Origin of the sequence: Pseudomonas sp. RA_5y_Pfl1_P24 (assembly GCF_963970945.1) — a bacterium.
Taxonomy (GTDB): domain Bacteria; phylum Pseudomonadota; class Gammaproteobacteria; order Pseudomonadales; family Pseudomonadaceae; genus Aquipseudomonas; species Aquipseudomonas tritici.
Genome location: NZ_CAXAOJ010000009.1, coordinates 110,929 through 168,599, shown reverse-complemented (window position 1 = coordinate 168,599; position 57,671 = coordinate 110,929). Strand labels below are relative to the sequence as shown.

Annotated in this window: 47 protein-coding genes and 4 pseudogenes (2 of these 51 only partly in view); 23 read left to right on the top strand and 28 right to left on the bottom strand. The window is 59.4% G+C overall.

The genetic code is table 11. From position 1 onward, the window contains the following. From xylG to xylA, 3 genes are all read right to left on the bottom strand, one after another. On the bottom strand, positions 1-1,293 hold the 5' portion of the coding sequence (xylG, locus tag AACY30_RS17265; protein WP_339468784.1) for a D-xylose ABC transporter ATP-binding protein. It extends 252 nt beyond the left edge of the window; only the first 1,293 of its 1,545 coding nucleotides appear in the window; it begins with the start codon at positions 1,291-1,293; the stop codon falls past the left edge of the window. A 5-nt stretch (positions 1,294-1,298) separates the two neighbouring features. After that, on the bottom strand, positions 1,299-2,300 hold the full coding sequence (xylF, locus tag AACY30_RS17260) for a D-xylose ABC transporter substrate-binding protein (protein ID WP_339468782.1): 1,002 nt from the start codon (positions 2,298-2,300) through the stop codon (positions 1,299-1,301). A 101-nt stretch (positions 2,301-2,401) separates the two neighbouring features. Further along, positions 2,402-3,718: a xylose isomerase gene (gene xylA, locus AACY30_RS17255; protein ID WP_339419371.1), complete on the bottom strand. Its 1,317-nt coding sequence runs from the start codon at positions 3,716-3,718 to the stop codon at positions 2,402-2,404. 333 nt (positions 3,719-4,051) lie between these two features. Here xylA and AACY30_RS17250 point away from each other — a divergent pair, with 333 nt between their 5' ends. Further along, positions 4,052-4,249, top strand: a complete 198-nt coding sequence (locus tag AACY30_RS17250; protein WP_339540806.1) for a hypothetical protein — start codon at positions 4,052-4,054, stop codon at positions 4,247-4,249. A gap of 734 nt (positions 4,250-4,983) precedes the next feature. Here the strand turns inward: AACY30_RS17250 and AACY30_RS17245 are convergent. Beyond that, positions 4,984-5,424: a GFA family protein gene (locus AACY30_RS17245; protein ID WP_339471454.1), complete on the bottom strand. Its 441-nt coding sequence runs from the start codon at positions 5,422-5,424 to the stop codon at positions 4,984-4,986. A gap of 120 nt (positions 5,425-5,544) precedes the next feature. Between AACY30_RS17245 and AACY30_RS17240 the strand changes: the two genes are divergently transcribed. Next, positions 5,545-6,441 carry a LysR family transcriptional regulator gene (locus AACY30_RS17240; RefSeq protein WP_339540805.1) on the top strand — a complete coding sequence of 299 codons (897 nt, stop codon included), beginning with the start codon at positions 5,545-5,547 and terminating at the stop codon, positions 6,439-6,441. A gap of 229 nt (positions 6,442-6,670) precedes the next feature. On the opposite strand, the gene AACY30_RS17235 is transcribed toward AACY30_RS17240, so the two are convergent. From AACY30_RS17235 to AACY30_RS17220, 4 genes are all read right to left on the bottom strand, one after another. Next, a complete protein-coding gene (locus AACY30_RS17235) occupies positions 6,671-6,979 on the bottom strand; it encodes a hypothetical protein (RefSeq protein WP_339540804.1) in 309 nt (102 codons plus the stop codon). Positions 6,980-7,396: 417 nt separating this feature from the next. After that, positions 7,397-7,834 carry a hypothetical protein gene (locus tag AACY30_RS17230; protein WP_339471457.1) on the bottom strand — a complete coding sequence of 146 codons (438 nt, stop codon included), beginning with the start codon at positions 7,832-7,834 and terminating at the stop codon, positions 7,397-7,399. Between the two features lie 61 nt (positions 7,835-7,895). Continuing rightward, a complete protein-coding gene (locus AACY30_RS17225; RefSeq protein ID WP_339540803.1) occupies positions 7,896-9,233 on the bottom strand; it encodes a sensor histidine kinase in 1,338 nt (445 codons plus the stop codon). A 50-nt stretch (positions 9,234-9,283) separates the two neighbouring features. Then, positions 9,284-9,961 carry a response regulator gene (locus AACY30_RS17220; protein ID WP_339471459.1) on the bottom strand — a complete coding sequence of 226 codons (678 nt, stop codon included), beginning with the start codon at positions 9,959-9,961 and terminating at the stop codon, positions 9,284-9,286. A 129-nt stretch (positions 9,962-10,090) separates the two neighbouring features. Between AACY30_RS17220 and AACY30_RS17215 the strand changes: the two are divergent. Further along, positions 10,091-11,250, top strand: a pseudogene (locus tag AACY30_RS17215) (IS3 family transposase). 252 nt (positions 11,251-11,502) lie between these two features. Here AACY30_RS17215 and AACY30_RS17210 read toward each other — a convergent pair. Then, complete coding sequence (locus AACY30_RS17210) at positions 11,503-11,691, bottom strand: AbrB/MazE/SpoVT family DNA-binding domain-containing protein (RefSeq protein ID WP_339540802.1); 189 nt, start codon at positions 11,689-11,691, stop codon at positions 11,503-11,505. A gap of 442 nt (positions 11,692-12,133) precedes the next feature. On the opposite strand from AACY30_RS17210, the gene gcvA reads away from it, so the two are divergent. The 3 genes from gcvA (at position 12,134) to AACY30_RS17195 (ending at position 14,732) form a co-directional block, all read left to right on the top strand. Continuing rightward, positions 12,134-13,033 carry a transcriptional regulator GcvA gene (gene gcvA, locus AACY30_RS17205; RefSeq protein WP_339540801.1) on the top strand — a complete coding sequence of 300 codons (900 nt, stop codon included), beginning with the start codon at positions 12,134-12,136 and terminating at the stop codon, positions 13,031-13,033. 80 nt (positions 13,034-13,113) lie between these two features. After that, on the top strand, positions 13,114-13,941 hold the full coding sequence (locus tag AACY30_RS17200) for a DMT family transporter (RefSeq protein ID WP_339540800.1): 828 nt from the start codon (positions 13,114-13,116) through the stop codon (positions 13,939-13,941). A gap of 29 nt (positions 13,942-13,970) precedes the next feature. After that, positions 13,971-14,732, top strand: coding sequence for an SDR family oxidoreductase (locus AACY30_RS17195; protein ID WP_339540799.1), 762 nt, complete (start codon positions 13,971-13,973; stop codon positions 14,730-14,732). A gap of 37 nt (positions 14,733-14,769) precedes the next feature. Here the strand turns inward: AACY30_RS17195 and AACY30_RS17190 are convergent, their stop codons facing one another. Next, on the bottom strand, positions 14,770-15,738 hold the full coding sequence (locus AACY30_RS17190; protein WP_339540798.1) for an AraC family transcriptional regulator: 969 nt from the start codon (positions 15,736-15,738) through the stop codon (positions 14,770-14,772). A 102-nt stretch (positions 15,739-15,840) separates the two neighbouring features. Here AACY30_RS17190 and AACY30_RS17185 point away from each other — a divergent pair, with 102 nt between their 5' ends. The 5 genes from AACY30_RS17185 to AACY30_RS17165 all read left to right on the top strand — a co-directional run bounded on the left by AACY30_RS17185 (position 15,841) and on the right by AACY30_RS17165 (position 24,303). After that, complete coding sequence (locus AACY30_RS17185; RefSeq protein ID WP_339540797.1) at positions 15,841-17,091, top strand: MFS transporter; 1,251 nt, start codon at positions 15,841-15,843, stop codon at positions 17,089-17,091. Positions 17,092-17,140: 49 nt separating this feature from the next. Next, entirely contained in the window at positions 17,141-18,490 is a 1,350-nt protein-coding gene (locus tag AACY30_RS17180; RefSeq protein WP_339540796.1) for an MFS transporter, read from the top strand. After that, positions 18,487-20,142 carry a N,N-dimethylformamidase beta subunit family domain-containing protein gene (locus AACY30_RS17175; RefSeq protein ID WP_339540795.1) on the top strand — a complete coding sequence of 552 codons (1,656 nt, stop codon included), beginning with the start codon at positions 18,487-18,489 and terminating at the stop codon, positions 20,140-20,142. The genes AACY30_RS17180 and AACY30_RS17175 overlap by 4 nt, the downstream gene beginning before the upstream one ends. A 443-nt stretch (positions 20,143-20,585) precedes the next feature. Continuing rightward, positions 20,586-20,852: a hypothetical protein gene (locus AACY30_RS17170; RefSeq protein WP_339540794.1), complete on the top strand. Its 267-nt coding sequence runs from the start codon at positions 20,586-20,588 to the stop codon at positions 20,850-20,852. 187 nt (positions 20,853-21,039) lie between these two features. Next, entirely contained in the window at positions 21,040-24,303 is a 3,264-nt protein-coding gene (locus tag AACY30_RS17165; RefSeq protein ID WP_339540793.1) for a DEAD/DEAH box helicase, read from the top strand. A 9-nt stretch (positions 24,304-24,312) separates the two neighbouring features. On the opposite strand, the gene AACY30_RS17160 is transcribed toward AACY30_RS17165, so the two are convergent. From AACY30_RS17160 to AACY30_RS17140, 5 genes and pseudogenes are all read right to left on the bottom strand, one after another. Next, positions 24,313-24,645 carry a hypothetical protein gene (locus AACY30_RS17160; RefSeq protein ID WP_339540792.1) on the bottom strand — a complete coding sequence of 111 codons (333 nt, stop codon included), beginning with the start codon at positions 24,643-24,645 and terminating at the stop codon, positions 24,313-24,315. Then, positions 24,642-25,622, bottom strand: a complete 981-nt coding sequence (locus AACY30_RS17155; protein ID WP_339540791.1) for an integrase domain-containing protein — start codon at positions 25,620-25,622, stop codon at positions 24,642-24,644. The genes AACY30_RS17160 and AACY30_RS17155 overlap by 4 nt, the downstream gene beginning before the upstream one ends. Beyond that, positions 25,600-25,959, bottom strand: coding sequence for a hypothetical protein (locus AACY30_RS17150; protein ID WP_339540790.1), 360 nt, complete (start codon positions 25,957-25,959; stop codon positions 25,600-25,602). The genes AACY30_RS17155 and AACY30_RS17150 overlap by 23 nt, the downstream gene beginning before the upstream one ends. Further along, positions 25,943-27,343: pseudogene (locus tag AACY30_RS17145) on the bottom strand (YfjI family protein). Before AACY30_RS17145 ends, AACY30_RS17150 begins: the two are co-directional and overlap by 17 nt. Before the next feature lie 1,019 nt (positions 27,344-28,362). Next, complete coding sequence (locus AACY30_RS17140; protein WP_339540860.1) at positions 28,363-29,619, bottom strand: integrase domain-containing protein; 1,257 nt, start codon at positions 29,617-29,619, stop codon at positions 28,363-28,365. 248 nt (positions 29,620-29,867) lie between these two features. On the opposite strand from AACY30_RS17140, the gene AACY30_RS17135 reads away from it, so the two are divergent. The 5 genes from AACY30_RS17135 (at position 29,868) to AACY30_RS17115 (ending at position 34,320) form a co-directional block, all read left to right on the top strand. After that, positions 29,868-30,116: a hypothetical protein gene (locus AACY30_RS17135; protein WP_339540789.1), complete on the top strand. Its 249-nt coding sequence runs from the start codon at positions 29,868-29,870 to the stop codon at positions 30,114-30,116. Between the two features lie 75 nt (positions 30,117-30,191). After that, a complete protein-coding gene (locus AACY30_RS17130) occupies positions 30,192-31,607 on the top strand; it encodes a PAAR domain-containing protein (RefSeq protein WP_339540788.1) in 1,416 nt (471 codons plus the stop codon). After that, entirely contained in the window at positions 31,604-31,993 is a 390-nt protein-coding gene (locus AACY30_RS17125) for a hypothetical protein (protein WP_339436254.1), read from the top strand. The genes AACY30_RS17130 and AACY30_RS17125 overlap by 4 nt, the downstream gene beginning before the upstream one ends. Positions 31,994-32,081: 88 nt before the next feature. Beyond that, the gene (locus AACY30_RS17120; protein WP_339428055.1) at positions 32,082-33,254 is read left to right on the top strand and encodes a XylR family transcriptional regulator; all 1,173 of its coding nucleotides are present in this window, start codon (positions 32,082-32,084) and stop codon (positions 33,252-33,254) included. 88 nt (positions 33,255-33,342) lie between these two features. Further along, complete coding sequence (locus AACY30_RS17115) at positions 33,343-34,320, top strand: sugar-binding transcriptional regulator (protein ID WP_049708871.1); 978 nt, start codon at positions 33,343-33,345, stop codon at positions 34,318-34,320. A gap of 187 nt (positions 34,321-34,507) precedes the next feature. Here the strand turns inward: AACY30_RS17115 and dhaL are convergent, their stop codons facing one another. Genes dhaL through AACY30_RS17090 form a run of 5 tightly spaced genes read right to left on the bottom strand, consistent with a single transcriptional unit; the run spans position 34,508 to position 39,431 of the window. After that, positions 34,508-35,155: a dihydroxyacetone kinase subunit DhaL gene (gene dhaL, locus AACY30_RS17110; RefSeq protein WP_339540787.1), complete on the bottom strand. Its 648-nt coding sequence runs from the start codon at positions 35,153-35,155 to the stop codon at positions 34,508-34,510. Between the two features lie 3 nt (positions 35,156-35,158). Beyond that, complete coding sequence (locus AACY30_RS17105; protein ID WP_339468779.1) at positions 35,159-36,160, bottom strand: dihydroxyacetone kinase subunit DhaK; 1,002 nt, start codon at positions 36,158-36,160, stop codon at positions 35,159-35,161. A gap of 36 nt (positions 36,161-36,196) precedes the next feature. Further along, positions 36,197-36,955: an SDR family oxidoreductase gene (locus AACY30_RS17100; protein ID WP_339540786.1), complete on the bottom strand. Its 759-nt coding sequence runs from the start codon at positions 36,953-36,955 to the stop codon at positions 36,197-36,199. Between the two features lie 14 nt (positions 36,956-36,969). Next, positions 36,970-37,947: an ABC transporter permease gene (locus AACY30_RS17095; RefSeq protein WP_339468777.1), complete on the bottom strand. Its 978-nt coding sequence runs from the start codon at positions 37,945-37,947 to the stop codon at positions 36,970-36,972. Continuing rightward, the gene (locus AACY30_RS17090) at positions 37,944-39,431 is read right to left on the bottom strand and encodes a sugar ABC transporter ATP-binding protein (protein ID WP_339540785.1); all 1,488 of its coding nucleotides are present in this window, start codon (positions 39,429-39,431) and stop codon (positions 37,944-37,946) included. Before AACY30_RS17090 ends, AACY30_RS17095 begins: the two co-directional genes overlap by 4 nt. 255 nt (positions 39,432-39,686) lie before the next feature. On the opposite strand from AACY30_RS17090, the gene rpiB reads away from it, so the two are divergent. After that, a complete protein-coding gene (gene rpiB, locus AACY30_RS17085) occupies positions 39,687-40,169 on the top strand; it encodes a ribose 5-phosphate isomerase B (protein WP_339419352.1) in 483 nt (160 codons plus the stop codon). A 6-nt stretch (positions 40,170-40,175) separates the two neighbouring features. On the opposite strand, the gene AACY30_RS17080 is transcribed toward rpiB, so the two are convergent. From AACY30_RS17080 to AACY30_RS17065, 5 genes and pseudogenes are all read right to left on the bottom strand, one after another. Next, positions 40,176-41,441 carry a carbohydrate porin gene (locus AACY30_RS17080; RefSeq protein WP_339468774.1) on the bottom strand — a complete coding sequence of 422 codons (1,266 nt, stop codon included), beginning with the start codon at positions 41,439-41,441 and terminating at the stop codon, positions 40,176-40,178. Positions 41,442-41,496: 55 nt separating this feature from the next. Continuing rightward, on the bottom strand, positions 41,497-43,905 hold the full coding sequence (locus AACY30_RS17075; RefSeq protein WP_339540784.1) for a glucose/quinate/shikimate family membrane-bound PQQ-dependent dehydrogenase: 2,409 nt from the start codon (positions 43,903-43,905) through the stop codon (positions 41,497-41,499). A 204-nt stretch (positions 43,906-44,109) separates the two neighbouring features. Further along, positions 44,110-44,646: pseudogene (locus tag AACY30_RS27535) on the bottom strand (methyl-accepting chemotaxis protein); the annotation flags it as partial. A gap of 324 nt (positions 44,647-44,970) precedes the next feature. Continuing rightward, positions 44,971-45,972, bottom strand: a pseudogene (locus tag AACY30_RS27530) (cache domain-containing protein); the annotation flags it as partial. 227 nt (positions 45,973-46,199) lie between these two features. Then, positions 46,200-47,090, bottom strand: a complete 891-nt coding sequence (locus AACY30_RS17065) for a bestrophin family protein (RefSeq protein ID WP_339468771.1) — start codon at positions 47,088-47,090, stop codon at positions 46,200-46,202. Between the two features lie 123 nt (positions 47,091-47,213). Between AACY30_RS17065 and AACY30_RS17060 the strand changes: the two genes are divergently transcribed. Beyond that, entirely contained in the window at positions 47,214-47,672 is a 459-nt protein-coding gene (locus AACY30_RS17060) for a metallophosphoesterase family protein (protein ID WP_339468770.1), read from the top strand. 8 nt (positions 47,673-47,680) lie between these two features. On the opposite strand, the gene AACY30_RS17055 is transcribed toward AACY30_RS17060, so the two are convergent. After that, positions 47,681-47,992, bottom strand: coding sequence for an ArsR/SmtB family transcription factor (locus AACY30_RS17055; RefSeq protein ID WP_339419343.1), 312 nt, complete (start codon positions 47,990-47,992; stop codon positions 47,681-47,683). Positions 47,993-48,070: 78 nt separating this feature from the next. Here AACY30_RS17055 and AACY30_RS17050 point away from each other — a divergent pair, with 78 nt between their 5' ends. Together AACY30_RS17050 and AACY30_RS17045 are read left to right on the top strand one after the other, a co-directional pair. Further along, a complete protein-coding gene (locus tag AACY30_RS17050; protein ID WP_339468768.1) occupies positions 48,071-49,162 on the top strand; it encodes an NADH:flavin oxidoreductase/NADH oxidase in 1,092 nt (363 codons plus the stop codon). A gap of 188 nt (positions 49,163-49,350) precedes the next feature. Continuing rightward, positions 49,351-51,477 carry a TonB-dependent siderophore receptor gene (locus AACY30_RS17045; RefSeq protein WP_339497279.1) on the top strand — a complete coding sequence of 709 codons (2,127 nt, stop codon included), beginning with the start codon at positions 49,351-49,353 and terminating at the stop codon, positions 51,475-51,477. A 45-nt stretch (positions 51,478-51,522) separates the two neighbouring features. Here the strand turns inward: AACY30_RS17045 and AACY30_RS17040 are convergent, their stop codons facing one another. Together AACY30_RS17040 and AACY30_RS17035 are read right to left on the bottom strand one after the other, a co-directional pair. Next, entirely contained in the window at positions 51,523-52,245 is a 723-nt protein-coding gene (locus AACY30_RS17040) for a FadR/GntR family transcriptional regulator (RefSeq protein ID WP_339419340.1), read from the bottom strand. Positions 52,246-52,293: 48 nt separating this feature from the next. Then, positions 52,294-54,030 (bottom strand): IlvD/Edd family dehydratase, encoded by a 1,737-nt coding sequence (locus AACY30_RS17035; protein ID WP_339419338.1) that lies wholly within the window; start codon positions 54,028-54,030, stop codon positions 52,294-52,296. A 192-nt stretch (positions 54,031-54,222) separates the two neighbouring features. Here AACY30_RS17035 and AACY30_RS17030 point away from each other — a divergent pair, with 192 nt between their 5' ends. The 3 genes in view from AACY30_RS17030 to AACY30_RS17020 are tightly spaced (at most 15 nt apart) and all read left to right on the top strand, a layout consistent with a single transcriptional unit that may run on beyond the window. Continuing rightward, entirely contained in the window at positions 54,223-55,545 is a 1,323-nt protein-coding gene (locus AACY30_RS17030; RefSeq protein WP_339540782.1) for an MFS transporter, read from the top strand. A 15-nt stretch (positions 55,546-55,560) separates the two neighbouring features. After that, positions 55,561-56,550: an AraD1 family protein gene (gene araD1 / locus AACY30_RS17025; protein ID WP_339468765.1), complete on the top strand. Its 990-nt coding sequence runs from the start codon at positions 55,561-55,563 to the stop codon at positions 56,548-56,550. An 11-nt stretch (positions 56,551-56,561) separates the two neighbouring features. Then, positions 56,562-57,671, top strand: the 5' portion of a protein-coding gene (locus AACY30_RS17020) for an aldehyde dehydrogenase (NADP(+)) (RefSeq protein WP_339540781.1). Its footprint extends 471 nt past the window's final position; 1,110 of the gene's 1,581 nt are visible here — the first part of the coding sequence; the start codon lies at positions 56,562-56,564; its stop codon lies beyond the right edge, outside the window.

The window sequence follows — 57,671 nt, the reverse complement described above, 5'->3', positions numbered from 1 at the left end:
GAGGATCAACACTTTGGGCTTGGCCATCAGCATTTTCGCCAGCACAGCCTTTTGCTGATTGCCCCCGGACAAACTGGTGATCGGCAAAAACGGGCTGGAGGTCTTCAGGTGCATGCGTGCGATCTGCTGGTCGATGCTGCCCAGTTCGGCTTCGGCATCGATACGCGTCATGTGCGCATAGGTATCGAGCACCGCCAGGGTGATGTTCTGGCCCACGCCCAGGTCGGGAATGATGCCTTGGCGCTTGCGGTCCTCGGGCACCATGCACAGCCCGGCGCGGATGGATTTGAGCGGCGTGCGCGTGTCGATGACCTGGCCGTCCAGCCAGACTTCGGCGCTGTAGCGCCCTGGGTAGGCGCCGAACAGCGCCGACACCAGTTCCGTACGCCCGGCCCCCACCAACCCGGCAATGCCGAGGATTTCCCCGCGTTTGAGCACAAAGGAAATGTCGTCCACACGCTTGCGTTTGGGGTTGTCGACGTCATAGCAGGTGACGTTGCGGGCCTCGAAAATCACCTCGCCCACGTCATGCGGCTCGGTGGGATAGAGGTGGCTCATCTCGCGGCCGACCATCTGGGTGATGATCTGCGCGATGTCCATGTCGGCCATGGCCGTGGTCGCGATGTGCTTGCCATCGCGGATCACCGCAATGGTGTCGCACACCGCCGCCACTTCATCGAGCTTGTGGGAGATGTACACGCAGGCCACGCCCTTGGCCTTGAGGCCGCGGATGATGTCCAGCAGTACTTCGATTTCAGAGCGCGTCAGGGCCGAGGAAGGCTCATCGAGAATCAACAGGCGCGCCTGTTTATTCAGGGCCTTGGCGATTTCCACCAATTGCTGGTAGCCGCCGCCGTACTGCGACACCGGCAGCGCGACGTTCATGTCCGGTACCTTGAGCTCGCGCATCAAGGCTTCGGCGCGGTGGATCATCGCCGGGTAATTCATGCGCCCCCCCGGCAAGGTCAGTTCGTGGCCCATGAAGATGTTTTCGGCCACCGACAAGTCAGGCACCAGGGTCAGTTCCTGGTGAATGATCACGATCCCCGCCGCCTCGGTCTCGCTGATCGAATGAGCCTCGAGCGGCTGCCCGTCCCAGAGAATGTCACCGTCCCAGGTGCCGTACGGATAAACCGCCGACAGCACCTTCATCAGGGTTGATTTACCGGCGCCGTTCTCGCCGCACAGGCCGACGCATTCCCCCGGCCGTACCTTGATGTCGATGCCGTTGAGGGCGTTGACACCGCCAAAGGTTTTGACGATGCCGTTCATTTGCAGCAGATAGTCGGACATGGCGGTCACTGCCCGGCAATCTGCTCTTTGGTATAGAACCCGTCTTTCTCCAACAGATCGATATTGGCTTTGGTCAGCGGGGTAGGCGTGAGCAGGATGGTGTCGACCTTCTTGCTGCCGTTGTCGTACTGCGAGCTGTAGGTCGGCTTCTCGTTACGCGCCAGCTGCACGGAGAGCTTGGCGGCTTCGGTGGCGATCAGCTTGAGCGGCTTGTACACGGTCATGGTTTGGGTGCCGTCGATCACACGCTTGATCGCGGCCAGGTCGGCGTCTTGCCCGGAGATCGGTACCTTGCCTGCCAGTTTCTGCGCGGCCAGGGCCTGGATCGCACCGCCGGCGGTGGCATCGTTGGAAGCCACGATGGCGTCGATCTTGTTGTTGTTCCGGGTCAGGGCGTTTTCGACGATGCTCAGGGCTTCAGTGGGGTTCCATTCTTTCACCCACTGCTGCCCGACAATCTTGATGTCGCCCTTGTCGATGGCCGGTTGCAGCACCTTCATCTGGCCTTCACGCAGCACTTTGGCGTTGTTGTCGGTGGGCGCGCCGCCGAGCAGGAAGTAGTTGCCCTTGGGCGCCGCTTGCAACACGCCGTTGGCCTGCATTTCGCCGACCTTTTCGTTATCGAAGGAGATGTAGGCGTCGATGTCAGCGTTAAGGATCAGGCGGTCATACGACACCACTTTGATCCCGGCCTTCTTGGCTTCGGCGACGGCGTTGGTGAGGACGGTAGCGTTGAAGGGCACGATGACGATCACGTCGACACCCCGGGAGATCAGGTTTTCGATCTGGGAAATCTGCTTCTGCTCGTTGGCATCGGCGGACTGGACGAAGACCTTGGCATCGAGTTTTTCTGCCGCCGCGACGAAGTAGTCACGGTCACGGGACCAGCGTTCCAGACGCAGGTCATCGATCGAGAAGCCTATTTTCGGGTGGGCCGGGTCGGCCATGACCGGCAGGGCGAGCAGGGCCAGGGCAGTGGCGAGCAGGGTACGTTTGAATGACTTCATGGTGGTGCGTCCTTTTATTGTTGTTGGAAAGACACAGCGTGATGCGGGTAAAACTGTAGAGCGTCCCTCGACGCTCTGTGCAGAGATTTGTCGCGCAAATGTCACCGGTAGATAAAGCGATTCACGACACCTTCAAGCATCTCCTGACGGCCACTCACGGCCTGAGGGTTCAGTTCATGGGCAAACGCATGTTCAGCCAGCGACTCCAGGCTGAATTCTCCCGCCAGCACGGCCTGGCCCAACGGTTGCTGCCAACCGGCATAGCGCTGGTCCTTGAACTGCTGCAACCGATCGTTCTCGACCATAGTCGCCGCGCGCTCCAGGGCCAGGGCCAATACATCCATGGCGGCTACATGCCCATGGAACAGGTCCACATCGTCCAGGCTTTGGCGGCGCACCTTGGAGTCGAAGTTATAGCCGCCATTCTTGAACCCGCCGGCCTTGAGGATTTCATAGGTGGCGAGGGTCATTTCCTCGACGCTGTTGGGGAACTGGTCGGTGTCCCAGCCGTTCTGCGGGTCGCCGCGGTTGGCGTCGATGCTGCCGAAGATGCCCAGGGACACGGCGGTGGCAATTTCATGGTGAAAACTGTGCCCGGCCAGGGTCGCGTGGTTGGCCTCGATATTCACCTTGATCTCATGCTCCAGCCCGTATTCATGCAGGAAGCCGAACACGGTGGCGCTGTCGTAATCGTATTGGTGCTTGGTCGGCTCCTGGGGCTTGGGCTCGATCAGCAGGTCGCCCTTGAAGCCGATCTTGTGCTTGTGTTCCACGACCATGCGCATAAAGCGCCCGAGCTGTTCGCGCTCGCGTTTCAGGTCGGTGTTGAGCAGGGTTTCGTAACCTTCACGGCCGCCCCACAGCACATAGTTGGAACCCTTGAGCCGCAAGGTTGCGTTCATCGCGCTGAACACCTGGGCGGCGGCGTAGGCAAACACCTCCGGGTCCGGGTTACTGGCGGCGCCGGCGGCAAAGCGTGGGTTGCTGAAGCAATTGGCGGTGCCCCACAGCAGCTTGATCCCTGTCTGTTCCTGATGACGCTCCAGGTGATCGACCATCTGTGCAAAGTGGTGGCGGTACTCCTTGAGCGAACTGCCTTCGGGGGCGACGTCCGTGTCGTGAAAGCTGTAGTAGTCGATGCCCAGCTTGGAGAAAAACTCAAACGCTGCTTGCGCCTTGCCGATGGCCAGTTCCATCGGGTCGCCGCTGCGTTGCCATGGCCGTTTGAAGGTGCCGACGCCAAACATGTCCGCGCCTGGCCACACGAAGGTGTGCCAATAACAGGCGGCCATGCGCAGGTGTTCACGCATGGGTTTGCCGAGGATGATTTTGTTGGCGTCGTAATGGCGAAAGGCGAGGGGCGATTCGCTGCTGGGGCCTTCGAAGCGAACCTTCTCGACACCGGGGAAGTACGGCATGGCGTTTTCCTTATTGTTCTTGGCGGTGTCCCGATACTAGCAACGGCGGTGGGGCTGCCGATTATGAAAATCACCAAGGGAGGGTGCGATTTTGAGTAATGTCTTTGCTTGAGCGTAGCGTCACTGCATAGGGGACGATCCGAGTTTATTTATTTTTTCAGAGTGATCCCTAATCAAACTCTTAAGTACTACGTGATTTGCGGAAACGTCTGGCTTTACCTCAAGCAAGTGCCTCTCCAAAGTTTGGCCTGCATCGTCATTTTCTTTGACTTGATGCCATTCGCGGTTGAGAGCGCGGTACTCATCAGGCACATACTAAATAAGGATGAAAACATGAATGCGCAGTCGCCCATGCTGTACACCAATGAAGTGTCTTCGGCATATCTAAGTAGTTTGGACGATCACTGCTTCACAGAGCAGCAACTTGCAGAATTCAACGAACACGCGTTGGAGGTAATCAGTCAGCGGCAGTTTTACTTAAAAACTCATCCGGCCGTTGCCGTTTACCGAGTGGCAGCCGGGGTAATCTGAATTGGTCTTTTATGTGATTGATTATTATCATTGATATTGGTTTTATATTTTGATTGGAATACCAATTGGAATACCTCACAAATGAATTTAGAGAATTAAAACTGTCGAGGGAGGGTCCCGTTTTTTGCGGCCTGCAGCGTCTTGTAGAGGAAACGCAAAACTGTCGCAACCGCCCAAAAACCCGATTCGTACGCATGTTCTAGAGAATTAAAACTGTCGCCGCCAGAAACGACGCGGCTTTAACGTACATTCAAGAGCCCCGGCGGCTGGTCAGCCGCCGGGCGTAGAATCATCGACGAGGGATGAAGTAGGCAACGAGACCGATGGTCATCAACCAGACATGGGTTGAACTGTCGACCGGGGTGTCATTTGGGAAAAGAGTACATGGTGTACATGGGCCGACTCTCCGGCCAGGGGAAGGGTCAAAGCCGGAATTGACTAGTGACTGTCCTGACTTCGTATTTAGTGGTGACGGTCGTCAATCTGACGAATCCAGACGTAAAAAATCGTTTCGCAGTGGGCTGAGTCTCAGATGCGCCAACCCATCGAAGCTTTTGATCTGTCGGCGCCGAGGCCGAGGTGACCCAGTTGCCGAGATTTCACTGCCCCAGCCTGATTTTTCGTAAATCATTGTCTGTGCTGGATTTTTGCAGGTTTAGAGATGGGCGAGTCTTGCGTCGGCAACTGGATCAATCCAGGGGCAGCGCCAACACTCATAGCGCTCTCCTCGTCAGTCATTCGACACCATTTAATGCTGCCGCGAACGCCTCGGGCGTGGGCGATTCTGGCCAGGTCGGAACACCTGCCGGCAGGCTAAGCCATGGCTGTTTGTGCTTGACCCAAATATGCGCAATGGGCATTAGGGTGGCGCGCGTCTCAAGCGTACCGGCCCTGATTACCCACATCCCCGGCGCCGCTGACGTGGTGTTGTAGAGACGGGTATGACAGACCTCGCATAGGTAGTGCTGGGCGCAAAGCCCGCCTTCTTCATAGCCGTATCGAACCGTCGGACCATGCAAGATCAACGCATCGCCGGGCACCAATGCATGCAAGGCAAAACTGCTGCTACTCCAGGCCTGGCAATGCAGGCAGTGGCAGGCGTAAACACCCACACTCAGGTCAATCGTTGAGCTATAGGCCACAGCGCCGCAGCGGCATCCACCGGCTAGTTTCATCAGTTGTTCTCGCTTAAGCGCCACTGCGCACGTGATAGGGAGGCGGGTTGCGCTAAAGCATGTACGATGCTCAATCTAATTAAAATAGATCAAACCTGCCTAGCAACTGATAGGAAATGTATGAACCTGCCGCACCTGCAATGGGAAACTCAACGGGTTTTTCTCGCCGTTCTTCGTACCGGTAGCCTGTCTGCTGCCGCTCGCGCGCTGGGTATCGCACAGGCCACAGCGCGCCGACGGATCGATGTGCTAGAGCGCAGCGTAGGAATGAGCCTGTTTGTGCGCTCGCCAGCAGGCTTGCTGCCCACCGATACCGCCAGGCAGTTGATCAAACATGCCGAATCCATGGCACTGGCCGCAGAAGCATTTTCACGGGCCGCCTCCGCGCAAGCCAACGACTTGAGCGGAACGGTAAGGGTCACCAGTAGCGAATTGCTGGGCGTCGAGGTGCTGCCTTCCATGCTGCGAGAGATACGCGACGCAGAGCCTCAGCTGACACTGGAACTCAGCGTGTCAAACCGCCTGGAAGACCTGGCCCTGCAGGAAGCCGACGTGGCCGTGCGCATACGCCGCCCTACCGAGGCGGCAGTGGTTGCCAGGCACGTGGGCGACCTGCGTATTGGCCTGTACGCCACGCAAGAGCTGCTGGCACGGTACGGTCATCCGCGCACAGCAGACGCGTTGGAAAAATGCCCCCTCATCGGCCCGGACCGCAATTTGATAGAAACAGCATTTCTCGAACAAAAAGGGTTTTTCCCGACGCAAGAACGCCCCTCCATTCGCACCGACCACCACCTGGCCCAGTTCGCAGCGCTGCGGGCGGGGTTGGGGATTGGCGTTTGCTCCAGTCAGCTGGCACGCCGCTATGGGTTGGTGAGGGTGCTGCACGAACAAGTCGACTTCCGCGTGGATATCTGGATAGCCATGCACCACGACCTGCGGCGGGTTAAGCGCATCGCGCTGGTGTTTGATTCGCTGGCTGAGTCACTTGCGCGTTTTTTGCAGGATGCGGAGTGAACGGACCTGCTGGGCAGAGTTAGCAGCAGACAATTGCGAAGCAACAATCGGAGCGTATGGCCAGTCATCGAATCGCATCATGAGCGCACCCCATCAAGGAGCCACCACTCATGCATGCCCCCCACGTTACGGTCGGGCCTCGCCGGCCGGTTACACCAGTCGCACGGCGAAGTGTTTTTCGCCGGCCCAAAAAAAGCCCGCCGAAGCGAGCTGTCCTCTCTGGGAGTCGTTACTGTTTCTGCGTGACGCGATCGCGATAGAGCGCCGAGTTCTGAGCGGTTTTTTCTACGAATTCGATGATAGGATCCGCGTCCCAAGCGTCTCCCTCATGCTCGTGAATTGCTTGGCGGAACCGCTTACCGACCAATTTACGAGTCGTTGGATGCAGATTTGCCCATTCGGAAGCTGGCTTCTTCTTAACCAATTTGTAGGCAGCAGTGAGCAGGAATGGCTTCTCTTGGGGCATCTCCAAGGCTTGCTCAATAAGCTTGGTTACGAGGTCATCAACTTGGGCGGCATCGAGAGATACCGATTGCACGCACTCTGGCCGTTCTTCAGAAAAAAAGACATGAGCTTCTTCAAACGTCAGCGACTCTTCGTCCGCGAAGTCGATGATTTCACGGGTGAGGCCCGGATGCGGGGATGGGATATGTCATGATCTTTCAGCATGGCCACGCTTACCGACACTTGGCCAATCGGTCACCATTATTCACAGCATACTGCGATCAAGCTTTACGGCTCCGTCCGATACCCTGAAGCATTCAAATACCCAACCATAGAATGCTACCTACACGTAGACCCACTACTCCTAGGCGACAAGTCGGCTCCTCGCTGCATAGGCTCTATGCAGGCGACTGGCAAAAGGCTCATTGCATATGTCGCCGTTGACCTCTAAAAGCAGATTGAACGATTATGCGGGATTTTTCCAATAGGCTTGGAGTACTCACGGCATGAGCTAGAGTTCGTTAGCGCAATTTCTATCGCCGTCAGCCCAGCGCTTGATATCACTTATCTTCGGTGATCTGGTACCCACACTCAAGATATTCTTTGTTGTGTATAACCTGACCTGTGCTTTGTTCGCATCATGTCTTTCTATTTCAATTAGGGCGTTGTTAATCAACAGTCCTTCCGAAAGGAGCTTTTGATTGATCTCACCTTCACTGCGCTCATCGCTAAACTCGCTTAATACGATGACCGGCTTTCCTATATATGTCTCATATTCCAGGCATTGTCTTGCCATTAGTCTTAAGTCTCGATAAGTATCGGAGGGCGTCTTCTTGCTAGTGAAGCTGCCGTCATAAGATGAATGACTACTTTTTAATTCGCTGACGGTTATGGCGCACCCACTGATTGAGATAGAAAGGAATAGTATAGACAAGGCTAAATATTTCAATTTCAACTCCATTGTTCTGGTATAGGCCCTCCGCCGGGTAGGTATCAAATCATGCTTTTTTTCAGGCGGAATTGTGTTTTGGAAAATCAACAGTCGCCATGAGTCCACCTTCTGCAGATGTACTTAGCCATACGTTGCTGTTGTGCTGCAGTGCAACCGCTTTGACTATTGCGAGCCCCAGTCCGCTCCCGCTTTGCATTTGATTGGGCTCGCGAAAAAACCTATCGAAGACTCGCGCCCTTAATTCAAATGGAATGCCAGGCCCTGCATCTGAGACACGTAGCTGAGTAGATTTATCAAGTGATCGTACATCTACCTCAACCCGTCCGCCCTCAGGGCTGTACTTCACGGCATTTTCAATTAAGTTATCAATAAGCGACATAAGGCGTTCCCTGATGCCATTGATCCAGATTTCACCATCAGAGTAGAATTCAAGTTCAATCCTACGCTCAGCCGCTAGGGGGGCCAGTGCAGCCATTTGCTCTTGTATGAGCGTCGTCAGCGGCACAGCCTCCATAACAGTGTCGATGCGCACTTCGCTATGCATCAGCAGCAATAACTGATTGACGAGACGCGCAGCACGGCTATTGCTGCGAATAATCCCTGCAAGCAGTTCCCGTTGATTAGTGCTGCTTACATAGGACTGCAAAGCCTCAACATTGATTCGCATTGCAGCCAGGGGAGTACGCAGCTCATGAGCGGCATCTGCAATGAAAACCCGTTCCCTCTCAGAACTTTCTCGCACTCTGGCAAGAAATAGATTCGTCGCGTCCACCATTTGGCGAAGCTCTATCTGCTTTGGTCCTTCTTTTAAGGGAGAAAGATCTTCTAAAGTTCGCAAAGAAATTCCATTTACCACCTTGTTCCAAGGGCGCATTGCAATACGGACTGATAGCCATGCGGGAAAAAAAAGAAAAGGAATGCACACCAGCAGCGGCAATATATAGTATCCACGAGAGTTCAGATATATGAAGAAGTTCCAGCCTCCGGCAGGGGTAACAAGTGTTACCTCCGCGTCGGAATTCCCTGACTTGAGAGTACGGCTATTCCAGCTGCGGCCCTCACTCTGAATGCTCTGAATTTCTCCATACCTGGTATTTGTTACTCCTGTCGGAGCACCATCAGATGAATAAATTATCTTTCTATTCTTACGAACAATCAGGCTGATTGACAGTTTGGGATCTTCACCTCCGCCATAACCTTCCTGCAATGCTGCGCTGAACTTTTCCAGCACAGCGGTGAGATCCTGCGGGCGATCATCCATGCGATTAACTAATGTAAGAATGGTTTCGTAAGTATTGTTACCCGTGAGCATAGAGGGGCTACGCAAGTTCTCCCACAAAATGTAGGTCAGAAAAAGACACCAAAGCAGTGTAAGTAGTAGCATCTGGGCGAGCATAATTCGTCTTACAAGCGTTGGAGTTCTCAAGTTGAGCCAAAAATTTCGCATCAACCAATCCCTTTCTGAATTGTAACGGTATCAATGACATACCCCACACCCCGCACCGTTCGAACATAGCCTTCGCCGATTTTGCGACGCAAATTTCCCATATGCACATCCAGAGGATTACTCATATTTTCTTTCGCGCCGAATAGCCTTTCCTCCAGAAAACGTCGTGTAAGCACGCGGTCAGCGCGCATCATTAAAATTTCAAGCAGAGCGTATTCACTTGCCGTTAAATCAACATTACGTCCACTCACTGTCACGCGACGAGTCGGCATATGAAGAAATAATCCTCGAATTTCTATCACGTCATTTTGAAAACCGTAACTGCGTCGGGCCAGTGCTCTCACCCTGGCTAACAATTCGGCGAGAACAAATGGTTTTACCAGATAGTCGTCTGCACCCGCATCGAGCCCACACAGGCGATCTTGCAGAGTGCCTCTTGCAGTCAGGATGATGACGGGGATCCCCCTAAACTGCTGACGTAAGCATGCTACTAGGCTCATGCCATCACCGTCGGGCAGTCCGAGGTCGAGTAGCACAAGTTCTGGCACGCAGACATCGAGTTGATGCAACGCATCTACTTTTCGGCGAACCCATATGACATCTAACCCTTGATCTGCAAGTGCGATACGAACGCCATTGCCGAGATCCAGGTCGTCTTCGATTAGGAGAATTTTCACAATAGTTACGTTATCAAAAGTGAATGAAGAACGTCTGAAGAAAAAAACATATCAGGAAATCTATTTGTAGTGGTCTAATGATTCCGGACACTCATTTAGGCGAGAATGCTTGCCAGATAGAGGTGTCTCATGACCAAACAACGTCGTACCTTTTCACCAGAATTCAAACGCGAGGCTGCCGACCTCGTGCTCAAGCAAAACTACAGTTTCATCGAAGCCAGTCGCTCACTGAGCGTGGGTGAGTCGGCGCTGCGTCGTTGGGTCGACCAGCTTCAGCAAGAGCGCACCGGCGTCACGCCCCAGAGCAAGGCCCTGACACCAGAGCAGCAAAAAATCCAGGAGTTGGAAGCTCGGATTGCTCGCCTTGAGCGCGAGAAGTCAATATTAAAATCTACCGCGCTCTTGATGTCGGAAGATCTCGAGCGTACGCGCTGATCAATCAGCTAAGCGTCCACGAGCCTGTTGACTGCTTGTGCGAGGCGTTTAAGGTCGCTCGCCCGGGGTACTTCGCGCATCGTCTAAGGCGGCGAACACCAAACGTTGAGCGACTCAGGCTGCGTAGCCGAGTGAACGAGTTGTTCACCCAGGGGCGAAGTGCTACGGGCAGTCGAAGCATCATGTTAATGATGCAAGAAGAAGGTGAGCAAATTGGACGGTTCAAGGTACGCAGGCTGATGCGCGAACTGAAACTGGCCAGCAAGCAACCTGGATCACACGCCTATAAAAAGGCGACAGTCGAGCGGCCTGATATACCAAATGTCTTGAACCGGGAGTTTGATGTCGAAGCGTCCAACCAGGTTTGGTGCGGCGACATCACCTACATCTGGGCACAGAGAAAATGGCACTACCTTGCGGTTGTTATGGATCTTTACGCCCGCCGAGTGGTGGGCTGGGCCTTATCCGCAAAACCGGATGCAGACCTAGTGGTCAAGGCGCTGGACGTGGCTTACGAGCAACGTGGAAAGCCTCAAGGGTTACTGTTTCACTCGGATCAAGGATCGCAGTACGGGAGCCGCCAATTTCGCCAACGGCTGTGGCGCTACCGCATGCGCCAGAGCATGAGCCGCCGAGGAAATTGCGGGGATAATGCGCCGATGGAGCGGGTATTTCGCAGCTTGAAAACAGAATGGATACCGACCTTGGGCTATCGAACTGCACAGGAAGCACAGCGCGATATCAGCCATTTTTTGATGCATCGGTACAACTGGATTCGACCGCATCAGTTCAACGGTGGGCTGGCGCCAACTCGGGCCGAGGAAAAACTTAACGTCGTGTCCGGGGTTAGTTGACCACTACAGACTAAGGTGGCAAGGAAAAAATTCCGATTTGTGGAAGTGGTTTCGATCGAGTCGATGTAGATGGGTTTTCACTACGCTAACGGGCTAGTCGTTGAAAGGTTTTCATTTGTTGTCTAATTCGATCGACCTCGCTGGAAGGGCTCCGGCCCTTACGTCACCGGCGGTAATCGGCTAAAGACCGCCCCACTCAGATTCCGTTCGCATTTGCCTGTTAGGAGATTAGGTAAAGCGCGTAGGCGCGACTCAGGGTGTAGCTGAATCGCTCGACTTCGGCGTTAGAACTATCGCGCCGGCGATCACTTCAACGGTCAGTACGTCGCCGATGCTCACTCCTAGACTGGCGAGCAGGTCTGGCGGTAAGTCAATGATGACTTCGTCACTTCCATCCGCAGGATCTTGGCATTTCACTGTCCAGCGTTGGGCTTCGTTCATGACGTTTCTCACGCTTTGGTCTTGGCGGGCATGATTAATTATGCTCGCAATGTCTTCGCCGGTTGAAGCGTGATGCTGACTGCTGGTGAATTCTTCTGGTCATCTGCTGCTAATCGTGGCGGGCAGCTATCGGCCGAGGCTGTGTAAAACGCAGGCGCCGTTTTTGAAGGCCTCGCTTCTAGGTTAAATCTGCAGACGTTCGGTTGGTCAGCAGACCTGGATTTTGCGTAGGAACATGGTTTTCGCGCCGATTTTGATTGCTGTATCTGCTCGAAAGTGTTTTTACACAGCCTAGGCCAAAAGCAGACACTTGATTGCGGAGCATTCAGTTTCAACTGAGCCACTGCCCCATTAGGGATGCGACGTTTACAGTGAATTTGGCTGTTGCATGAATTAACGTTCATGCTCTCACTTTTTCGAGAACTCGCTGGATACCGCCCCTATGAGAGACCTGCCCCCCACCGCGACCCTGCGCGCATTTGAAGTTGCTACCCGCCACCCTACATTTACTGCAGCCGCACAGGAGCTACATGTTACACAAAGCGCGGTCAGTCACCAGCTCAAGCATCTGGAGGCGCTTTGGGGAGTGCAGTTGTTTGAGCGTGGCAAGGCGTTACGACTCACGGCAGCGGGGGCCACGCTGGCACCCATCGTACGGGAATTTTTCATCAGCCTTGAGGCGACTCTGGGCGATCTGCGCGAGCAAAAAGGCAGGGTTCGACTCAGCGTCAGCACCACCTATTCGTTCGCTCTCAAATGGCTGCTGCCACGCTTGCCGCGTCTCTCTCGTCAGCACCCCGAGCTGCTGGTCTCGTTGGACACCACCGACAAAATCATCCACTTCTCTAACCGCCAGCCTGACGTTGCGATCAGGCTCGGCAAGGGAAGTTACCCAGGGCTGCATTCGGAGTTCCTTTTTGGAGAACAGGTATTTCCTGTGGCCAGCCCCGAACTGCTGCGGCGCGTTGGGACACCGCAGAGCCCCGCAGAGTTGTTGCACTTCCCGCTGCTGACTCGGGACGGTGCCGAGTTGGTACCAAAGTGGGAGGTTTGGTTTCAAGCCGTCGGGCTAGCCTATGTGCCGTTTCACGAAAGCGTCAGATTTGGCGATACCAACATGACGGTGGAGGCGGCCTTGCTCGGCCAAGGCGTTGCATTGGTGCGCAGCGGGCATGTCGAGAACGAAATCAGCGATGGCCGTTTGGTTCGGCTGTTTGACGTGCCGCTTCCATCACCGCTTGCTTACTACTTCGTGTGCCCCAAGGGTATTGAATCGCGGCCGCACATTGCCAGCTTTCGCCAATGGTTGGTCAATGAGGCGCTGAAAGTACGACAGATATAACAGAGAGACATGAGCATTCTCTCATGCTGCGATGAAGAGACTTTGCTTTAGTCCCGGCGCCGGATTGCCTAAAGTGGCGCATGCCTATTCATCTCATCTTCCTTGTGCTTTTTGCCGCGCTCCTGCACGCCAGCTGGAACGCGCTGCTGCGTAGCGGCGCTGATCGGCTGTGGTCCATGACGGTGATGTGCATTGCCATCGCCATCACCAGTGTCGTTGCCGCAGCGTTCATGGTGCCCCCCGCGATTGAAAGCTGGGGCTACGCGGTGCTTTCGGGGTTACTGCACGTGGGCTACAACCTGTTTCTGGTTCGCAGTTACCGAGTCGGCGACCTGGGGCAGATCTATCCGATTTCACGTGGTTCGTCGCCGGTGCTGATCACCTTGGGTGCAGCCGTTTTTGCTGGAGAAAGCATAACGCATGGCGAGTTACTCGGTATTACGCTGGTGTCAGTCGGGATTATGTCGTTGGCCTTCAGAGGGCGCAGTCTGTCGGTTCCCAGCCTGCCCTATGCGCTGGGAACCGGCTGCTTTATCGCGGCCTATAGCGTGGTTGACGGCATCGGCGCCAGGCTCTCCAGCGCGCCGCTTGCCTACACCGTGTGGATGTGCGCCCTGTGGGGTGTGTTGATGCCGCTGGTATACATCGGTATACGTGACGCCCGCAGCTTATTTTCCGTCCGGCCCGGAACAATGACCGCTGTGGTCGGCGGGCTGGTCTCATTGCTCGCCTATGGAATGGTCATTTACGCCATGAACGAAGCACCCTTGGGCGCGGTATCAGCATTGCGCGAAACCAGCGTGCTGTTTGCAGCGTTGATCGGCTATGTGTTCCTCGGTGAGACGCTCACCGCTCGCCGGATACTGGCGTGCGTTGTGATCGCCAGCGGTACCCTCATCATCGGCTGATACAGCCAACGGCTCAGGAGCTATTTTCAATGGTTAACGTTTCGCAGGCACCGCTGATTCTAATCACGGGTGGAAGTCGTGGAGTGGGGGCAGCAACGGCCCGACTGGCCGCCGCAAGAGGTTATGACGTCGCGATCAGCTACGTTGCCAACGACGCCGCAGCGCTTGCCGTGGCTGCGGATGTGGAAGCGTTGGGGCGCAGAGCGTTGGCGATGCGGGCTGACAGTGCGGATCCCCAACAAGTGGCTGATTTGTTCGCGGCTATCGATCACTCGTTCGGACGCATCGACGTATTGGTCAATAACGCCGGAGTGCTGGCCCCTCAATCCCGCTTGGAGGATCTCGGCTTCGAGCGGATGCAGCGCATTTTCGCGGCCAATTCCATTGGACCAATACTCTGCGCCCAGCAGGCGGTAAAGCGGATGTCTTACCGTCACAACGGCCCGGGCGGCGTGGTGATCAATGTGTCTTCGGCGTCGGCGCGCCTTGGCAGCCCCAATGAGTATGTCGATTACGCGGCGTCAAAGGGAGCCTTGGAGACTTTCACCATTGGCTTCGCAAAGGAGGTCGCACGGGAAGGCATACGCGTTAACTGCATTCGCCCCGGACATATCTATACCGAAATGCATGCCAGTGGCGGTGAGCCGGGGCGGGTCGATCGTGTCAAGGACTCGATTCCTATGGGGCGAGGCGGACAGCCTGAGGAGGTTGCACGCGCGATTCTATGGTTGGCGAGCGCGGAGGCATCGTTCGTTACCGGTACATTCCTGGATGTAACGGGCGGCAAATGATCCAGAGGTATGGATCATCGACTCCTTGCGCTCGGTTTCAAATACCAGCGGGTTGCCTCACTTTACGACTTAATCCTGGTGTTTTGCCCGTAATGCGCTTGAATGCACGACTGAAAGCGGCCTGGGATGTATAGCCCAAACGCCGCGCCACTTCTTCAATCGGTAGCCTTTCGAGGGTCAGCCACTGGCTTGCAAGCCGCATTCGCAGTTCGGTGACATAACGCAGCGGGCCCATGCCAATCGTCACTTGGAAGCGGTCCGCGAAGACCGAGCGTGAGGTATTGCAGCGCTCTGCCAATTGCGCAACGGTCCAGTCGCGGCCCGGTTGTTGATGGAGCGCCAGCAGTGCACCGGCCAAGCGCGGATCGCGCAAGGCGGCGACCAGGCCAGAGGCATTCCCGCAGGCGCACTCCACCCACCCGCGAACGACCATGGCGGCCACCACGTCGGCCAACCGCGCCAGGATACCGGCGAAGCCGATACGCGCGGCGCCGACCTCGCGTTCCATGGTGGTCAGGATCGGCACCAGTCCGGGGTAACGCTGGCCGCCGGCATCAATCAGCATCAGTCCTGGCATCAGCCGGCCAAGGCCATGGATACTGCCTAGTTCGAACTCCATGCAACCACTGAACAAAATAATACTCGGCGTGGGGCTGGCATCGGTTCCGGTATCCACCGCGCTGACGGTGTCACCTAAGGGCGCGCCGTCCAGGCGGTCGATGTCTTGAACAGGCGCGTTCGGATCGGAAAACAGTTGGTGGGCCGCGCCGTGGGAAATGAACACGGCGTTGCCGGCAGACAGCGCGTAGGTGCTGCCGTCCTCCATTCGCAGCACTGCGTTGCCGACGGCAATGAAGTGGAACCAGGCGTGCCCAGGTTTTTCCGCGAAGCCCAAACCAAAGGTTGGACCTGCCTGGATACGCCGGTATTCGACGCCACGCAGCCGCATGCCGCGCAACAGCTCGTTGATGAGGTCCGAGGAAAGAGCAAATTGATCTGCTGGCATTATTCAGGTTTTTTAGTCAAAAAAAAGAGATTTTCGATCATAGATCATCCAGCTTCCCGCGCCTAGACTTCGGCTCGCCATGAAGATTGGGAGATCCGTGCAATGACTGACTGTGTATGTAACACCTTATCCGACCGCCATTCCGGCGTCGGTGCGGACGTAGAGCCTGCGACGCCCGCGTGGATGGCAGTATTTTCGTTGGCAATGGGCGTATTCGGATTACTGACCGCTGAGTACCTTCCGGCCAGTTTGTTGACGCTGATGTCTGCCGACCTGGGCGTGTCCGAAGCGCTGGCAGGCCAGGCGGTGACGGTGACCGCCGTGGTGGCGCTGTTCGCTGGCTTGCTGGTGCCAGGCCTGACCCGCGGCTTCGACCGACGCTGGGTGTTGCTGGGGTTTTCCACGTTGATGGTCGCCTCCAATCTGTTGGTCGCCGTTTCCTCCAGCTTCGCGGTGCTGTTGGTGATGCGCATCTTGCTGGGCATTGCCCTTGGCGGGTTCTGGAGCATGGCGGCGGCGGTGGCGATGCGCTTGGTGCCGAGTGCGTTGTTGCCCCGGGCGCTGTCGATCATTTTCAGTGGCATTGCCGTCGGGACGGTCGTTGCAGTACCGCTGGGCAGCTATCTGGGCGGGCTGTACGGCTGGCGCAGCGCGTTCTTTGCCGCGGCGGCGGTAGGCATGGTGACCCTGGCTTTCCAGTCGTTCACGCTGCCGCGCCTGGAGCCGCGCCGGCCGGCACGTCTGCGCACTGTGCTCGAGGTGTTGCAGCGCCCGGGCATCGCCATGGGGATGTTCGGTTGTGTGCTGGTGCACAGCGGCCACTTTGCGATGTTCACTTATGTTCGGCCATTCCTTGAAGGGACGACTGGCATCGGCCCGCAGGGGCTGTCGTTGATGTTGCTGGGTTTTGGCGTGGCGAACTTCGCCGGCACGCTGTTGGCCGGCAGGCTGCTGGAGCGTCACCCGCTGGCCACGCTGGTGTTGATGCCGGCGCTGGTCGGCGTTGCAGCCCTGGCGTTGTTGCTGTTGCCGGCCTCGGTGCCGGGGCAGGCGCTACTGCTGGCGGTCTGGGGCTTGGCCTTTGGTGGTGTGCCGGTGGCGTGGTCGAACTGGGTCGCCAGCGCGGTACCTGACCAGGCGGAAAGTGCCGGAGGGATGGTAGTGGCCTCTGTGCAGTCGGCCATCGCCACGGGCGCCGCCGCTGGCGGTGCAGTGTTCAGCTTCGGTGGCAGCGCAGGCGTATTCGTAGCGGCGGCCGTGCTGATGCTGCTGGCGGCGTTGCTGATTGCGCTGCGTGTCCGCGTCCCTTCTGCCCAGGGCGTACGCCAGCCCAAGCCCGCGTTGCACCTTTGATCCGGTTTGCCAAACCGCTTCGATCCCGTTCGTCACCAGGAGATACCCCATGAACAATACGACGTCTCACCAAGGACGCCTCAAATCGTTGCGCGCAGCCGGTATAGGCAATGCGCTCGAATGGTTCGACTGGACCCTGTACGCCACCTTTTCGGTGTACCTGGCAAGCAACTTGTTCGACAAGACCGATGCGCGCTCGGCGATGCTCGCGACCCTTGCGGTGTTTGCGGTTGGCTTTGTCGCACGCCCTGTCGGCGGCTGGTTGTTTGGCCGGCTGAGCGACCGACTGGGTCGCCGGACCATCATGGTGCTCACCATGCTGCTGCTTGCAATCAGCAGTCTGGGCATCGCGCTTATCCCTGACTACCAGAGCATTGGCCTGTATGCGTCGGTCGCGCTGCTGTTTTTCCGGCTGATGCAAGGGCTCGCCCATGGTGGCGAGACAGGGGTGTCCTACACCTATGTCGCCGAGATCGCCCCAAGCAAGCACCGTGGCTTATGGTCCAGTTCCGTGTATGTGGGGGTGACGCTGGGCGTGATGGCGGCAACGGCCGTGGCGGCAGTGCTGACTTGGCTGCTGGGCGCCCAGGCCATGGGTGACTACGGCTGGAGGATTGGCTTCGCCATCGGTGGAGTACTCGGTATTTATGCGCTGTTTTTGCGCCGTGGCGCCCAGGAGTCTCATGTATTTGTAGAGCAGCAGGGTCTGGCGCGGCCGCCGCGCAAGCTGTCCAAGGGCGAAATGCTACGCGTGGCTCGCAACATCGTCATGCTTGCAGCGGCCGCCAATGTCACTTACTACGCGTGGGTCACGTTTGGCGCTTCGACGGCGATTGCCCAGGGCATGGACGCCACGGGTGCCTATGTGGCCAGCCTTCTCGCGCAGCTCCTCTGTGTGTGCTGGTTGCCGATCTGCGGGATGGTGTCCGATCGGGTAGGGCGCCGGCCCATGGTTATTGCCTGGGGCCTGGGCGTGATCGTGCTGACCTATCCCCTTTCGATAATGGTGACCACTGAACCCTGGACGCTGTTCCTGGCCCAGGTGCTGGGGCTAGGCGCCTGGTCGTTGATCGCTGCGATTTTCCCCGCTGTGCTGTCCGAGCAGGTGCCGACCCAGGCACGGGCCCAGGGCGTCGGTTTGGTCTCGTCGGTTTCAGTGGCGATCTTTGGCGGCACCGCCCCTTATCTACACAACTATCTCAGCGGCGCCGACCTTGGCTATCTGTACGTCAGCTATGTGATCGGGTTGGGCGTCGTCACCGTCCTGGCAGGGTTTCTTATCGACGAAACAGCGGGCATCGACCTTGCGCACATCGAGGCGCCTGGCGCTCGAGTCAGCGAAAATACATTGGCTGGTCGAGCCGCAGAATCAGCCGATCAAAGGAGTACGACTCAATGAATTCCAAAGACTTCAAAAAAACCGCTGCGCGAGGTGAACGACCGGGCGCCAACGTGACCGTCAGCCAGACTTCGGGCCCACGTCAGGCCGCACGCGAGACCTGGGTCGAAGTTCCTTGCGAGTCGGGCCCGGCGGCCGCCTGGTGCTATTCGGACCGCCGCGCCTATAGCCCGGGTGATTCGGTTTGCCTGTATCTGTCGTCGAACCGTCCGCAAGTGCGGCTGCGGATCTATCGTGATGGCGCCATCGCCCGCACGCTGCATACCACCGACAGCCTTGACGCTCGATTTCACCCCATACCCGAAGGTGCCTATGAGCATGGCTGCCAATGGCCTGTCTTCATGCAATGGTCAATTCCGGCGGATGCCGAGCAGGGTGGCTACATAGTGGAAGTGCGGGACGGCGACGACAGCGTCCTCGGGCATCATCTGTTTATCGTCAAGTCGCTGCGCAAGCGTGCCGATGCCTTGGTGCTCGTCGCGGCCACCTCGACGTGGGCCGCTTATAACGACTGGGGCGGTGCCAATCATTACTTTGGCATCCACCCCGGCACGCCGCGTGGTCGCTCACCGTTGCTGTCGGCGCAGCGCCCCTGGGCGCGAGGGCAGGTGTGGCTGCCGGAAGGTGCGCCACGTTGCGTCAACGCGACCCGACCCCGCAAGCCTGGGCCGGCGCGCTATGACTTCATCGAATGGGCCAGCCTTAACGGCTACGCCAAGTACTACGCGCTGGCGGGGTGGGCGTCTTACGAGAGACCTTTTGTGGTCTGGGCCGAGCAGCAAGGTTATACGGTGCATATCTTGACCCAGGACGATTTGCATCACGACCGGCACGCACTTGAGGGTTACGCCTGCGCCGTCTTCGCCGGGCACGACGAGTACTGGACACGGGAAATGCGCGACCATGTCGACGCCTTTGTCGAGGGGGGCGGCAAGGTCGCGCGCTTCGCCGGCAATTTCATGTGGCAGATCCGCTTGGAAGATGAAGGCCGGCGACAGGTGGCCTACAAGTACGACGCCGGTGCGCTCGATCCTGTGGTCGCTACCGAGCCACATCGGCTAACCGGGGCCTGGGAAGATCCGAGGGTGAATCACCCCGGGGCAACGACGTTCGGGGTGAACGCTTTGCGCGGGATATACGCCAGCTTTGGAGGAATGGCTCCGCGTAACCCGCGCGGATACACGGTATTCAGGCCTAAGCACTGGGCGTTTATGGGGACGGGCCTCGGCTACGCGGACATGTTCGGAGACGAAGCCAACATCTTTGGCTATGAAGTGGATGGCCTCGAATACACGTTCGTCGACGGCCTCCCAGAACCGCTTGGCACAGACGGGGCGCCCTACGGATTGCAAATTCTCGCAATGGGCTGGGCGACCAATGCCGAGCATGGCCGGTCCGAAGATGTCTATTCATTCATGCTCGGCGATGGCGATGCCCGGTTTCGTGCTTCAGTCCTGGCGCCCGAACTTAGCGACGCCAGCATCGATTTGCATAGCCGCGGGGCCGGCATGGTGGTGCATTTCCACAAAGGTCGAGGTGAGGTCTTTACCGCCGCCACGTGCGAATGGGTACATGGGCTCATACAGGCAGACATCTACACCGTGCGGATCACAAAAAATGTGCTCGATAGTTTCTTGCGCAATACACATTAGGTCCGCGGATCTCCCTAAAAAGGAGATTATGGCTTTGGCATAACGGCAAGTCGGCGCTTTGTTTCAAAGGTGCGTGGATCATTGAAAACGGCTCTGGCGGAGAACGCCCTCAGGTGTAGCGCTCAGTCGTTGGATCGCATGGTACGGGGGATCAGAGCGTAGGTCCGGCTATCGGCATTATCGTTCTCCTAAAACAACCACATAATCGGAGAAGTCGACCTCACCAACACCGTCGCTACATTCCAATGTCATCTTGCCATCTGGCTCGCAGACGTGAATTCCTGCATTGCCAACCCATGCATTAATGCCAAACGCGCTTTTCCATACGTTCCAGATTTTTAAAGTACTTCCGAATTTGGAAAACACTTCTATCTCTAAAGCATCAGGACTTGTAGACAGATGTTGGGACCGTCCGGAGCTATCACATAGCCGGCTCGGTGGGAATGGCGTTTCTGACGTTGTTTGAAATTGACGAGTTCACAGGAGGAAAGCAGGCACTGGCCAAATTTGCTCAGCTAAGCGCGCAAGCGAGTACCGAGGAGGTTCAGGGGGTAGCTAGCAACTTCATGCAGGGTGCGCTGAGCAGAAATGTTTCACTTTGGGCGATGGAGCAGTTCGCGGAGCTCATCCGTGCGGGCTTCGACACTAATGGTGCTCTGGATGAACTGGTGAGGCTCAACCCGGAAACATTTAGCGTAGCGATCAGCTAGGCATTTTTGGATTGAGGCTTCCAATGCATCTTAGCAATCGCGCGTTGCGGCTTGGCTCTAAGTTGCCTTCGTAGAAACTCAACGGCGGAGCGGTGTAGTATCAATTTGCTTTCAAATTTGGTGCCCAAGCTATCAACGGACCCGTTGCTTGCGAGGGCACGTGACGACCAGCCAAGGATGACGGTAAATGTTCACACTGCCTGCAATTGTTTTTGAAGAGCGTTATTCGGTTGGTGTTGTTCAACACCAGATCCGTCCAGCACAGCAGGTCTCGCTGGTCGCCGAAACTTCAATCAATGTGTCGGCGCGAATCAAACAGCCGCTAAGACGCTTCGATAATGAGGAGCGGGTGATTGTCACCTCTCGCAAGGATGTGCAGCTTCCAGAGGGAGTGGACGGGGTGCTTCTTGAGGACAATGGCAAATTCAGTTGGGCTCGGCATCGGCTGCTTGACGAGTTTAAAAGCCATCGAGCAGAGGTGGGGCGGGCGAATCATGCTCGTGAAATCGCTGCGCGCTGGAACGGAGCATTACGATTTCGAGCTGAACGGCGTGAGCCAGGCGAAAGGGACTCGTCAGGAGGATTGCGTCCCCCTCAATTAGGCGCTCTACACGCCATTGGGGCTCACTGGAGTCTGGAACAAATACCAGCCACCATCGTCATGCCAACAGGTACTGGCAAGACAGAAGCGATGTTAGCGGCGTTGGCGGCCTATGCACGCGAGCCCTTTTTGGTGGTTGTGCCTTGGGATGCCCTAAGAGCACAGACCGCAAACAAATTTATTACTTTCGGCTTGTTGCGAGCTATCGGTGTACTGCCCCCGGATGTGCCCAATCCGATTGTCGGGATCATGAAAAAACGGCCCAAGACTCAAGCTGATTTGCTCATGTTCGAGCACTGCAACGTTGTAGTCGCGACCATTGGCTCAATTGGCGCCGGTTTGCCCGCTGTGCTCCTGGAAGATCTTGCCAGTCGATGCAAGGCCCTCATCTTGGACGAAGCACACCATGTGCCCGCCACGAGCTGGACGCACCTTAAGGATGCATTTCGAGGCGTCCACACTCTTCAGTTCACTGCAACGCCGTTTCGGCGCGACACACAGCTCGTGGATGGTAAGGTCATCTTCAATTACTCGCTGGGGGCTGCGCAGCATGATGGTTACTTCAAGCCAATTCGCTTTGAGCCCGTGCAGGTCAATCCACTAGAGGCTGATCAGGTCATTGCCGAGGCGGCTGTGATACAACTTAGAAACGATCTGGCCGATGGGCTTGACCATTTGTTAATGGCGCGCTGCTCCAGTATCGCGCGAGCCACCATCGTCGCAGGAATTTATCAAGCGATTGCCGGCGATCTCAGTCCTGTACTGATCCATTCCGAGTCTGATGAAGCACAAGTGCGACTTGCTGCGTTGAAGAGTCGGGAAGCGAAAATCGTCATCTGTGTCGGCATGCTCGGCGAGGGATTTGACTTGCCGCAGTTGAAGGTAGCTGCTGTACATGACATGCACCGAAGCTTGGCAATCCTGCTTCAATTTGTAGGGCGCTTCACGCGTGTAGCTGGTGAGAGTATCGGTGATGCGACAGTGGTCGCCAACATTGGAGACAAGAGTGTCTCTGATGCCTTGGAGCGTTTGTACAGTGAAGACGCGGACTGGAACCTCATTCTTTCCGAAATGAGTTCGACAGCTGCTCGTGACCATGCAGAGCTGGTAGCTTTTCTGCGCGCCTCTAGGCGCCTCGACGATCATGACCAATCCGACTCTATAGTCCTGTCACCACATTTGCTCAGGCCGAAGTTCAGTACTGCCGTTTACCGAGCATCGGCGTTTGCTGGAGAGCGTTTTCATACCGGACTTCCAGGCAACCTCAAGTTGCAGGCCGTATGGCAGAACGAAGAAAGCCCGACGCTGTATTTCGTCACTAGAGCTGAATCCCGTGTGCGGTGGACGAATACCAAAGGCGTACTGGATTGCGAGTGGGCATTGTTCGTCCTACACCATGATGTGGAGCGGGGCCTTTTGTACCTGTCCTCAACCGATCATGACTCATTGTTCCCAGAGCTTGCTGAAGCCGTCACGGGGAACGCGGCGTTGATCAACGGCGAACAGATGTTTCGTAGTCTGGGACACATTAACCGTTTGATGCTGCAAAACATCGGAGTTAAAAAGTATGGACGTCGCAATCTCAGCTTCGCTATGTATACCGGAGGAGATGTAGACGAGGCATTGGGTCTGACGGAACGGCACAACTCGGTCAAGAACAATGTCAGTGGGGCCGGCTGGGAGCAGGGCACACGCGTTTCGGTCGGGTGCTCTGTCAAGGGCCGAGTATGGTCACGAGACCAAGGTTCTATTCCCGCACTACTGACTTGGTGTCAGCGGGTCGGCGCCAAGCTTCTGGATGATACGATCAACGTCGAAAACATCATCGCGAACGTGCTTGTGCCATCTGAAATTGAAGAATTTCCGACAGACAAGCTCGTCTTGTCGATTGAGTGGCCCGCCGAGATACTAGGTCTCTCGGAGGAGCGGATTGTACTCAGCCCGACCGCCCAGGAAGACCCGCAGCCGCTGTACATGTTCGAACTGGCGTTCGCTTCGTTCACTGCCACATCGTTCCAGTTTGCCTTGGCCATTGAGGATGACATCACGGTTGGCGAGTTCGAGCTTCGTCTCGACGCTCAACTCGGTTTCAGGGTGCAGCAAAGCAGCGGAGATCCTTTGACCATCACCATTGGAAAACGCACATGCAGGCTTGATGAATATTTTTGCAGTTATCCTCCATTGGTTCGCTTCATCGACCTCAGCGAGCTTGACGGCAATCTACTTATAGAACCGCGGAATCCTCGCGAACTAATCCTTGATGCGGCGCAGTTCGAGCCCTGGGATTGGACTGGTTTTAATCTGACCAAAGAGAGCTACTGGAAGGAAGGAGCGGCCCGTGAAGATTCGATCCAATGGAAGGTGGCTCAGGCTTACATAGTCGGAAATTTTGACGTCGTCTTCGATGATGACTCGGCCGGAGAGGCTGCTGATCTTGTGTGCATGAAGGAGGACGGCGACGTGATCCGCTTGGCCATGATCCACTGCAAGTTTTCCGGGGCAGCGACTGCGGGGGAACGCATCAAAGATGCCGTTGAAGTCTGCTCCCAAGCAGTGCGCTCCGCCAAATGGAAATGGCGATTTGCGGATCTCTGCCGCCACCTGCTTGGGCGGGAGGAGCGCTTGAGATCGTTTGCGCGTCCCACCCGCTTCTTCCACGGAAATGCGGCTAGGCTTAACGAGTTGCTGAGGCAGAGCCTGTTTAAATCCATCGTCGCGGAGGTGTTGATCGCACAGCCAGGGATATCAGCGGCTAGCCGTAGCGAAGACCAGGACATGGTCATCGCGGCCGCGATGGTTTACCTCAAAGAAACAATCGGCTGCGATCTGAAGATCATCTGCAGCCCTTGACTTACACTACTAGGCATTGCTGTCGTTGCGAAAGGAATGACTCACTGGTGCTTGAGGCCTGATGAACGAATGATCAGTGCTTTCCAGTTTTCCCAATCGCTTCCAGACCACTAGAGCGGTAAGCCGGTAGTAATACAGGGTGGCGTCGGAATGGTCTTTCAGGTGCTGCGTGAGAAACCAGCGCACATGCTTGAGCTGCCAGGTCCAGGGATTGTCTCGCTGCCATCGTTGTTTAATGGCCGCTTGCATGACTCGGGCTTGGCGTAGGTGTCGTTGCTGCGTGACCTTCGAGCCGGTCAGTACGCCGCTCAGGAACAGCGCCATATTGAACGGCTTGGTCACGCTCGACCTCCAATGTAGGCCGAAACCACATCGATCCGGTTATGCCCGAGCTCAGCGCTGATCTGTTGCCGCGTCTGTCGATCCAGTTGGCGGTCAATGCGATAGCAGTGGCCACCATTGACTGGTGCGGCGTGGCCAGTGAGTTGTTCGTAACGCTCGCAGGCGTAGGCCGCGCGCAGTTCATGAAAACCTTTCAACCCTTGGTCATGTAGCGTTTCGCGGGCAGGGAGCACGGTCTTTTGTAGGAACACGGAGTAGCTTTCGTCTCGGGCCAACAAGTTGCGGCTGCGGGGCGGCGATGCATGACGAGCCAACTGCAGGGCCGCTTTCACCTCTTCATTTGCCACGACCCATCGCGGCGCTGAAGCCCCTGAGCGGCCACCTTTGGTGCCGTCCTGAATGTTGATGCGGCCTAAGTGTTCGGCTTCGCGGTGCAAGCGTGGCAGGTCAGCCAGGATCGCTTCGCGCAGGCGCATACCGGTTGTTCGGGCCAACAGGACAATCGCGGCCACCCGCACGTGTTGCAGTTTGCCCAGCGCCTCGAGTACTCGCCGCACCTGTTGGTGGTCTTGGCCATCGGGCGCACGGGTGCGTACGCTCGAGCGCTGCTGTCCCAACGCCTGGCTCGGACTGGCGATCCTCACGTCCTGATCACCGCGCAGCGCCGCGAGGGTACGGTTGACGCTGCTCAGGCGGTTCTGCGCGGTTGCGATGCAGAGTTCACCTTGCTGGATCTGCTGGCGCAGGTACGCGGCGTAATCTTGCAGCGTCTGTCGATCGATTTGACGCGCATCGTTGTAACCGGGGCCGTCCTCTGACCGACACCAACGTACGAACGCTTGCCAGCGATCGCTATGCGCTTTGACCGTGGCGAAGTGGCCGCCGGCAAACAGATCCTTGATCGCTTGTGGGCCGGCGTAGCTTAGCTGGCGTCCGTAGCCAAAGTTGCGCCCCTCACGCCGACCGACCAGAGTCATCATCTTCACCGTTTTCGTTTGTTTGCAGAAAGAGCAGCAAGGCTTTCCAGTAGGGGCTGAGCCGGTCTAGCTGCTGCCAGTGTGTCGGGCGGATCAGGAGGGCGTTCTCCTGGTGTTGCAGCAGTGCCCCTTCCTCGCGCAGTTGCTTGATCAGCCGGGCGAGGTTGGCAGGCTCAAAGGGTGGTGTGGCGACAGAGGCGACAGTGGCGACAACCCGCGTCGTTTCTGGCCTGGCGCGTGGCGACAGGGTGGCGACAGCGGCGGCGACACGCCGCGATTCTGGTTGCGGTTGAAGTTGCGCCTGGTAGCGGCGCACCGCGTCATTGAGGCGAAACATGGCGGACCTCGAACGTTTTTCCGTCGCGGCTGCTCAGCCAGCGATGAGTGATCAGCACGACCAATAGAGAGGCGGTATGGTCAGCGCTCTTGCGGGCAAAGCGAGGGCCGTTGCGATTGACGTCGCGAATGGTGAAGTGAGTCCAGCCTTTCTGCACCAACCAGCGCAGCAGTCGATCCGCCTCTTCGCATCGGCTATTGACCGGCTCCTGTTCGGTCAGGCGCTGGATCTCGGCCAGGTAGTAATCCATCAGGGTGGAGGCGCGCTGGATGTGTGCTTCGTCCAACGCACTGGCCTCTTCAACAATGGTCAGCACACCTGCGATGCGCAGTACATTCGCCGCGGCCTTGCCCGCGACAGGCTGGACGCCGGCCAGCTCGCCGAACTCGCCAGACTGACATTCGATGGTGTCGTGAATATCGATCCAGACCCGGCGGGCACGGGCCGTCAGCTCCAGTGTGGCGGGATTGAGTGATCCATTCTGGTGAAGTGACCAGGGCTTTTGCAGCAGGGCGGTGATCCGCTATTGGTAGCGCTGGACCTTGGTATCTCGGGTCAGGTCGATCGCCTTGTAGAGTCGTTGGCCGGCCAGGCGCTCGGGCTAACTGATCAGGCAACGGCCGAGGATGCCTTGGCCAGTGATCACCGGGTCTTTGAACAGTTGGTTGGCCAGGTAGGGCTGTAGCATCAGATGCAGACTGAGGCGACGGTCATAGGCCCGCAGACTTTCCCCCGCCATGGAGCGCGCCCGATCGATCGGGCTGCCATCCCACAGTGTCGACAAGGTGGTGATCGCCTTGAGTAGGTTCTCTTTGCTCATGGTGCTGCTGCCCAAGAACTGACCACCTTCATCATTAAACAAGCCCATGCTGGGCAAGCCATGGCACAGGCTTTTGACCAGGGCCTCAATGGTGGGTTCGGCAATGATCAGTCTCGGCGGTACCGGTTCGGATAGCTCACCGCCTTCCGCCTCCGCGTGTTTATTTGAGGTTTTGGGTTTGGCCATGATGTTGGTAGCGGCGCGATAGGTTTTTAGCTTTTCCGCATAGAGGGTCCACTGCTGTCGTTCCCAGTCGCGCGCCGCCTTCAGTGCCAGGTGATCCACCGCGCTTTTGCGATCACCCGAGGATGCCACCGTCAGTAGGTAGAGGGACAGCGGATAAGTTCGGCCGTCGAGTTGGGCATTGGCATGGCCCTGGCTCACCAAGGCCGTGGAAGCCAGCACCGATTGTGCAGCCATGGCGCAGGGTACGCCGATCACCTCGGCCAGTCGTTCGACCGCAGGGCCCAACAAATTCCCGAGTGCTTCGACAGGGTAGGGCAGGGGCGCCTGCTGGTACTCCAGCAAGGGTTGTGGTGGCTCGAACGCTTCGCACAATTGCATCGCTATTCTCCTGAAATTGTCGACTTCGTCCTCACTCATCCCGCCACGGTTGTTGAGTGTTATCAGGGATCAAGGCCCCTGCGACCTGTGAGGTTTGTCCACTCACGCGGGACTGGCGGCTCCTTACGACCGGGAGCTTGGGCATCTCATGATCTGGCCCCCTGAACACCGTTACCGGCGGGCGGGTGGAGGCTGCACTGGCTGACGAGACCAGCGCCGCGAGATCTTGAGTCGGGTGAAGGCAGTGACGCGATGACCGGGGCATGCCTGACTGTCAGTCAGGTGCAGTCCATTCCTTGGGCTGCGGCACCATCATCGGCATCGCTGTGGCGAGTGAGCATTCGGTGTTTGTCACGCCGATTGTCACAAGGGGGAAAGCCGCAAAGGCCCGTGCGAGCAGGGCTGCAGCAGTGTGAGATGCGCCCGTCTCTTTAGGGGCAAAGAGACGGGCAACAGGTTGGCGCAAGAAATGGCCAAGCGAATAAGTTGCTGCAGAGCAGCCAGGAGGGGGCATGAGTTGCCGCAGTGGGCATACTGGAAAAAGTGGCATCCATCACATTGCTGTGACCGTGCGAGCCGCCGGACGCTAATCGCACTTGGGGTGAACCACCCACAATGTGGCGTAGCCTCAAAGGTTCTGGCTACCTGGGTGCTGTCGAGGACAGCGCTGGTACGGTTCTGGTTTAGCGCTCGTTCTGCTCGCGGTCAACCGTATTTTCGGGGCGGCTGTTGCGCCAATCGGTAGCGCTGGAAGACATTGGAAGCCGGTGGCTTTCCATGGCCGGGTGGTCGTTCGTCGGTTTTTAATGTGAGCCCATGTGATCGGGAATGCGGAGCCTTCCCGATCACATGGGCTTGGCCGAGAAAGCCCCAAGAGAGAGGCTTGCAACGGCGACAGTCTCCACTTCTGTCGCCATGCTGCAGACCAGGTAGTACGCGGGTTGTCGCCGCTGTCGCCAAATCAACCATCACTCTATCTGGGGAGTCATTCTCGGCTACCGGCAGCGTCCGGTGAGCGCTTACCGTATCGGCACGACGTTGTGGTCTCTGGTTTGATTGATCGCGGATGCCGACAGGCTGCCGGTGGTCGCCTTCTGAATATGCTCACTCCACCAGGCCATCATCGGACGCCGGCGTTCGATGTAGTCCGCCCGGTTGTAGGCACTACGGACTTCATCCTTGTCGACATGCGCCAGCGCGACTTCGATGAGTTCGGGATCCCAGCCGTGCTCGTTCAGGATGGTGCTGGCCATGGAGCGCATGCCGTGGCTAACCAAGCGGTCCTGGAAGCCCATGCGCTTCAACGCCATGTTGGCGGTCTGGCTATTGGCGTGGGTGCGCGGGTTTCTATCAGCCGGGAACACGTATTCCCTGTGGCCACTGTGGGGCTTGAGCGCCTCCAGTAACGCGAGTGCCTGTTCGGTCAGAGGGATGGTGTGTGGACGACGCTTTTTCATGCGCTCCGGCGGGATGGTCCAGATGCGTTTGTCGACGTCGATGTCTGCCCATCGGGTGGTAGCCGCTTCGGCAGGACGGGTCATGGTGTGCAGTTGCCATTCGATCAGGCAGCGGGTGGTCCGCTTGATGCTGGCGTTCGCGATTTCGATCATGAGCTCGGAAAGCTCATCGGGTCGTAGCGCGGCCATGTTCTGTTTTTTGGGTTTCTTGAATACCGCCCGAATGCCACTGAGGGGGTTAGCGAAAATCAACCCGGAGTTCACCCCGTAGGTCATGATCTCGTTGAGCCGTTGGCTCAATCGCTTCGCTGTCTCGAGGCTGCCTTTGGCCTCGATTGGGCGAAGCAGTTCGATGACCATCGGTGCGGTAATTTTCGAGAGCGGCGTTGTTTTCAGGTCTGGAAATACATGCAGCGTGAGCGATCGCCAAATGTCTTCGGCGTACGCCGGCGTGACGGAGTCCTTCTTCAGCTCGAACCAGGCGGTGGCTACGTTCTCGAACGTATGTTCCGTCTCCGCTCGTTTGGCTTCGTCCTGTGCATTGCGTTGCACCTTGGGATCAATGCCTTGTGCAAGCAGCTCGCGTGCTTCCACCACTTTCTTCCTGGCGTTCGCCAGTGAGAGCTCTGGGTATGTGCCCAGCCCCATATTGATACGATTTTTGGTTACCGGCTCGCGGTAGTTGAAGTTCCACAGCATCGAGCCATTGCTCCTGACTCGGAGCTGAAGGCCGTCACCATCGCTGAGGACGTAATCCTTGTCTTTTGCCTTGACTGCCTTGAGCTGGCGGTCGGAAAGGCGAAGGGCTGGAGCGGGCATGAGAGCTACCTCTGACACCGTTTTGGTATTCCAAAAAATAGCACCGGATGGCTTGGAATACCATTTGGAATACCCAAACGGCTGTAACTCAAAAAACCTCTCCAGCGCCAAGTAGCGCTTAAGCCCTTGATTTCGCTGGATTTCAGGCACAAAAAAAGACGTCCATGGACGTCTTTAGATGATGAAGTGGTGGAGCCGTGGGCAGTCAAACCCGCAACGGCGGAACGATCAAACAAACGACCTCAGCGATGACATTCAAATTGACCAACGGTGAGCGCGTACGCGCCGCACACAAGGGCGATTACGTTGAGTACGTCGACGGTTCCCAGGCGCACATTTTGACGGGTGCCGGTGAAAGCAATAGCAACATTGCGCTAGTGGGCAGCTTGCTCAGTAACGGTGACGAAATCATCAATACACCTCAAGGCTCAGTAATCCTCATCGCGCGTGAGGGTGTGCAGTTGGCCGAGGATTTTTTACCCCTTATCCAGAATTGACCATGACGCGTGTTAGTGCTGAGCGTGGCTATGCCGCGTTTGGAATGCTCAGGCGTTATAGAGCGGAGAACATAGATGACTGAAGGATATTTTATTGGCTTGGGCGATAAGACCACTTGCGGTGGAGAAGTGCTTGATGGCGATCCAAGAATTGACATACATGGCCTCCTGCACGCTCGCGAAGGTGACCGAGTCAGTTGTGGAAAACATGCGGGGATTTATCAAATACTCGGCGGCATTTCGCATATAGAGAGTCATGGCAAGCTGGTGGCTGGCACGCTGGATAGCTTCAGCAGTTGCCCCTGTCGAGCGGGGCTGATTCCCTCGGTGTACACCGCTACCTACGAGAACGAGAGCGCACCAGCGCCTATGAACACGCGAGCCGTTCAGCCGGGCGCCTCATCTGTAAACGACCGCCCGATGGCCCGGCATCAATCGGGTTTTGTTCCTTCCGGCAGCCTGGCCTTAGTGCGATCCAGAGGCGTGGATGCTGAGGAGCCTGGTTTCTACGTGGTGCCCAAAAGCATGACTCGCCAGGCACTGGAAGCCACGCTTTTCCCTGGTCATGACCCCGCTGTGATGAGCAAGTATCGATCACTTAACCCTGGCAAGGGTGAGGTTAAAGCCGGCTCGATGATCGTGCTCAGCGATCCGAACAATACGTCCTGTACCTATCAGGAAGCGCAACTGATGCGGGCGGCTCAACAAGTCGATGCATCCCTGGAAACGCTGACGCCGGATGAGGCCGATTTTTCGTATCGGCACGGTGCCGAGATCGCCGGTTTTATCGGCCATACCTCCACCTGGCTGGGCGTCAGTGCGGTGGTGATGGAAAAACACCTGGGAAACTTGCGCGACTCCCTTCAAGCCATCGAACGCTTGCATCAGGAGAGCTACCGCCAGCACGGTCACCTCAAGTCGCCGCAGTTTTTCGCTGAGCGCCAGCGACTGCTGACTCAACTGGACGCCCATCTGCTGAACTCGACACGTTTGCGCGGCCAGACGACGCTGGGTGATCACCCCAAGTTGAAAACGGCGCTTGGCATTTCCAGCCGTAGTCTGGTGCATCACTGGGACAAGGCGGGTGGGCCGGGGCAGATACCGGGCTATTCGGCTCATGTCGAGGCGGTGAGTCGTGCTGCCAAATATATGAAAGCGGGTGGGTATATTGGGGTTGGTCTGGGTGGGGTGTCTTCGGCGCTGGCTATTGCGCAGGTGTGTAATGGTGATTTCGGGGCGGCTTGTGAAAAGGTGAAGTTTACTGAAACGGCGAAATTCGGTTTGTCCACAGCTGTCGGTGTTGCGGGTGGATGGGCGGGCGGAGTTGCCAGTGGACCGATCTGTCTGGCGATTGGCGTAGCCACAGGAGGTATTGGAGGGGTTGTCTGCGTCGCAGCCATCGTGGGGGCCGGAGCCTGGGCAGGTACAACTGTTGGCGGTATGGGTGGAGAATACATAGGTGAAAAAATCTACGAGGCTGCACAGCCATGACCAGTATCGACACGTGGTCTCCCTGGGTTGCGATCTTTGTTGCTGGTTTCCCAGGCCTGCTTGCAGTTGCGGGCACTGTATACAGTCTGTATCTGAGCCGCTGCCACCTGGGCGAGATAAAGGATGCCTTGAAAAACAGCCGTTATATTTATCTCTGGGGGCCTAGCCTGGGGAGGAGGGGGTTGATCTGGTCTCTATTTGAGATTTCGAGAATTGCCGGAATGGTCTTGTGGCCAAAGGCATATATCCGTTTAGGCGATGTAAACCCCGTCGATCTTGATAGCTTTCCACCTCACTTGAAAAGGCATCTGATCGTCAATACGACGCTTATGCTCACCTCATGTATTTGGATGATAGTTGTAGCCATTCTGCTGCAGTTCAGGTAACTCAACCGGGCCTTGCCCGAGGCCCGCTTCCCTCAATAACCAAGTCCCTGCATGCTAATCTGCACCCACCGGCCCCAGGATAAAAACAATGAAAACCCTACCGCCCGTGCACCGCATTGCCTTGCTCTTCAACGGCAGCAAAATCTATGACCGCGGCATCATTGCCGGCATTGGCAACTACCTGAGCAGCACCCGCGCGTCCTGGGATTTGTTCCTCGAAGAAGACTTTTTGTGCCGCCTCAAAGGCATTGAGCGCTGGCAGGGCGATGGCATCATTGCCGACTTTGACGACCCGCTAATCGGCGAAGCGCTGGCCGGGAGCAAGGTGCCGGTGGTGGCGGTGGGAGGCTCCTATGAAGATGCGCGCGCCTACCCCAAAGGCATTCCCTACGTGGCAACGGACAACGATGCCTTGATGACGATGGCGTACGCGCACCTGATCGAGGCCGGGCTGACGCGCTTTGCCTGTTTCAGTCTGCCCGAAGCCCAGGCCAATCGCTGGGCCCAGGAGCGCGAAAAAGCCTTCAAGCGGTTGATGCAACGGGATGGCTTGCCGGTGCAGATCTATCGCGGCCTGGGCACCAGCGCGCCGCTGTGGGACAGCGCGGTGGAGCAGCAGATCGCCTGGCTGCAAAGCCTGCCCAAGCCCATCGGCATCATCGCCGTCACCGACGCCCGCGCCCGGCAACTGCTGCAAGCCTGTCTCACCGCCGGCATCGCGGTGCCGGAAGAAGTGGCGCTGATCGGCATCGACAACGACCCGCTGACCCGCACCCTTACACGCGTGCCACTGAGTTCGGTGATCCAGGGCACCGAAACCATGGGCCGCACCGCCGCCGCGCTGTTGCACCAGATGCTGCACGGCAAGCCCTGCACGGGCACGCAGGTGCTGGTGCCGCCGGATGCGATCAACGTGCAGGCATCCAGCCTGCATCAACCGCTGGGTAATCCCTACGTGATGCAGGCGCTGCTGTTTATCCGCCAATACGCCTGCCAGGGCATAAAGACAGCCCAGGTAGCGGCCTATGTCGGCGTGTCGCGTTCATCCTTGGAGTCGCACTTTCGCAAGGCGCGCGGCTGCAGCGTGCATGACGAGATTCTGCGCTTCAAGCTCGCCAACGCCGCCAAGGGCCTGCAAGGCAACCACCTGGCGATTGCCGACATCGCCCAGCAATGCGGCTTCAAATCTGCGCAGTACCTGCACACGGTGTTCCGTCGCGAGTTCGGCTGTACGCCACGCGAATACCAGCAGAGTCATTAGAAACTTTGCCAGTCAGGCCCATTCGCTGCTGGACTTGCACCGTACAGACTAGGGAGAATGGTTTTTTGTGGCGTAAATGGAAGCTCCCATGACCGACAGTGCTCAGCGTGCCGCCAGCGACATCGACCTGATGACCGAAGTGGCCATGCTTTATTACCTCGACAACATCACCCAGGAAGCCATTGCCAAGCGCTTCGACCTGTCTCGGGTCAAGGTCAGCCGGTTGCTCAAGCGCGCCCGTGATGAAGGGGTGGTGGAGGTGCGGGTATTGCAACACCCGGCGCTGAACACTGAGCTGGAGCAGGCATTGGTCGAGCGTTTCCAGCTAGACCGTGCGTTGATCGCGGTCGACCACGGCGACCCCGACACCCAGCGTTCGGCCGTCGCCAGCCTGGTCGCCAACTACCTGAACAAAACCCTCAGCGACGGCATGATCATCGCCGTCGGCATGGGCCGCAATGTCGGCGCGGTGGCCGACAATGTGTTCCTGCCGGTGACGCGCAACTGCACGTTTGTGTGTGCGATTGGCGGCTCGCTCAAGGCCGGCGAATACATGAACCCCGACCATATCTGCCGGCGCCTGGCCCTGCGTTTCGGCGCCGAGAGCGAAACCCTGTACGCACCGGCCCTGGTGGCCAACCCGGAACTGCGCAGTGTGCTGATCAACAACGACACCGTACGCTCGACCCTCGACCGCGCGCGCCGCGCCGATATCGCCTTGATTGGCATCGGTGACATGAGCGAGAACAGCAACATGGTGCGCATGGGCTGGTTCTCGCCCCAGGAAATTGCCCAGGCCCGTGTGTCCGGTACGGTGGGCGACATGATGGGCTACGACTTCATCGACATCCACGGCCAGCCGGCGGTCAACGCCATGCAGGGCAGGGTGATCGGCTTGTCGGTGCAGGAACTGGTGCGTATTCCGGATGTGGTGGCGATTGCCAGCGAGAACACCAAGGCGGCGGCGACCCTCGGCGCGTTGCGTTCCGGGGTGATCAACACCCTGGCGACGACCGTGTCGAATGCCTACACGATCCTCGCCCTGGATGATGCGACGCGTCGTTAAGTGCATAGGGGCGCGCAGCCTTGGCGGGCGCGTCGGATCGTCGCTCCCACAAGGATGGGGGGTGTGCTCAGTTGACCGGCCAGGCGCAGAACCCAATGTTGGAGCTGGCTTGCCTGCGATAGCGATGGGTCAGCCAGCATTTATGCCAACTGAGACACCGCCTTCGCGGGCAAGCCCGCTCCCACAATTACGCTACCAGCCGGGCCTCGACCGAATCGGCGAGATTGGTGAGGATCAGGCAGCAAGACACCGCGCCGGCATCCAGCGCGCCGAGGGAGCGCTCCCCCAGGCGGCTGGCGCGGCCGATTTTCGCCACCAGGTCGCGGGTTGAATCGCGGCCCTGGGAGGCCGCATTTTTCATCTGGCGCAAGGCGTCGGCAAACGAAGCGCCGCCGGCTTCGGCGCGTTCAAATGCCTCCACGGCCGGGATCAGCGTGTCCATCAGGCATTTGTCGCCCACGCCTGCATCGCTGATGTCTTGCAGTGACGTGAGGCCACCGCGCAGCAACCTGGCGAAACTCGCCGCATCAATGCTGTCGCGGCCGCGCACTTCGTCGGCCATGCCGATAAACAGGCTGCCGTAGAGCGGGCCCATGGAGCCGCCGATGCCCTCCATCAGCGCCAGAGTCAGTTCGTCCAGCGCCTCGGCCAGCGACAGTTCGCGCCCTTCGAGGGTCTTGCCGCAGCGCGAGAACCCCTTGGCCATATTGATACCGTGGTCGCCGTCGCCGATGGCGCCGTCCACTTCGCTGAGGTATTCGCGGTTGGCAACGATGATCGACACCAGGTTGGTGACGATGGCGCTACCGGTGTTGCTGGGGAAATGCTCGCTCATGCTTCACTCCGACTGTGTCATGCCGATGGAGCGGCAGGGGTGATCGATTAAGGTGGTCAGCTCGGTATCGAGGCCGAGCACGGTCAGGGTCACGCCCATCATTTCCAGCGACGTGAAGTAATTGCCTACGTAGCAGCGGTGAATGCGCAGGCCCTTGGCGCGCAGTTGCTGCTCGACCTCGGCGTAGAAAATGTACAGCTCCATCAGCGGCGTGGCGCCCAGGCCCGAGACCAGCACCACGACGCTTTTGTCTGCGCTGAAGTCGCGGTCGGCCAGGATCGGTGCGAGCATGCGTTTAGCCATCGCGGCCGCGGATTCCACCGGCACCACTTCGATGCCGGGTTCGCCGTGGTGGCCGATGCCCAGTTCCATCATGCCGCCTTCGATCTGGAAGTTGGGTTTGCCGACGGCCGCAATTGTGCAGGGCGTGAGGCCCACGCCGATGGAGCGGCACCGGTCCACGGCTTTCTGGGCCACGCGGATCACGCCGTCGAGGTCGTAGCCCTGGGCAGCGGCTGCTCCGCCGATCTTCCACATGAAAATCTCACCGGCCACGCCGCGCCGCTTGGCGATATCCGCCGCAGGGGCAGAGGCCACGTCATCGTTGGCGACCACGGTGCGGATGTTCATCTCTTTGCTGGCGGCCATTTTCATTGCCAGCTTCACGTTCATATTGTCGCCGGCATAGTTGCCGTACAGGCAGGCCACGCCCGCGCCCTGGTCCGCAGCGCGGAAGGCATCAAAGAAGCTTTTGGCGGTGGGTGAGGAGAAAATCTCGCCGACCGCCACCGCATCCACCAGGCCAGGGCCGACATAGCCGAGAAACGCCGGCTCATGGCCCGAACCGCCACCGGTGACAATGCCCACCTGGCCGGCCGGTGAAGTTTTACGTTGGCGGATGACCCGTGGGTTGCTCTCGTACTGCACCAGCTCTGGGTGCGCCACGAGAATGCCCGCGAGCATGTCCTCGACCACCAGGTCTGGGTCGTTTATCACTCGATTCATGCGCTGTTTCCTTATTCTTATTCGTGAGCAAGCGGATTACTGAATGCTGTAGCCGCCGTCGATCACCACGTTCTCGCCGTTGATCATCTTGGCTGCTTCGCTGACCAGGTAGAGCACCAGGCCGGCGATTTCTTCGGGCTGAGCGAAGCGTCCCACCGGGATCTGCAATTTGGCGCGCTCGCCCAGTTCACCGGCCCAGGCCTTCTTGCCCAGGGCGGTTTCGACGATGGTTGGCGACACGGCGTTGACGTTGATGCCGTGGCGCGCCCATTCCATGGCTAACACCTTGGTCATGCCGACCACGGCGGCCTTGCTGGCGCAGTAGGCCACATGGCGATCCAGCCCGATTACTGCAGCCTGGGAAGCAAGGTTGACGATGCGCCCGCCGCCGCTTTCTATCATGTGCCGGGCACAGGCCTGGGCCACGAAGAAGCTGGCCTTGAGGTTGATATCGAGGGTGGTGTCCCAGGCGTTTTCGCTGACCTCCAGCGCCTTGTCCAGCAATGCAACGCCGGCGCTGTTGACCAGGTAATCGATACGCCCGAGCGCGGCGGCAGCCAGGTCGACGGCGGCGTGTACCGAGTCGAGCTGGCGCAGGTCGGCCACTAGGCCCAGGTGGCCGGCGCCGAGGCTGGCGGCGACGTCCACCACCGCCGGGTCGCGATCCAGCAGGGCCACCCTGGCACCGCGTTCCACCAATAAATTGGCACAGGCCAGGCCGATACCGGCCGCGCCGCCGGTGATCACGGCGCAACGGCCGGTGAGGTCAAACGCCTGGTTCCAGAAATTGGACATTGCACACACTCCACTTAGCGTTTTTTCTTGCGCCAGACATCGATCAACACCGCGAGCACGATGATCAACCCCTTGGCCACTTGTTGGTAATACGACGACACTCCCAGCAGGTTCAAGCCATTGTTGATCACGCCGATCAGCAGCGCGCCGAACAGCGTGCCGATAATGCTGCCGGTGCCGCCCGACAGGCTGGTACCGCCGATCACCACGGCGGCAATCGCATCCAGCTCGTAGGAAACGCCTGCCTGGGGCAGGGCCGATGTGGTGCGCGCGGCCAGTACCACGCCCGCAAGGCCCGCCAGCAGGCCGGAAATCACATACACCGAGAACGTCACCTTGCGCACGCCGATGCCGGAGGTGCGTGCGCTTTTTTCATTGCCGCCCACGGCGTACACGTAGCGGCCGTAGGTGGTGTAGCGCAGCACCATCCAGAAAATCAGCGCGACCACGGCAAAGATAATGATCGGCACGCCAATGGGCCCGAGCTTGCCGATACCCAGGGCGAGGAAGCTGTCGGGCAGGTCGGTGACGGGGCTGCCGTCGTTCAGAATAAAGGTCATGCCCCGCGCCACGCTGAGCATGCCAAGAGTGGCGACAAACGGCGGGATCGACAGGTTGGCGACCATAAAGCCATTGACTACACCCAGCATGGCCCCGGCAAACATCCCCGCACTCACCGCTGCCAGCAGGCCATAGCCCTGGGTGGCGACCAGCGCGCTGCACAAGCCTGCAAACGCCAGGATCGAACCCACCGACAGGTCGATGCCCTTAGTCAGGATCACGTAGGTCATGCCCACGGCGAGGATGCCGTTGATTGAGGTCTGGCGCAGGATGTCCATCCAGTTGCGCCACGTCATGAAGTATTCGCTGGAAAACGCCATCACCACGCACAACAGGATAAACACCAGCGGCAGGCCGAAGCGGTCCAGGGATATGCGCAGGCGATTGCGCGGCGCGGCGGTCACGGGTGCAGCAAGGACTTTGCTATTCATGAGGCAAGACTCAACAAGGCTTCCTGGGAGAGGGCGGTGTCGGTGCTGACGGTCACCAGGCGGCCGCCCTTGAATACCGCGATGCGATCACTTAGATGCAGCAGCTCCGGCGCTTCGGACGAGACCACAATGGCAGCGCCGCCGGCACGCACAAATTCATCGAGCAGGTGATAGATCTCCTGCTTGGCGCCCTCGTCGATGCCGCGCGTGGGTTCATCGCAAAGCAAGCAGATCGGCTGGGTCGACAGGCATTTGGCGAGCACCACCTTTTGCTGGTTGCCGCCGCTCATGGATTCCACCGGCAGGTCCAGGGACGAGACCTTGATCTGCAGGCGCTTGACCATGCTTTGCGCCAGGGCTTGCTCCTTGCGCGCGTTGATCACCGACCAGCTCGACAGCTGCTTGTAGGCCGACAGTGCGATATTCGCGAGGATGCTGGCGCTGAGCACCAGGCCGCTGTCTTTGCGGTCTTCGGTGACCAGTGACAGGCCGGCGCGAATCGTCGCAGCGGGTGTGCCAGTGGGCAGGGGTTGGCCTTGCAGGGTGGCGCTGCCGGCGTCGGGCACGGTGAGGCCATACAGGCAGTTGAGGAACTCACTGCGGCCCGAGCCCATCAGTCCATAGATACCGAGGATTTCGCCTTGGCGCAGTTGCAGGCTGATGTCCTGGAATTCGCCGTTGCGGCTCAGGCCGTTGACGTCCAGGCAGGTGGCGGCGGCGCATTCGCGGCCGACTTTGTGGTCGATGCGCTGCAGCTCCTGGCCGACGATACCGCGTACCAGATGAGCGCGGTCGATATCGGCCATGCGCCCGCTTTCGACAAAGGCGCCGTCGCGAAAGATGCTGTAGTCGTCGGCGATCTGCGCCAGTTCGCTGAGGCGGTGAGACACATAAATGATGCCGGCACCGCGCTCGGTGAGGCGGCGGATGGCCTTGAACAGGGTTTGCGCCTCGTGTTCGCCGATGGCCGAGGTGGGCTCGTCCATGATCATCACCTGGCAGTCATGACTGAAGGCTTTGGCGATTTCCACCAGTTGGATCTGCGCCACGCTCAGGCGGTGCATCGGGCTGGTGGCGTCCACGTCGAATTCGAGGCTTTGCAGGAGTTCGCGGGTGCGCCGGTTGAGTTCCTTGCCGTCGACAATGCAGCCGGCGCGCCGCGGCTCGCGACCCAGCCAGATGTTCTCGGCGACGGTCATGTAGGGAATCGGTTCCAGCTCCTGGGTGATCATCGCCACGCCGGCGGCGAGTGCCGCGCTGGGGCGGTCGAACTGCACCGGATGGCCGTTGAGCAGGATGCTGCCGGCGTCGCGCCCGGTGATGCCCATCAAGATACTGAGGAAAGTCGATTTGCCGGCGCCATTGCCGCCGCACAGGGCGTGGACGCTACCGGCACGCAGGGAGAGGCGCCCATCGCGCAGGGCTGGAACCCCCGCGTAGGCTTTGGAAACGTGTTCAGCGTGGAGCAGTAATGGCGCTGCCATTGGTGTGTCCTCTTGCTGATTTTCTTATTAGGTGTTTTGTCCAGTAGCCTGATCATATGATCGAATAGTGATCATATGTTTAAGCTGCTTGAGCCGGTTTTGTCAATGGTCCGGTACAACGTCTTCCAGTGGTGTGGCAGTTTTAAACTGTTTTCTCACTCAAATAAGCCTTGACAGCACCCTGCCAGTCGCTGGCTAATGATTGTGCATAATTTCAGTGAGTGATCATTTGATCGGTCTGATGGAGAAACAGTGATGGGTGCACAAACGACGTTTTCGGTGGCCGTCGGATGCGACGAGGCGGGCTTCGAGCTCAAGGAATTGCTCAAGCGCTTTATCGAAAACCTGGGGTATGAGGTTGAGGACTTTGGCTGCCATTCGTCCAGCCCAGTGCTCTATCCGGATATCGCTGCGGCTGTAGCGATGGCGGTCGGTGCCGGTGAGCAGCGCCTGGGTGTGTTGATTTGCGGCACGGGTATCGGCATGGCGATTTCAGCCAACAAGATCAAGGGGGTGCGGGCGGCCCAAGCCCATGACACCTATTCCGCCGAGCGGGCGCGCAAAAGCAACGATGCGCAGATCCTGTCGATCGGTGCACGGGTGATCGGGCCCGAGCTGGCCAAGAGCATCGTGAAAGTGTTTCTCGAGTCGGAATTCGAAGCGGAGCGCTCCGGGGCGAAAGTCGAGCGCATCACGGCGCTCGAACGGGCGAACAGGGCGTTGCCGTCAGACGACTGAGCCGGGTCAGAATACCGCTTTGACCTGCAGGCCCAGCACCAAAGCGTTGTCGATGTTGTCGCCGGAAAACGCTCCCGGCTCGATGATGTATTGCACATCCGGGCGCAGGGTCAGCCATGGCGTGGCCTGGTAGCCATAGCTCAGTTCGATCAACTGCTCGGCATTGTTCAGGTTGGGATAATCCGTGCCGGCGTTCAAGGCGGCCAGTTCCTGCACCTCGCGGCTGCGCGGGTTCGGTACGGCTCGGCCATAACCCAGGGCCAGGCTGTCACGTGGCCGGCCTTCGAACGGTTTGTACAGCACCACGCCCACGCTGTACCACTTGCTGAACGGCGACGCTGCTTCGCTGGCAGCGGAGTATTGGCCGAAGGCGTGCAGCACGCGGCCGGCGGATGAATCCGACGCCCACACCGCCTGGTCGATCAGCAGGTAGTGGCTGGCGCGTCCGCTGACCTCCTTGTTACTGCCAATGCGTTTCACATCGGAGCTGTCGTAGTAATAGCCCAGTTTGTATTCGCCCGGCAGGGTGCCAGCGTGTTTGTACACCAGTTCGATCGGCACCACGGTGCCTGTGGTGTGTTTGGGGCTCAAGTGCCAGGCGCGGCTGGAATCGCCGTTGCTGTCGGGGTCCACATTGAACGCGGCGACGCGCAGTTGCCAGGAGGGTGATAAGTCGTATTTCACCCGCGCACCCAGGCGCGCGTTCGGGTAGTTGCTCCAGCCGCTGCCGCCGGACATGTTCAGCGGGTGCCCGCAGAAACCGGCGTTCATGAAGTTGCACAGAATGCCGCTGTCCAGACCGCCGAGGTCATTGCCCATGGCCATGTAGCCGAGCTTGACGTTCAGTGCCGGGGTGAAGAGGGTGCGCTCGTAGCTCAGCTCGGTCAGGCGGGTGTAGAGGCCGCCGTAATTTTCCTGGATCGGCAGGCGGTTGCCCACCAGGTCTTCGGAAGCGCTGTTGCCGCGACGGTCATTGAGGGTGACCTGGATGCGGTCGCCATGGTTGAAACCGTAGAGCTTGCCCAGGTCGAACTGCACGCCGAGCTTGAGGTTTTGCGAGTAGCGCGCCGAGCGGTGTTGGCCACCGTGGGCGTTGTAGGCGGTTTCGCCGCTGTAGTCGCCGGTGAAGCGAATGCCTTGCTCGTCGAGTTCACGGCGCAGGCCGCCCCAGTCGCCGGTCAGGGTGGTGTCACTGGCTTGAACGGGCAGGGCGGCGCCAAAGGCCAGGCCGAGCAACAGGCGCCCAAGGGAAAGATAAGAAGAGCGGGTCATGCGGGTTCTTCCAAAGCAGACGGCGCGGTGCAAAGAGCACCGCGCTTAAAGGCAGTTATGGCAGGGCGTAAGCGATCACGTAGTCGCCACGGTCGGTGGACTGGCGTGCGCCGCCAGCGGTGACGACCACATATTGCTTGCCGGTTTTCGGCGAAACGTAGGTCATCGGCCCACCCTGGCTGCCTACCGGCAGGCGGGCTTTCCAGATTTCCTCACCGTTGCCGCTGTTGAAGGCGCGCAGGTAGAAGTCCTGGGTGCCGGCGATAAAGATCAGGCCGCCCTGGGTCGACAGGGTGCCGCCAAGGGTCGGCAAGCCGATCTTGATCGGCAGGTGCATGCGGATACCCAGCGGGCCGGTGTCTTCCACGGTGCCGACCGGCACTTGCCAGGCGACTTTCTGGGTCTTCATGTCGATCGCGGTCAGGGTGCCGAAGGGCGGCGCCTGGCACGGAATGCCAGCCACCGACAGGAAGCGGTTTTTGTTCACTGCATACGGCGTGCCCTTGAGCGGCACGGCGCCCATCCCAGTGTTCAGCGCTTCGCCACCGGACGCGGCCAGCGCCTTGTTCTGCGACGGCACCATCTGGATCCACAGGCCCAGGCGCATGTCGTTGACGAAGATAAAGCCGTGTACCGGGTCGGTGGAAATACTGCCCCAGTTCATGCCGCCCAGCGATCCCGGGAAGCTCAGGGATTTGTCCGTGCCCGGCGCGGTGTACAGGCCGTCGTAGCGCATGCCTTTGAAGTCGATGCGGCACAGCAACTGGTCGAACGGCGTGGCACCCCACATGTCTGATTCGGTCAGGGTTTGGTCGCCAATCTGCGGCATGCCGACCGATTTTGGCTGGGTGGGCGAGTAGGGTTCGTTGGGGATGTTGGCGGCCTTGACCGGTACTTCTTTAACCTCGGTCAGTGGCTTGCCGGTGGCGCGGTCGAGCACGTAGATCTGCCCGGCCTTGGTGCCGATCACCACCGCTGGCACAGCCTTGTCGCTGCCCGGCGGGGTGAAGTCGATCAGGCTTGGCTGCATCGGCAGGTCGAAGTCCCACAGGTCATTGTGGACGGTCTGGTAGACCCATTTTTCCGCGCCGGTGGAGGCGTCCAGCGCCAATACCGAAGCGCCGTATTTATGGTTAAGCTCGGTGCGCTCCACACCATAGATGTCGGTGGACGAACTGCCCATCGGCAGGAAAACCGTGTTCATCAGCGGGTCATAGGACATCGGTGCCCAGCTGTTCGGGGTGCTGCGCACATAGGTGCTGCCGTCGGCCGGGGCCTGCTTGTCTTGCGGATTGCCGGGGTCGAAAGCCCAGCGCATCTTGCCGGTGATCACGTCGAAACCACGGATCACGCCGCCTGGCATGTCAGCCTGTACGTTGTCGGCCACGCGGCCACCCACCACCACAGTGGTACCGGCGATCAACGGCGCGGAGGACAGTTGGTAGTAGCTGTCCGGCACGTTACCCAGGCCGGCTTTCAAGTCGACTTGGCCGTGGGTGCCGAAGTCTTCGCAGAATTTGCCGGTGTCGGCATCTACCGCGATCAGGCGGGCGTCGATGGTGTTGGTCAGCAAGCGACGCTGGCACTGCGCGCCGGCAGGAACGCTGGCGGCGATGATCGGCGAACTGTTCGGTTGGGGCGGCTGGGCAATCGGCGCAGTGACGTCGAAATAAGCCATGCCGCGGCAGCGCTGCCACACCGCCGATTTGGCGTTGACCTCGTTCTTCCACAGTTCTTTGCCGGTGTCGGCGTCGAGGGCGATCAGGTTATTGTGCGGCGTGCAGATGAAGACTTTGTTGCCGATCTGCAAGGGCGTCAGTTGGTCTTCGGCACCGTTGCCGTCGCTGATTGCCACGTCGCCGGTGTGGTAGGTCCACGCCACTTTGAGCTGGTTGACGGTGTCACGGTTGATCTGGTCCAGCGCGGCGAAGCGGCTGCCGCCTTCGGTGTTGCCGTAGTGCGCCCAGTCTTTCTGAGCATCGGCGGGGGCTACCGGCGTGATGCCAGGGCCGGTACCGGTCGGGGCCACGCTTGGGTGGGCGACAAACATATTGCCCGCCGCCACGGCCACGCCGATCGCCAATACCGCGGCGACGCCATAGGCACCGCGTGCAGGCTTATTGACGAGCAGCGGGTAGACCAGCGCTACCACCATGCCGATGGCCGCAAACATGAATACACGCGAGAACAGCGGCCAGAACACCAGGCCCACATCCGCCACCGCCCAGATGGCCGTGCCGACCAGGAAAGCCGCAAACAGCCACGCGCCCGCCGGTTTACGCCGGGCGATCATCAAGCCGGCAATCGCCATGGCCAGGCCGCCGATCAGGAAGTACCAGGAACCTCCCAGGCTGACCAGTTTGAGGCCGCCGATGGCCAGCGCGAGGCCGAGCAGGGCGATGATTACGCCCAGGCCCAGCAGTAAAAATCTAGAGGCGCCAGCGGCGCGCGATGCTCGTTTCATGTCGAAAGGACTCGAATGTGAGAGGGCAAAGACGCGATTTTAGCAACATAAGTAACTGGTTAGTACATTAGAGTCCTGCAATAGACTATTGCAGGGGGTGCGATGATGGGTTGAGGCTAAAGTCGCGTTTGGCGGCGGCGCGAGTGTGGTGAGCGGGGCAAGCCCGCTCACCACACTCGCGCGCTGAACGGGTAGCGCGTCAGGTTAGAACTTGAATCGACCCACCAACCCTTTGAGCTGGCCCGAGATATCGGTCAGCCGGCCTGACCCGGTCTGCGCTGAGTGGGCAAACTCTTCGACCAGTTGCGCATCGGCATGGATCTGCGCGATATGCCGGTTGATCTCTTCGGCGACTTGGTGTTGTTCTTCGGCGGCCGTGGCGATCTGGGTATTCTGGTCGCGGATCGAGTCGACCGAGCCCCGGATCTTGTCAAAGCTGTCGCGGGCCTGCTGGATGCGTTCCACGCTGGTGTGAGACACCAGCAGGCTGCCTTGCATCTGCTGCGTCACTTCCTGGGTGCGGCGGGCGAGGTTGCCGAGCAGGCTGTCGATTTCGCCGGTGGAGTCGGCGGTGCGGCGGGCGAGGGCGCGGACTTCATCGGCGACCACCGCAAAACCTCGGCCCTGGTCACCGGCCCGTGCAGCCTCGATTGCCGCGTTGAGCGCCAGCAAGTTGGTCTGTTCGGCAATCGAACGGATGGTGTCGAGGATGGTGTTGATGTTTTTGCTGTCCTGCTCCAGCAATTGCATGGTCTGAGTGGACTTTTGCAGGTCTTCGCTCAACTTGAGCACGCTGCCGGTGGCTTCGCCAATGTGCTGCTGGCCATCGTGCACGTCGCGGTAGCCTTCGTCTGCACTGGTGGCGGCAGCGCTGCAGGAGCGTGCGACTTCGTTGGCAGTGGCTACCATTTCGTTGAATGCGGTGCTCACCAGTTCCACGGCTTCACGTTGACGGCCGGCCGCCTGGTTCATGTTGTTGGCGACTTCGCTGGTGTCGGCGGCGGCGGTCTGCAGGTCGGAAGACGCATTGCCAATGCGCTGCACCAACTGGGCGATCATGCCGAGGAACTGGTTGAACCAACCGGCCAAAGTGGCGGTTTCGTCCTTGCCTTGTACTTTGAGCTGACGGGTCAGGTCGCCTTCACCTTCGGCGATTTCCTGCAGGCCGTCGGCCACGCCGCGAATCGGGCGTACGATCACGCTGGCGAAACTGGCGCCGACAATCGCGAACACCAACGCCAATACCGCTGCGATGGCCCCAATTAACCACGTCAAGCGGGTGGCGCCGGCCATCACTTCATCACGCTTGATCAGGCCGATAAAGCGCCAGCCCAAGTCTTTGGAGCTGACCACGTTGGCCATGTAAGCCACGCCATCGATGTCGATTTGGGTCACGCCGTCGCCGCGCTTGGCCAGTTCGGCATAGTTGGGGCCCAAGTCGGCCAGGGGTTTGAAGTTGTGCTTGGCATCGCTGGGGTCGACCAGCACGTTGCCGTTGCCTTCCACCAGCATCAGGTAGCCGCTGTCACCGAGCTTGATGTTGCGCACCAGTTCGGTGAGTTGCTTGAGCGATACGTCCAGGCCGACCACGCCCAGGATGTTGCCCGTGGCGTCGGCGACGGTGTGCACGGTGCCGATCAGCACCACATCGTCCGGCGCCCAGTAATAGGCGCCGGTACGCACGGTGGCGCCCGGCGCGGCGATGGCCGCCTGGTACCAGGGCCGTACACGCGGGTCGTAGTTATTCAGTTTGGTGTCGTCGGGCCAACTGGCGTAGCCGCCGTCCTTCAAACCCAGGGACAGGTAGGCGGTGCTCGGATGGCTCTTGGCAAACTGGTCGAAAATCTCCAGCAGCTCTTTGTTGGTCGGGGTCAGCGGGAGTTGTGCAGCGTCGGCACCGGCGTAGCTCTTGAGATCCTTGGCCGCGACAACGCGCGGGTCCTTGGCCACAAAATCGACGTTCTGGCTGATACCGTCGAAGAATTGCTTCATGCCATTGTCGATCTGGCGGATCTCGCGGCCGCTGCTGTCGAGGAAATTGGCCAGGGCCCCCTCGCGCAGATTCATTACAACCAACACAGCGACCAAAATGACCGGGACGCACGCGATGGCGGCAAACGCCCAGGTCAGCTTTTGCTTGATATTCATGACTTCACCCGCGGGTATTTATAATTTTGGCAAGGAGAAAACAGTAGCGTCGAGCGTCGCATGTGTTGTTATGACGGGGGGTGTGGCCCATGCGTACCCCCTGTATATCGACTGCGGGGGCAAGCACTTGAGGCCGAAGGGCGTATTTAGCCGATGCGCTCGCCACCCAGCGCATCACGCTGCATCGACTGCAGGTTTTTTTCGATGGTTTCGCAGATGGTGTCCATCTGGATCTGATGTTCGCTGGAATTGAACGGGCTTTGCAGGTCGGTACCGATGCGCTCGATGGCCAGCAGCATGAAGCCCACCACCGTCGAGGCCAGCGGGGTGAACCACCCCAGGGACTCCACCAGGCCCACCGGCACGATCAGGCAGAACAGCGAAATAAACAATCGCGGGAAGTACACGTAAGGGTAGGGCAGCGGCGTGTTGGCGATTCGTTCCATGCCACCTTGGGCGTTGGACAGATCCACCAGGGTCGACTCCAGCCGCGCCAGGCGGATGCTGTCCAGGTGGCCGCCCTTGTATTCCCTTGACAGCAATGCGGCGGAGCCGGTGAGGATGTCGTTGGCAAAGTTGTTGGTGGCGCCGTTGCGCGCAAACTCATCGCCGGGGATAAACGCCCGGACTTCCGCGGGACACGGCTGGCCCTTGAGGTGCGCGGCCAGGCAATTCACATAGGCCACATGGCGGCGCAGCAGGGTGGCCTTGACCGGGTTCACTTCGCCGGCGGGGTCATCGAGCAGGGTCAATACCTGGCGGGCAAAGCTGCGCGAGTTGTTGACCATTGCACCCCACAAGGTGCGGGCTTCCCACCAGCGGTTGTAGGCGCTGCTGTTACGGAAACTGATCAGCACCACCAGCGCCGAACCCAGCAGGGTCAGGGGCATCAGCGGCAGATTGATCTTGTAGGTGAGAAACAACATGAAGTCGACGGTGACGGCGACGTCCCACAGCAACAGCCAGAACAGGGCCCAGCCCACGTAGCCCATGGTCTTGATGATCAGTCGGTACTTTTTGAGAATGGCGGCTTTCAAACGCGGACCTCGCGGCGAGCAGTAAGCAACAGTGCCTAACTCGGACGCCCGTCGGCGGGGAAGGTTCGCCCCGTACCTGAATCGTTTAAGTTACATAGGTATCAACACTGCTCCGGAGCACTTATGAAAATCGGCGTGATTTCCGATACCCACGGATTACTGCGGCCAGAGGCCGTCGCAGCATTGCAGGGCTGTGAACAGATCATCCATGCCGGAGATATCGGCAGCCTGGATATTCTCGATCAATTAGCGCTGATCGCACCGCTTCACGTGGTGCGCGGCAATAACGATCAGGATGCTGCATGGGCGCAGTCGGTGCCCGATCATCTGACGATTGATGTGAACGGCTGGAAGGCGCTGTTGGTGCATGACATCGCCGATGTACCGGGGTTACTCGATTCACACACGCGGCTGGTGATCACCGGCCATTCGCACAAGCCGCTGATCGAGTGGCGCGGCGCAACGTTGTATGTGAACCCCGGCAGCGCAGGGCGGCGGCGCTTCAAGTTGCCGGTGACGTTGGCGTTGCTGGAGGTGCTGGAGACGTCCATCGAGGCGCGCTTGATCGCGCTGCTGGACTGAGTCGCGTTTTACCGCTGCGCAAGAATGGTTTGCAGCAATCCCGGGAACCGCTCATCAAGCAGATCGCCGCGCAACGAATTCAGATGAGTGGTGCCGGCACTGCGAGTCTGCACCAGCCCGGCATCGCGCAACACGCGGAAATGATGGGACATGCTCGACTTGGGACGCCCGCCGTCCAGTTCGCCGCAGGTGGCTTCGGGCACACCGGCCAGGCAGCGCACGATTTCCAGGCGCACCGGGTCACTCAGCGCGTACAGCAGGCGCTCGAGGGTCAGGTCTTCAAGGGGGGGGTGTTTAAAGGCTCGCATGAAACGAATCATAACAGGGGGGTATCATCGAATACCATAGTTCGATTACCATCGAACTATCGAATCATTCACTCGCTCCCGGAGTTCTCAATGCCCGCTTTGTTCGAACCGTTCAAACTCAAAGACGTCACCCTGCGCAATCGCATCGCCATCCCGCCAATGTGCCAATACATGGCCGATGATGGCATCGTCAACGACTGGCACCTCGTGCATCTGGCCAGTATGGCGCGTGGCGGCGCCGGGTTGCTGGTGGTCGAAGCCACCGCTGTAGCGCCTGAGGGGCGTATCACCCCAGGTTGCGCCGGTATCTGGAGTGACGCCCACGCTGAAGCGTTCGTGCCCATGGTCAAGGCCATCAAGGCCGCCGGCTCGGTGCCAGGCATCCAGATCGGCCACGCCGGCCGCAAAGCCAGCGCCAACCGCCCGTGGGAAGGTGACGACCACATGCCTGCTTCCGATGCGCGCAGCTGGGAAACCATCGCACCGTCGGCGATCGCCTTCGGTGCCAACCTGCCGCAAGTGCCACGCGCCATGACCCTGGACGACATCGCTCGGGTCAAGCAGGACTTCGTCGACGCCGCGCGCCGGGCCCGTGACGCCGGCTTCGAGTGGATCGAACTGCACTTCGCCCATGGTTACCTGGGCCAGAGCTTCTTCTCCGAGCATTCCAACCAGCGCACCGACGCCTACGGCGGCAGCTTTGACAACCGCAGCCGCTTCCTCCTGGAAACCCTGGCCGCCGTGCGCGAAGTCTGGCCAGAGAACCTGCCCCTGACCGCGCGTTTTGGCGTGATCGAATACGACGGCCGTGACGAGCAGACCCTTACCGAATCCATCGAACTGGCCCGCAACTTCAAGGCTGGCGGCCTGGACCTGCTGAGCGTCAGCGTCGGTTTTACCATCCCCGACACCCATATCCCGTGGGGCCCGGCCTTCATGGGCCCGATCGCCGAGCGCGTGCGCCGCGAAGCGGGCATCCCGGTGACCTCGGCCTGGGGCTTTGGCACGCCGCAACTGGCAGAAGGCGCGTTGCAGTCTGGGCACCTGGACCTGGTCTCGGTCGGTCGTGCGCACCTGGCTGACCCGCATTGGGCCTACTTTGCGGCCAAGGAACTGGGCGTGGAGAAATCCTCCTGGACGTTGCCGGCGCCTTACGCCCATTGGCTGGAGCGCTATCGCTAAGGTAAGCCAGGCAGTCTATAGGCCACTCAATTGAGTGGCTTTTTTTGTCTCGGCATTGATACAAAAAGGATACCCAAAAAATAACGAATGAGAATAGATATCAAACGAGAATTCTTTGATATACCATGCGCGTCGAATTCTTGGCAGGTTTGCCGTCCTATCTGGCTCATTCACTAGGTGCAACATTCATGCGTCGTACCCTGATTTCCCTCTGTGTGCTTCAAGCTTTTTCGCCTTTTACCTGGGCAGAGGTTGTCTCTGCCGACAAGGCCAGTCTTGAGCTGCAAGCCACCAATGTCACGGGACAGGCGGACTACGAGACGGCTCAGGGGCCGGTCAAGGGCTACCACGCCACACGGTCAGCGAGTGCAACGCGCACCGATACCTCGATTCATGAAACGCCGCAGTCCATCACCGTGGTGTCCAAAGATGTGGTCGAGGACATCGGCGCCACCCGTTTGCAGGAAGCGCTGGACTACGCCGGTGGTGTCGGCCGCGCCAACAACTTCGGCGGGCAGGGCCTGACCACTTTTACCGTGCGCGGCTTTACCACTGGCGAGTTCTATCGCAACGGCTTTCCTGTAAACCGCGGCTACCCGGCCATGCCTGATGCCAACACGATCGAACGCCTTGAAGTGCTGCGTGGCCCGGCCACCATGCTCTACGGCCGTGGCGATCCCGGCGGTACCTTCAACGTGGTGTCCAAGCAGCCCCTGGCCGAGCGCACGGTCACATTGGGCAGCCAGTTGGATGATCAAGGCATGAAGCGCGGCACCCTGGATGCCTCCGGCCCGCTGGATGAGGAGGGCCGCCTGGCTTATCGCCTGAACGTGGTGGGCGAGGGCGGCGACACCTTCCGCGACCACGTCTCCACCGAACGCTACGGTGTGGCCCCGGTGCTGACCTGGCAAGCCACCGACGAAACCAAGGTGATCTTCGAAGGCGACTTCATACGCAACAACCACCCGCTGGATCGCGGCCTGACGCGCTTTGCCAACCAGCGCGGCACGCCGTCGCGCGACACCTTCTGGGGCGAAAAATACGCCGGCAACCTGCACAACGATAACAACATGGCGCAGTTGCGTTTCGAGCATATGCTCAACGACAACTGGACTCTGGGCGGAGGGTTCCAGTGGTTGGACGGCACGATGAAGGGCAATGGCGTGGAGGCAAACAACGCCAGCAGCCTCGGGGCCGACGGCCGCACCCTGCAGCGCAACTTCAACTACCGCAAGCTGGACTGGACCGACAAGGACTACCAGCTCAACCTGACCGGGCACTTCTCCACCGGGGGGCTGGAGCACACCTTGCTCACCGGTATCGAATACGAAGATTACGACTACAAGTCGATCATCCAGCGTTCCAGTGCTGCGTTCCCGATCGATATCTTCAACCCGGTCTATGGCCAGCCGCGTCCGGCGCTGACGCGCACGCCGACCCACGATAAAGAAAACCTCAAGACTTACGCCGCATTCGTCCAGGACCAGGTGGCATTGACCGACCGTTTGAAAGTCCTCGCGGGCGCGCGCTTTGAGCGGTTCGAGCACAAGTACGAATCCTACGTAACCGGCGTGCGCGACTGGAACGCGGCCGATAATGCTGTCACCCCGCGCGTCGGCGTGATGTACGACCTCACCGACACCGTCGCGATCTACGCTGATGCCGCCCGCTCCTTCAAGCCGAACACTGGCGCCAGCCGCCAGGGTGGCGGGTTCGAGCCGGAGAAGGGCAAGTCCTATGAGATGGGCGTGAAATGGGAAGCGCTGGATAAACAGCTGAGCGTCGACGCGGCGATCTACCAGATCGAAAAGAAAAACGTCCAAGGTGTCGACCCGCTCGACTCCGCTTTCAACGTCGCGACCGGTCAGGTGCGCAGCCGCGGCTTCGACCTGAACGTGGCCGGCAACCTGACGCCCGAGTGGCGGATGATCGGCGGCTATGCCTACGTGGATGCCGCCGTCACCAAGGACACGACAGTGCGTACCGGAACGCGTCTGGCCAACATCCCGCGCAACAGCTTCAGCCTGCTCAACGTGTATGAGTTCCAGGACGGCGCACTCAAGGGCCTGGGCCTTGGCGCCGGTGGAAAGTACGTGGCTGATCGTGCCGGGCAGACCAACAACTCCACGTTCACCATGGACGCTTACACAGTGGTCGACCTGCTCGGTTACTACAAGGTCAACGAAAACGTGCGGCTGAACCTGGATGTGAAGAACCTGTTTAACCGTGAGTACGAAGAGGGCTCGTTCCTGAACTTCTATGCCTACCCCGGCGAGCCGCGCACGGTGCAGGTGGGGATCTCCTACACCCTGTAGTAGCGGGACCCTATCCCGGTGGGAGCACGCAAGCCAGCTCCCAGATTAAAGCGGCGTGAGCACATTCATCACCGTATCCAATGCCACTCGCGTGTCATCCAACTGCACCAGCGACGCATGCCGCGCCCCAAGGGCGTCGCGGTTCTGGATCGCGGTAAGGATCGCCTTGTGCCGGGGCAGGCTCAGGCCCTGGATATCCGGGCGCTGGTTGGTGATGTTGATCGACTCGCGCAATGGCAGCGACAGCATGTTGCACATGTAGGCCAGCAGGTCGTTGCGGGTGGCGTCGGCAATGGCGCGGTGGAAGTCCAGGTCGGCCTGCAACAGCTGTTCGTGAGTCTGCGCGGTTTCCATGCCCTGGTAGGCTTTTTCGATGGTGGCGATGTCGTCATCGGTGGCGGTGGTTGCGGCCATGGCGGCAATTTCCGGTTCGAGGATGCGCCGCACACCGGCCAAGGTATTGAAAAACTCACTGTGGGGCGTGGACTGCATCAACCAGGACAACACGTCCGGGTCGAGCAGGTGCCATTTCAAGCGTGGCCGCACCACCGCGCCCACGCGCGGCTTGGAATACACCAGGCCCTTGGCGCTGAGCACCCGGGTCGCTTCGCGCAACACCGAGCGACTGACCTTGTACTCCTCGCAGAGCGTTGCCTCCATGGGCAGCCGTTCTTCGGGCTTGAAGCGACCGGAAACGATGTGCATGCCCAAGTCCTGAACGATCTGGGCATGCTGGCTCTTGCGCGGCTTGGGCGGCTGGTGATCCATAACGACAGGGATGCTCTGACTTAAATTCGCGGCATCATAGCATCCCAATTAGTGGGAATGCCGGGGGACTTCAGCCCCACGGCAACCCACCAGGAAGTCAAAGTCGCAACCCTGGTCGGCCTGCAGCACATGGTCGATGTACAACTGCCGGTAGCCGCCGACGATGAGCTTTTCAGGTGGCGCAAGGTCTGCCATGCGCGCCGCCAGTTCTGCGTCGGGGATGTCCAGGTGCAAACGGCCATTGGCGCAGTCGAGTTCGATCCAGTCGCCTTCCTTCACGGTGGCCAACGGTCCGCCGGCAGCGGCTTCCGGGGCCACGTGCAACACCACCGTGCCGTAGGCCGTGCCGCTCATGCGCGCGTCGGAAATTCGCACCATATCCGTCACACCCTGGGCCAGCAGCTTGGCCGGCAGGCCCATGTTGCCGACTTCGGCCATGCCTGGGTAACCCTTGGGGCCGCAGTTTTTCATGACCAGGATCGAGTTGGCGTCCACGTCCAGTTCCGGGTCGTTGATGCGCGCCTTGTACATGTCGAAGTTCTCGAACACCACCGCACGGCCGCGATGCTGCATCAGCTCGGCGCTGGCCGCCGAAGGCTTGAGCACCGCGCCCAATGGCGCCAGGTTGCCGCGCAGCACGCAGATGCCACCGTCGGCGCGGATCGGATTGTCGAGGGTACGGATCACCTCGTCCTGGCCGTAGATCGGCGAGTCCTTGGTGTTCTCGCCCAAGGTCTTGCCGTTGACGGTCAGGGCGTTCGGGTGCGGGATCAGGTTGGCTTCACCGAGGCGACGCAGCACGGCGGGCAGGCCACCGGCGTAGTAGAACTCTTCCATCAGGAAGCGCCCGGACGGTTGCAGGTCGACGATGGTCGGCATGCCACGACCGATGCGGGTCCAGTCGTCCAGGTCCAATTCAACGCCAATGCGCCCGGCGATGGCTTTCAAGTGAATCACGGCGTTGGTCGAACCACCGATGGCGGCGTTCACGCGGATTGCGTTTTCAAATGCCTCTTTGGTGAGGATCTTCGACAGTTTCAAGTCTTCGCGCACCATCTCCACGGCGCGCATGCCCGACATATGCGCCAATACATAACGCCGCGCATCCACCGCCGGGATTGCCGCGTTGTGGGGCAGCGAAGTACCGAGAGCCTCGGCCATACAGGCCATGGTCGACGCCGTGCCCATGGTGTTGCAGGTGCCTGCCGAACGCGACATGCCGCCCTCGGCCGCGAGGAAATCATCCAGCGTGATGGTGCCGGCCTTGACCTGTTCACTGAGCTGCCACACCACGGTGCCCGAGCCGATGTCCTGGCCCTTGTGCTTGCCGTTGAGCATCGGCCCACCGGTGACCACGATGGCCGGCACGTCACAACTGGCGGCGCCCATCAGCAGGGCCGGAGTGGTCTTGTCGCAGCCGGTCAGCAGCACCACACCGTCAATCGGGTTGCCGCGAATGGCTTCTTCCACGTCCATGCTCGCCAGGTTGCGGGTGAGCATGGCGGTAGGGCGCAGGTTCGATTCACCGTTGGAGAACACCGGGAATTCCACGGGGAAGCCACCGGCCTCAATCACGCCGCGTTTGACGTGGTCGGCGATCTGGCGGAAATGCGCGTTGCACGGCGTCAGCTCCGACCACGTGTTGCAGATGCCGATGATTGGCTTGCCATGGAACTGATGGTCGGCAATGCCCTGGTTCTTCATCCAGCTGCGGTACATGAAGCCGTTTTTGTCGGCAGTACCAAACCACTGGGCGGAGCGTAGGCCGGGCTTTTTATCAGACATGATCGATTCCCTTATTGTATGACTATATGTTCTATCTGAGCCTAAACATAAGCGCAAAATCGATGCTTTGGAAGAGTTGTTTTGCAAATAGTCATACTATATAGTCTGGCTTAACTGAGGTATGACCCTGGCGGATTTTCGCGAGAGGCGTCCCCCGAGCTTCTATAAAAACAACAATCGGAGATCGACCCCATGAGCCAGGAACTGCGGCTTATTCGGCGCATCACGCTGAAACTGATTCCCTTCCTGATCCTGCTGTACCTGATCGCCTACGTGGACCGCTCTGCCGTGGGTTTTGCCAAGCTGCACATGGGCGCCGACGTCGGTATCGGCGATGCGGCCTATGGCCTGGGCGCGGGGTTGTTCTTCATTGGCTACTTCCTTTTCGAGATCCCCAGCAACCTGATGCTCGACCGCTTCGGCGCACGGCGTTGGTTCGCGCGAATCATGATCACCTGGGGCGCCATCACCATCGGCATGGCCTTTGTGCAGGGTCCACACAGCTTCTATGTGATGCGCTTTCTGCTTGGCGCGGCGGAAGCGGGGTTCTTTCCGGGCGTTCTCTACTACATCACCCAATGGTTCCCGGTGCGCCATCGCGGCAAGATCCTCGGGCTGTTTATCCTGTCGCAACCCATCGCAATGATGATCACCGGCCCGGTATCCGGCGGGCTGCTAGGCATGGACGGCATCCTTGGTCTGCACGGCTGGCAGTGGCTGTTTATCGTGATCGGCAGCCCGGCGATCCTGCTCACCTGGCCGGTGCTGCGCTACCTGCCGGACGGCCCCAAGCACGTCAAATGGATGAGCGACGAGGAAAAAGCCTGGCTCGCCGGCGAGTTGAACAAAGACTTGCAAGCCTACGGCCAGACCCGTCACGGCAACCCGCTGCATGCCTTGAAAGACAAGCGGGTGTTGCTGCTGGCGCTGTTCTACCTGCCGGTGACCCTGAGCATTTATGGCCTGGGCCTGTGGTTGCCGACGTTGATTAAACAGTTCGGCGGCAGTGATTTGACCACCGGCTTCATCTCCGCCGTGCCGTATATCTTCGGCATCATCGGCCTGCTGATCATCCCGCGCAGTTCCGACCGTTTGAACGATCGCTACGGCCACCTGGCGGTGCTCTATGTACTCGGTGCCATCGGCCTGTTCTTCAGCGCATGGCTGAGCGTGCCGGTGCTGCAAATGACGGCGCTGTGCCTGGCGGCGTTCGCGATGTTTTCTTGCACGGCGGTGTTCTGGACCTTGCCGGGTCGGTTTTTTGCCGGCGCCAGTGCGGCGGCGGGCATTGCCTTGATCAACTCGGTGGGCAACCTCGGCGGCTATATCGGTCCGTTCGTGATCGGTGCGCTCAAGGAATACACCGGCAACCTCGCCTCGGGCTTGTACTTCCTGTCCGCGGTCATGGTGTTCGGGCTGGTCTTGACCGGCGTGGTCTACCGCGTGCTGGAGCGCAAGCACGCACTGCCCGCCGATCAATTCGCCGCCAGCGCTCGTGGCGCCACACGTACTTAATCTGGGAGAAGTTTCATGCGTTTAGTTCAGTTCGAATTAAGCAATGGCGAGCGTCGGGTCGGCGTTGTAGAGGGCGACAGCCTGCGCGAAGTCCAGACGTCGCGCAGTGTGCGCGAATTGGCCCTGGCCGCCATCGAAGCGGGCGTCGGCCTGGCACAACAGGTGAACAGCCTCGGTCTGGGCGATAGCCACGACTACGCCGCACTGCTGGCCGAGCTGAAGATCCTGCCGCCGCTGGACCACCCGGACCCGGCGCACATGTTGATCAGCGGTACCGGCCTGACCCACCTGGGCAGCGCCTCGGCGCGGGACAAAATGCACCAGACCGGCGATGACACTGCACTGACCGACACCATGCGCATCTTCAAATGGGGCGTGGAGGGCGGCAAGCCAGCAGCGGGTCAGGCGGGCGTGCAACCGGAGTGGTTCTACAAAGGTGACGGCAGCATCGTCGTGCGTCCAGGCGCCGCCTTCCCGGTGCCACCGTTTGCCGAAGATGCCGGCGAAGAACCGGAGATCGGCGGCCTGTATGTGATCGGCCCGGACAGCAAGCCCTACCGTGTGGGTTTCGCGGTGGGCAACGAGTTCTCCGACCACATCATGGAGCGCAAGAATTACCTGTACCTGGCCCATTCCAAACTGCGCAGTTGCAGCTACGGCCCGGAGCTGCGCGTGGGCGAGTTGCCCCAGCACCTGGCGGGTACCAGCCGCCTCCTGCGTAACGGCAAGGAAATCTGGCGGAACGAATTCCTCAGCGGCGAGGCCAATATGTGCCACAGCCTGGAAAACCTCGAGTATCACCACTTCAAATACCGCCAGTTCCTCAAGCCCGGCGATGTGCACGTCCACTTTTTCGGCACCGCCACCTTGTCATTCGCCGACGGTATACGTACTCAACCGGGCGATGTGTTCGAGATCAGCCAAGCCGAGTTCGGCGCGCCATTGATCAACAGCGTCGGCAACAGCGATGCGGCATTCGAACCCGGCCACGTCATCACCCTTTAATGGAGAACCCCATGACCCAGTTCCTCGGCCACAACTACATCGGCGGCCAGCGCAGCGCCAACGGCAGCGTCAAACTGCAAAGCGTCGACGCCGCCACTGGCGAAGCCTTGCCCCAGGATTTCTACCAGGCTACCCCGGAAGAAGTCGACGCCGCCGCCAAGGCTGCCGCGCAGGCTTACCCTGCGTACCGTGTCATGAGTGCGGCGCGTCGCGCGCAGTTCCTGGACGCGGTGGCCGATGAGCTGGACGCGTTGGGCGATGACTTTGTCGAGCTGGTCTGCCGCGAAACCGCGCTGCCGGCTGCGCGTATCAAGGGCGAGCGTGGGCGCACCAGCGGCCAGATGCGCCTGTTCGCGACCGTGCTGCGTCGCGGTGATTTCTACGGCGCGCGTATCGACAAGGCGCTGCCGGATCGCCAGCCGATGCCTCGCCCGGATTTGCGCCAATACCGTATCGGCCTCGGGCCGGTTGCGGTGTTCGGCGCGAGCAACTTTCCCCTGGCCTTTTCCACGGCGGGCGGCGACACCGCAGCCGCACTGGCGGCGGGCTGCCCGGTCGTCTTCAAGGCCCATAGTGGGCATATGGCGACCGCCGAGCGGGTGGCCGATGCGATCATTCGGGCGGCCGAAAGCACCGAGATGCCGGCCGGCGTGTTCAATATGATCTTCGGCGGTGGCGTCGGTGAAGCGCTGGTCAAGCACCCGGCGATCCAGGCCGTAGGCTTCACGGGTTCGCTCAAGGGCGGGCGTGCCTTGTGCGACATGGCCGCGGCACGTGCGCAGCCGATCCCTGTGTTTGCCGAAATGTCGAGCATCAACCCGGTGATCGTGCTGCCCCAGGCCCTCACAGCACGGGCTGAAAGTGTTGCTCGTGACCTGACCGCCTCGGTAGTGCAAGGCTGCGGCCAGTTCTGCACCAACCCAGGCCTGGTGATCGGTATCGCTTCGCCTGCATTCACGGCGTTTACTCAACAAGTTGCGCAACTGATCGGTGATCAACCGGCGCAGACCATGCTCAACGCCGGCACCCTGGGCAGCTACGGCAAAGGCCTGGAAAAGCTTCTGGCGCACCCCGGCATCCAGCACCTCGCGGGCAGCGCTCAGGCCGGTAATCAGGCACAC

What these genes read in the sequence shown, in the direction of transcription:
- xylF (WP_339468782.1), bottom strand. Translation starts at nt 2,300, where the DNA reads ATGAAGTCATTCAAACGTACCCTGCTCGCCACTGCCCTGGCCCTGCTC.
- xylA (WP_339419371.1), bottom strand. Translation starts at nt 3,718, where the DNA reads ATGCCGTACTTCCCCGGTGTCGAGAAGGTTCGCTTCGAAGGCCCCAGC.
- AACY30_RS17250 (WP_339540806.1), top strand. Translation starts at nt 4,052, where the DNA reads ATGAATGCGCAGTCGCCCATGCTGTACACCAATGAAGTGTCTTCGGCA.
- AACY30_RS17245 (WP_339471454.1), bottom strand. Translation starts at nt 5,424, where the DNA reads ATGAAACTAGCCGGTGGATGCCGCTGCGGCGCTGTGGCCTATAGCTCA.
- AACY30_RS17240 (WP_339540805.1), top strand. Translation starts at nt 5,545, where the DNA reads ATGAACCTGCCGCACCTGCAATGGGAAACTCAACGGGTTTTTCTCGCC.
- AACY30_RS17225 (WP_339540803.1), bottom strand. Translation starts at nt 9,233, where the DNA reads ATGCTCGCCCAGATGCTACTACTTACACTGCTTTGGTGTCTTTTTCTG.
- AACY30_RS17210 (WP_339540802.1), bottom strand. Translation starts at nt 11,691, where the DNA reads ATGAACGAAGCCCAACGCTGGACAGTGAAATGCCAAGATCCTGCGGAT.
- gcvA (WP_339540801.1), top strand. Translation starts at nt 12,134, where the DNA reads ATGAGAGACCTGCCCCCCACCGCGACCCTGCGCGCATTTGAAGTTGCT.
- AACY30_RS17200 (WP_339540800.1), top strand. Translation starts at nt 13,114, where the DNA reads ATGCCTATTCATCTCATCTTCCTTGTGCTTTTTGCCGCGCTCCTGCAC.
- AACY30_RS17195 (WP_339540799.1), top strand. Translation starts at nt 13,971, where the DNA reads ATGGTTAACGTTTCGCAGGCACCGCTGATTCTAATCACGGGTGGAAGT.
- AACY30_RS17190 (WP_339540798.1), bottom strand. Translation starts at nt 15,738, where the DNA reads ATGCCAGCAGATCAATTTGCTCTTTCCTCGGACCTCATCAACGAGCTG.
- AACY30_RS17185 (WP_339540797.1), top strand. Translation starts at nt 15,841, where the DNA reads ATGACTGACTGTGTATGTAACACCTTATCCGACCGCCATTCCGGCGTC.
- AACY30_RS17180 (WP_339540796.1), top strand. Translation starts at nt 17,141, where the DNA reads ATGAACAATACGACGTCTCACCAAGGACGCCTCAAATCGTTGCGCGCA.
- AACY30_RS17175 (WP_339540795.1), top strand. Translation starts at nt 18,487, where the DNA reads ATGAATTCCAAAGACTTCAAAAAAACCGCTGCGCGAGGTGAACGACCG.
- AACY30_RS17170 (WP_339540794.1), top strand. Translation starts at nt 20,586, where the DNA reads ATGGCGTTTCTGACGTTGTTTGAAATTGACGAGTTCACAGGAGGAAAG.
- AACY30_RS17165 (WP_339540793.1), top strand. Translation starts at nt 21,040, where the DNA reads ATGTTCACACTGCCTGCAATTGTTTTTGAAGAGCGTTATTCGGTTGGT.
- AACY30_RS17155 (WP_339540791.1), bottom strand. Translation starts at nt 25,622, where the DNA reads ATGACTCTGGTCGGTCGGCGTGAGGGGCGCAACTTTGGCTACGGACGC.
- AACY30_RS17150 (WP_339540790.1), bottom strand. Translation starts at nt 25,959, where the DNA reads ATGTTTCGCCTCAATGACGCGGTGCGCCGCTACCAGGCGCAACTTCAA.
- AACY30_RS17140 (WP_339540860.1), bottom strand. Translation starts at nt 29,619, where the DNA reads ATGCCCGCTCCAGCCCTTCGCCTTTCCGACCGCCAGCTCAAGGCAGTC.
- AACY30_RS17135 (WP_339540789.1), top strand. Translation starts at nt 29,868, where the DNA reads ATGACATTCAAATTGACCAACGGTGAGCGCGTACGCGCCGCACACAAG.
- AACY30_RS17130 (WP_339540788.1), top strand. Translation starts at nt 30,192, where the DNA reads ATGACTGAAGGATATTTTATTGGCTTGGGCGATAAGACCACTTGCGGT.
- AACY30_RS17125 (WP_339436254.1), top strand. Translation starts at nt 31,604, where the DNA reads ATGACCAGTATCGACACGTGGTCTCCCTGGGTTGCGATCTTTGTTGCT.
- AACY30_RS17120 (WP_339428055.1), top strand. Translation starts at nt 32,082, where the DNA reads ATGAAAACCCTACCGCCCGTGCACCGCATTGCCTTGCTCTTCAACGGC.
- AACY30_RS17115 (WP_049708871.1), top strand. Translation starts at nt 33,343, where the DNA reads ATGACCGACAGTGCTCAGCGTGCCGCCAGCGACATCGACCTGATGACC.
- dhaL (WP_339540787.1), bottom strand. Translation starts at nt 35,155, where the DNA reads ATGAGCGAGCATTTCCCCAGCAACACCGGTAGCGCCATCGTCACCAAC.
- AACY30_RS17105 (WP_339468779.1), bottom strand. Translation starts at nt 36,160, where the DNA reads ATGAATCGAGTGATAAACGACCCAGACCTGGTGGTCGAGGACATGCTC.
- AACY30_RS17100 (WP_339540786.1), bottom strand. Translation starts at nt 36,955, where the DNA reads ATGTCCAATTTCTGGAACCAGGCGTTTGACCTCACCGGCCGTTGCGCC.
- AACY30_RS17095 (WP_339468777.1), bottom strand. Translation starts at nt 37,947, where the DNA reads ATGAATAGCAAAGTCCTTGCTGCACCCGTGACCGCCGCGCCGCGCAAT.
- AACY30_RS17090 (WP_339540785.1), bottom strand. Translation starts at nt 39,431, where the DNA reads ATGGCAGCGCCATTACTGCTCCACGCTGAACACGTTTCCAAAGCCTAC.
- rpiB (WP_339419352.1), top strand. Translation starts at nt 39,687, where the DNA reads ATGGGTGCACAAACGACGTTTTCGGTGGCCGTCGGATGCGACGAGGCG.
- AACY30_RS17080 (WP_339468774.1), bottom strand. Translation starts at nt 41,441, where the DNA reads ATGACCCGCTCTTCTTATCTTTCCCTTGGGCGCCTGTTGCTCGGCCTG.
- AACY30_RS17075 (WP_339540784.1), bottom strand. Translation starts at nt 43,905, where the DNA reads ATGAAACGAGCATCGCGCGCCGCTGGCGCCTCTAGATTTTTACTGCTG.
- AACY30_RS17060 (WP_339468770.1), top strand. Translation starts at nt 47,214, where the DNA reads ATGAAAATCGGCGTGATTTCCGATACCCACGGATTACTGCGGCCAGAG.
- AACY30_RS17055 (WP_339419343.1), bottom strand. Translation starts at nt 47,992, where the DNA reads ATGATTCGTTTCATGCGAGCCTTTAAACACCCCCCCCTTGAAGACCTG.
- AACY30_RS17050 (WP_339468768.1), top strand. Translation starts at nt 48,071, where the DNA reads ATGCCCGCTTTGTTCGAACCGTTCAAACTCAAAGACGTCACCCTGCGC.
- AACY30_RS17045 (WP_339497279.1), top strand. Translation starts at nt 49,351, where the DNA reads ATGCGTCGTACCCTGATTTCCCTCTGTGTGCTTCAAGCTTTTTCGCCT.
- AACY30_RS17040 (WP_339419340.1), bottom strand. Translation starts at nt 52,245, where the DNA reads ATGGATCACCAGCCGCCCAAGCCGCGCAAGAGCCAGCATGCCCAGATC.
- AACY30_RS17035 (WP_339419338.1), bottom strand. Translation starts at nt 54,030, where the DNA reads ATGTCTGATAAAAAGCCCGGCCTACGCTCCGCCCAGTGGTTTGGTACT.
- AACY30_RS17030 (WP_339540782.1), top strand. Translation starts at nt 54,223, where the DNA reads ATGAGCCAGGAACTGCGGCTTATTCGGCGCATCACGCTGAAACTGATT.
- araD1 (WP_339468765.1), top strand. Translation starts at nt 55,561, where the DNA reads ATGCGTTTAGTTCAGTTCGAATTAAGCAATGGCGAGCGTCGGGTCGGC.